A 57,671-nucleotide genomic window follows, 5' to 3' on the forward strand; every position below is an offset into this window, starting at 1 on the left:
TTATCCGCTGAAGTTTGTGCAGATCCGGGCGACCTTCTACGATAATACCGGCCATGTGGTGGGAGTTGAGACCATGTTTGGCGATATAGGGGATAATGAAGTTCTCACGCCGGGCGGTTCGGCCTCATTCGACACAAGCTTTGTCTCGCTGCTAGGCCAGCCATCGACCTATGTGCTGGAGGTCTATGGCTTGAAGCCATAGGCTTTCTGGGGGGTGCGGATGCGATATATGCGATCTTCCGTACGCCCTAGAGATGGCAATTTGCATTTTCTGGGGAGCCGTGCTATAATCCCACACGTCGCCGCAAGCGATGGTTTTAAAAATGAATGGCCCCATCGTCTAGCGGCCTAGGACGTCACCCTCTCAAGGTGAAGACCGCGGGTTCGAATCCCGCTGGGGTCACCACGTGGAGCCGTGGTGTAGCGGTTTGCATGGAACCCTGTCAAGGTTCAGGTGGCGGGTTCGAATCCCGTCGGCTCCGCCAAATAGCAGCCAGTGTTAAACGCACTGGCTGCTTTTTTTGTGCCCCGCGAGCTTGCGGCGCAATCCCCGACGCGCTATACTCAGGGACTATGCGTTCTCGACAGAGCGCTGATTCTGTTACCACCAAGACTCCAAGACACCAAGGGAAAAGGCACGAAGATTCAAAAAAGTGATAAGAGCCTTCGTGTCTTCGTGGTAAAGAATCTTCGGTGAAACAAAAACGCATAGCCCCTGCACTTAGGGCTGCCTGTTTGGATTTTCAGGAGCCACGCCATGCCCGGCCCCGTGATCGACCTGCACGTGTACGACGACGAGATGCAGCTGCTGCACGGCCTGCGCCGCCGCGAGGCCGACGCCTGCACCTGCTTCGTGAAGCGCTACGCCCCCATGGTCTATGGCCGCGCCCTGCGCCTGCTGGGCGACGCCGACGAGGCCGAGGGCGTGCTCCAGCAGACCTTCATCAAGGCCTGCGAGCGCTTCCAGGATTTCGCGGGCGAGAGCAGCATGGGCACCTGGCTCTACCGCATCGTCACCAACGAGGCCCTGATGCGGCTGCGGCGCAGGCGGCCCCAGGTGGAGATCGACAGCCTGGCCGAGACGCTGGACGCCGACCAGTCGCCCCAGCCCACCGTGGCCCGCCCGCCCGACCCGGCCAGCGCCGCGCTCGGCGGCGAGCTGCGCACGGCCATCGACGCGGCGCTAGCCGCGCTGCCCGAGACGCTGCGGGTGGTGTTTGTGCTGCGCGAGATCGATGGCCTGAGCACCGAGGAGACCGCCCGCCAGCTGGGCCTAGGCGAGAGCGCGGTGAAGGTGCGGCTGCACCGCGCCCGCCAGCGCCTGCGCGCCCTGCTGGCCGCCTATGTGGATGATGCCACGGAGCCGACCGATGAGCGATGACCCCTGCCACGTCGCCTGCGCCCAGATCGATGCCCTGCTGGATGGCGAGCTGCCCGCCGCCGAGCGCGAGGCCCTGATGCGCCACATGGCCGCATGCCCGGCCTGCCGCGCGCGCTACGAGGTGCTGCGCCGCACTGTGGCGGCCTGCCGCGCCCAGCCCGAGGCCCCCGCCGCGCTGCCGCCCGAGGTCGAGCGCCGCCTGCTCGACTGGATGCTGGCCAGCAAGCCATGCGACCCCGAGCGGCCATCCTAGAAGCGCCTCGGCAGATTCCTCCCCGCGCGATGTAACCTTTGCGCCCCGCGCTGCATCTACCCTGTGAGTTGCAGTTCTTCGGTGCTGTTACACCAGACGAGAAGGAGTTCCGCCGTGCTGTTACGCTACTTCTACAATGCAAAGCTTGCCCACGCCTCGTATATGGTCGGCTGCCAGTCGCTGGGCGAGGCGCTGGTGGTGGACCCAGGCCGCGACATCGAGCCATACCTGGCCGAGGCCGCCCAGCAGGGCATGCGCATCACCGCCGTGGCCGAGACCCATATCCACGCCGACTACCTCTCCGGCGCGCGCGAGCTTTCGGCCCGCACCGGCGCGCGCCTGTTCCTCTCCGACGAGGGCGACGCGGGCTGGAAGTACCAGGGCCTGGATGCCTACCCCCACACGCTGCTGCACGACGGCGACACCTTCGCGCTGGGGCGGATCGCCTTCACCGTGATGCACTCGCCCGGCCACACTCCCGAGCACATCGCGTTTCTGGTGGCCGACACCGCCCGCACCAGCGAGCCGATCGGCATCTTCACTGGCGACTTTGTGTTTGCGGGCGACATTGGGCGGCCCGACCTGCTGGAGAAGGCGGCGGGCATCGGCGGTACCGCTGAGCCGGGTGCGCGCCGCATGTTCCACTCGCTCAGGCGCTTTGCGGCGCTGCCCGAGCACCTGCAGGTGTGGCCAGCCCATGGCGCGGGCAGCGCCTGCGGCAAGGCCCTGGGCGCTATCCCCTCCTCCACCGTGGGCTACGAGAAGCGCACCAGCTGGGCATTCGGCTATGAGGATGAGGATGCCTTTGTGGCCGCGCTGCTGGATGGCCAGCCCGAGCCGCCGCACTACTTCGCCATGATGAAGCACCTGAACAAGCACGGCGCGCCGCTGGTGGTCCAGGTGCAGGCCCCGCCGCTGCTGGGCTTCGGCAGCATGGTCGCGCTGCTAGAGCAGGGCGCGACGGTGGTGGACACCCGCCCGGCCAGCGCGTTTGCCCAGGCCCATATCGCAGGCAGCATCAACATCCCCTTCGATGGCGCGTTTACCACCTGGGCGGGCTGGCTGCTGGGCTACGAGGAGCCGTTCTACCTGATTCTGGATGAGCGCCAGCGGGCCGAGGTGCTGCGCGACCTGCGCTCGATTGGGCTGGATGGCACGGCGGGCACCTTCGATGTGGCCGTGATCGAGGCGTGGCAGGCCAGCCAGCACGCGCTCCAGCGCTACGATGTGGCAAGCCCTGTCGAGCTTGCCCCCACCATCCAGGCCGGTGAGGTGACGCTGCTGGATGTGCGCGGCGCGGGCGAGCGCGAGGGCGGCTATATCCCCGGCTCGCGCCACATGCTGCTGGGCACGCTGATGCAGCAGCTTGGCCAGATCGACCTGGAGAAGCCGATCGTAGTGCAGTGCCAGTCCGGCGGGCGCTCGGCCATCGCGGCCAGCATCCTGCAGGCCCACGGCGCACGCCATGTGACGAATATGCTGGGCGGCTACCGCGCATGGTCCTCCAGCGGCCTGCCGACGACGCGATAGGGCGGGCGAATACCACGAAGGCGCGAAGTTTTCAGAAAAAGAGGAGACAGAGCAATGTTCAAAGCGATATTTGGCGGCAAGAGCGGTGCGGCCCTGAAGCATATGAGCGTGGCCGCGCTGAAGCAGCAGCACGGCCCCAGCGCCCCGTTCACCCTGATCGACGTGCGCAGCCCTGGCGAGTACGCCCAGGATGGCCATATCGCCGGGGCCAGGCTGATGCCGCTGGACGCGCTCGCGCAGCGCATGGCCGAGCTGCCCAAGGATCAGCCGGTGGCGGTGATCTGCCGCTCGGGCGGGCGCAGCCGCGTGGCCTGCGACCTGCTGCTGCGGGCGGGCTTTGCGGATGTGACGAATGTGGATGGTGGCATGGGCGCGTGGGTGGGGGCGGGCTTCCCGGTGCGGCGCGGCGAGCAGTAGCCGCGCAGGCGCAGGGGGGCGGAAAGGGGAGCGGGCGGCGGCCTGCTCCTTTTTTGTGTTGGCAGCCCTGCCTCGATGCGCTCATAGCAAGTCTGATATGATGGAAATGCGGTCATTTATGGTGGAAACGCAGTCGGGCCAACTGTTGCTGGTTGCAGCGTTGCCCGAGTCGTCCTGCGCGGGCGGCGGCTTCGATCATACTGGTTCTTCTTGATGGGTGGGTGGATGCCCTGGGCGGGCGGCGTCAGGGGCTACGCGCCCCTGAACCCCGCCAGAGCAGTGGCCCCTAGACGCCGATTTGAGGTGTTCCCGTGCTGTTCCCCGGCGGCTGGTGTTGGTGCATATGGCCATCAAAACTATAGCGGCACCGTTGCCGCATGGGCCGGGTGGGAGGGGTACGCTACGATGATGGCTTTCCTGCGATCCAAGCGTATCTACCGTATTCATCGCACAAAAAATGATATTCCCCAAGCCCATACCGGCCCGGATGGGGGTGTTACCGAGTATAGATACGAAAAGCAGAGGACGTGAAAGAAAAAAGGCGTATGATCACATCGTACGCCGTAAAGATATAAAAAGAGGAGCTATGCCAGCAGTTGCGGCAGATTGATCGCCAGCAGCACCGTGCCCAGCGCCAGCACCAGGGCCGCGAAGCCGCGCCGCAGCCGCATGGGCGGCAGCACGCCCGCCCAGCGCGTGCCCGCCAGCAGCCCGGGCAGCCCGCCCGCCAGCAGCAGCCCGATCATGGCCCAGTTCAGGTGCACATCGCCCATGTGGCCCAGCACGCCCGCCACGCTGTTCACCGCGATCACCACCAGCGATGAGCCGACCGCCTGGCGCATGGGCAGGCGCAGCACCAGCACCAGCGCGGGCACGATCAGGAAGCCGCCGCCCACGCCTAAGAACCCGGTGAGGAAGCCGACCGCGCCGCCAGCGGCCAGCAGCTGCCACCAGATCACGGGCGCGGCATCCTGCGCGGTGTCCTCGCGGCGGCTGCGCAGCATCAGGGTGGCCACGGCCAGCATCAGCAGCGCGAACAGCACCAGCAGCACGGCGGAGGGCAGCAGCGCCGAGAGCCTAGCCCCCGCGAAGGCCGTGGCCAGCCCGACCGAGCCGAACAGCAGGGCCGAGCCGAGCCGCACGTCGCCAGCGCGGCGGTGCATCACCGCGCCCGCTAGGGCGTTCAGGCCCACGATTACCAGCGACGAAGTGACGGCGGTGTGGGTGTCCTGCCCCAGCAGGTAGACGAGGGCGGGCACCATCAAGATCGAGCCGCCGCCGCCCAGCAGCCCAAGCGAGAGGCCGATCAGCGCGCCGATGGCCAGCGCCAGCAGAGATGTTGTCATAGGAATGCTCCCATAGGGTGGCCACCGCGTGTGGCCGCTAGCTAGTGGATGCGCGCAAGGTGTGGAAGGTTACAGCCTCGCCCTGCTACAGTGGGGGCGAGCATGTTGAAAGGAGGGATCGTGATGAGCGAGCAGGAGCAGTCGGATGCCCGTTTCGCGTCGTTTCAGCAGCGCTACCGTGCGGGCGACATGCCATGGGATGCCGAGCTGCCGCCGCCCGAGGTGATCGCGATCGCTAGGGAGCTGGCGGCGGGGCGGGCGCTGGATCTGGGCTGTGGCGCGGGGCGGGCCTGCATGCACCTGGCCAGGGCGGGCTGGCAGGTGGATGGGGTGGACTATGTGCCCGAGGCGGTGGCCATGGCCGCCGAGCGTGTGCGCGCCGCTGGCGTGGCCGAACAGGTGCAGCTGCACGTGGGTTCGGTGGCCGACATGGCATTTCTGGCCGGCCCGTACGACCTAGCGGTGGATGTGGGCTGCCTGCACGGGCTGGGCGATTCCGAGCGGCGAGCCTACGCCGCCGAGGTGGCGCGGCTGGTGCGGCCTGGCGGCACGCTGCTGCTGTTCGCGCACCACGGCGCGCCGGGCGAGGGGCCAGCGCGGATGCCGCACGGCGTGGTCGAGCCGCTGTTCGCCGCTGCGTTCGAGTTGGCGGCGGCGGTGTCCGGTGTCACCGAGGTGCGCGGCACCCGGCTTGACTCGGCGTGGTACACCATGCGCCGCCGCTGAGAAGGAATATGCTACAATGCTAGCACCTGGATCAGCACCGCGATCACATGATCATTTTCGCCTCTAGACGGTTCTGGCTTGTTGTTATCGAACTGGGCCTCGCAGCAGTCGCGTGCGCTCACCTCTAGCGCTGTGAAAGGCAGGGCAATGCTATGCGCCATATTCTTGTCGTCGATGACTCCGCTACGATGCGCAGAATGATCATCGCCTCGCTTCGCACGCTCTGCGATGTCACCTTCAGTGAGGCCAACAACGGGCTGGAGGCGCTTGAGCGGCTGATCATCGCGCCTGTCGATCTGATGACCATAGACCTGAACATGCCCGACATGCATGGGAGCGAGGTGGTGCGCTTTGTGCGCACGCAGGAGCGCTACCAGCAGCTGCCGATCATCGTCATCTCCACACGGGGCGATGAATCAAGCCAAGAGGATCTGCTGGAGGCGGGGGCGAGCGCCTATGTGGTCAAGCCATTTACCCCTGGGATGCTCGCCGATCAGGCGCGGCTCCTGCTCCAGGGCGTATAGCCGAGCGGCGAGAAGGGTCGCACGTGCCAACCTCTAGCGGCGAGAGCCAATTCTTTAGCGAGTTTCTCGATGATTTCTTCGCCGAGAGCGAGGAGCATCTGGCGCTGGCGCGGCGTATCTTACTTTCGCTAGAGGAAGCCCCGGATGAGCCAGGGCTGGCGCAGATCGATGAGCTGTTCCGCGCATTTCACTCGCTCAAGGGCCTGGCCGGGATGGTGGGAGTGGGCGAGATCGAGCTACTGTCGCACGAGCTGGAGGCGCTGCTCCGCGCCCTGCGGATGGGCGATGCCGATCTGAGCGATGAGATGCTAGGTGCGCTGATCGGCGGTGTTCGGCTGCTGGAGCAGTGCCTGGTGGCCCGGAAGACCGGGGCTGCTGCCCCGCCGGTTGAGGCAACGATCCGCGCGCTGGCCGACATGACCGAGGGCAGTCGCAGCGCACCGACCACGCCCACCGCGCCAGGCGGGGCGGAGCCCGCCAAGATCGCGGCGGCGCTGGCCCAGGGCATGCGGGTCTGGCGTATCGTGTTCACACCATCGGCGTCGCTGGCCGAGCGCGGCGTGCATGTCAACAGCATCCGCGAGCGTCTGCTGGCCCTGGGCGAGCTGCTGCGGGCCGCCCCGCAGGTCTCCCCCGGCGGTATGCTCACCTTCGATTTTGTGCTGGCCAGCGCCGCGCCCGAGCGCGCCTTCGATGGCTGGGCCGCCGATGGACTAGCCGTCGCCCCCTACACCCAGCCCGCCGCGCCGAGCGCCCCTGCCGCATCCCCCGCGCCGCCTGCCAGCCCAGCTCCCCCGATCCCAGCCGGGACAGTGGTGCGCGTCGACCTAGAGCGTCTAGATGACCTGATGCGCATGGTCGGCGATCTGGTGATCGCCAACGCCCGGCTAGAGGAGCAGATCGCCCAGGCCGCGCCGCTGCTGCCCAGCGCCGACGCCCGCGCCCTGTATGATCTGGTCGGCGCGTTCCAGCGGCAGACCCGCAGCCTGCGCGCTGGGGTGATGCGGACGCGGCTGGTGCCCATCGGCGAATCCTTTGGCCGCATCCAGTTCATGGCGCGTGATCTTGCCCGCGACCTTGGGCGACAGCTGGCGGTGGTCATCCAGGGCGAGCACACCGAGATCGACAAGTTCCTGGTGGACTGGCTGATGGATCCGCTGATGCACCTAGTGCGCAATGCCCTGAGCCACGGCCTTGAGCCGACCCAGGAGCGGGTGTCGCTGGGCAAGCCGAGCGCGGGCAGGCTCACCCTGCGAGCCGCCGCCGATGGCGAGCACGTGGTGGTGACGGTGGCCGACGACGGGCGTGGGATCGACATTGGGCGGGTGGCGGCGCGGGCTAGGGCGCACGGCTTGCTGGCCGAGGGCGAGGAGCTTGCCCCCGACCACATACTCGACATTCTGTGCGCGCCAGGGTTCTCCACGCGGGATCAGGCCGATAGGGTGAGCGGGCGCGGCGTGGGGATGGATGTGGTGGCCAACGCCGTGCACGAGCTGCGCGGCGCGCTCGCGCTGGAGACAGTGGCGGGCCAGGGTACCACGTTCACGCTGCGCCTGCCGCTGACCCTGGCGATCATGGATGCGCTGCTGGTGGCTGTGGCCGACCAGTGCTTCGCCATCCCGCTCTCGGCCATCGGCGAGATCATATCGCTGGAGCCAGGCCAGATCACGCCGCTGGAGCGCAACGAGCTGATCACCCACCGCGGTGCGCCGCTGCCGCTGGTGCGCATCGCGCAGCGCTTTCAGATCGCGGGGGCGTTGCACCACGGCTACGCCTGCGTCGTGGGCGAGGGCGGCGGCGCTGCCGCGCTGGTCTTCGATCGCGCCCTGGGTAAGCGCGAGATCGTGGTGCGCCCGCTGAACGACCCGCTGGTGGCGCAGCCATACCTGGCCGGGGCCACCGAGCTGGGCGATGGTCGTGTGGTGCTTCTTCTGGATGTGGCCGCGCTGCTGCGGCCCGCATCCGCAGCCCGAGAGAGCTGACCATGAGCGAGTATATTCTCTGCGAGCTGGCCGGGGCAACCTACGCCATCCCCAGCATCGCCGTGCGCTATGTCGAGATGATCGAGCAGATCACGCCGGTGCCCAACGCCCCCCCGGCGGTGGAGGGCATCGTGCTCTCGCGCGGGCAGGTCATCCCCGCCCTGAGCCTGCGCGCGCGCTTCGGCTTCGCGCCACAGCCGCACACGTTGCGCACCCGGCTTGTGGTGGTGGCCAGCGGCGAGCGGGTGGTGGGCCTGATCGTGGATACCGCCCGCGAGTTCGCCCGTATCGACGCTGCCGCGATTAGCCCGCCGCCTGCGGCTATCAGCGGGCTGAGCGGCAGCTACCTGGAGGGTGTGGCCACGCTTGGACAGCGGCTGGCGCTGCTGCTCCGGCTCGACGAGGTGCTGAAGATAACCGATTCGCTAGCCCCAGATGCTGGCCCCGATGAAGGAGAGCGCGACCATGGCATTCTTCAACCGACCGAAGAGCGATAGGCGCGGCGCGCTGGCCCGCGAGCGTGCCGCCCAGCTTGAGCGTCAGGCGCGCGCCATCCTGCGCGTGGCTGAGGCCGCCGATGCCGACGTCGCCGCGCTGGGCGGGGCGCTGGGGCAGGCCGAGCAGGGCAGCACCGCAATCACGGCGGCGCTGCGCGAGACGGCAGGCCAGGCCTCATCTGTGGCCACCTCATCCGAGCAGATGGCCTCGGCGGTGAACCAGATCTCGGTGTCGATCGAGGAGCTTACCTCCAGCACCACCAGCCTGGCCGGATCGGTCGAGCAGTCGGCCACCTCGATCGAGGAGACGAGCGCATCCATCCAGCAGGTGGCCGGGATGGCCCAGGAGATGGCCGAGTCGTCGGCGCAGACCACCGACGCGATCCGGCAGGTGAGCATTGCGATCAAGGCGGTGAACGGCGAGTCGGAGGTGCTGGCCTCGTCGGTGAATGAGACGGCGGCCCTGATCGAGGAGGTGTCGTCGTCGATCATCGGCGTGGCTTCTAGCGCGAACGAGCTGAGCGCCACCGCCAGCGAGACGGCGTCCTCGATCAGCGAGATGGCCACCTCGATCGAGGAGGTCAGCACGATCACCGAGAACCTCTCGGGGTCAATCGAGCAGGTCGCGACATCGATCGAGGAGATCTCGCGCTCGGTACAGGGTGTGGCCCAGAACGCCGAGCAGATCACCAGCGCCGCGACCGATGCGGCCACCGCCGCCACGCAGCTGGATCGCTCGATCCACGCTGTGGCCAACCTGGCGCACCAGGCCGATACGCTGAGCCGCCGCAGCGCGCGCGACGCCGAGACTGGCGGCGCAGCGGTGGAGCGCTCCATCCAGGGCTTCGGGCGCATGCGCGACTCGATCACGCTTTCGGCCACCACCATGCGCGAGATGGGCAGGCGCGCCCAGGAGATCAGCGGGATCGTCGATACGATCAACCTGCTGGCCGAGCGCACCAACCTGCTGTCGCTGAATGCATCGATTGAGGCGGCCCGCGCGGGCGATGCCGGGCGGGGCTTCGCCGTGATCGCCGAGGAGATCCGCAACCTGGCCGATCGATCGGCCCGCGCCACCGCTGACATCGCCACGATCATCAAGGCGCTCCAAGATTCGGTCCAGGAGGCGATTACGACATCCTCCGATGGCATGCGGATCGCCGAGGACGCCAGCCACCAGGCCGAGGAGGCATCGCAGGGGCTGCGGCAGATCCTAAGCGGGATTGAGGAGAACACCCAGATCGTGGCGCAGATCGCGCGCGCCACCGAGGAGCAGATGAGCGCGGGGCAGAGTGTGGCGGCGGCGGTCAACACCACGGCGGCGCAGTCGCGCCAGGTGGCGAAGGCGGTGGTGGAGCAGGCCCAGGCCACGCAGTCGCTGGCGCAGAGCGCCGCGCAGATGCGGCTGATCTCGCATCAGGTGGTGCAGGCCATGGTCGAGCAGCGCACGGCGGCGCGCAGCATCACGCTTGCGGCGCAGAATACCACTAATATCGCCACGCAGATCCGCAGCTCTACCGATGAGCAGGTGCGCGGCACCCACCAGATGCTCCAGTCGATTGAGGCGATGCGTGGCAGCGCCAGCTCCACCGCGCATGCGCTGGCCGAGCACGCCAGCGCCAGCGAGCAGATCACGCGCGAGGCCGAGCGGCTCGCACTGCTCACCAAGAATGTTAGCAGCGCGCTGGATGAGCAGTCGCGGGCGGCAGTAGACATAACTTCGGCGGTCGACAACATCCGAACGCGCTCGGTGCAGATCGCCCGCTCGCTCTCCGAGCAGTCGCGGGCCATGGCCGAGATCCGGGCGGTGGCGCGGGACACCGCTGCGCAGCTGAAGGGTATTGTGGATGCCAACCAGGCGCGCGCCTCGGCCACGGCGGCGCTGGCGACCGCGCTAGAGCAGGCCCGGACTCTGGCCCAGCGCCAGAGCCTCGGCTTCAGCCAGACCCGGCAGGCGGCACTGATCCTGCTGAAGCAGAGCGAGATTCTTGAGACGGATGGCAGCACAGGCTAGGCACTATGACGCATCTGAATGAGCCCGCCGTATCGGTGAGCGGCATGTTTACCACCGACCCATCGCTGGCTGTGCTGGCGTGGGATGTCGGGATGGAGCAGATCACTGGCATCCCCGCCGACGCAGCGCAGCGGCAGCCCCTCACCGCGCTGATCCCCGACCTTGCGGCGCGCGGCATCCTGGCGCGGTTTCAGGATGCCGCCACATCTGGTGCGGCCAGCGTGCTGGCTCCAGCCCTGCACCACTACCTGATCGCATGCCCGCCGCGCCTGCCATCCCGCCACTTCGCCCACATGCAGCAGCGCGTATCCATCGGCCCGCTGCGCGACGGTGATGCGATCATCGGGGTGCTGGCAGTGGTGGAGGATGTGACCGAGCGGTGCGACTGCGAGCGCGACCTGGGCAGTCCGGACGAGCCGACCCGGCTGCGCGCGGCCCAGTGGCTGGCAGCGCACGAGGCCGCCACATCGCTGCTGGGCGGCGCGATCGACGACGCCAGCTGGCGGGTGCGCCACGCCGCCGTCGATGCCCTGGCCCAGCGCGCAGGTGGGGACGAGGTGCAGCGGCTGGTGCAGGTGCTGGTGCAGCACCACCGCAGCTTCGGCGCGCTCAACAGCGCCATCCAGATCCTGGCGCGCACCGACGAGGATGCCGTGGCCCCGCTGGCCGCGCTGCTGCGCTCGGAAGATGCCGACCTGCGCGGCTATGTGGCCCTGGCGCTCGGCGAGCGTGGCGATGTGCGGGCCGCGCCTGCGCTGGAGGCGGCCCTGGCCGACCCGGATGTGAATGTGCGCTACCACGCTATCGAGGCGCTCGGCAGGCTGCGCGCGGCCCACGCGGTCCCGGCGCTGCTGGCGGTGGCGATGGAGCGCGACTTCTTCCTCTCGTTTCCTGCGATCGACGCGCTGGCCCAGATCGGCGACCCGGCAGCTGCGGCACAGATCGTGCTCCTACTTGACGACGACCTGCTTTCTGCACCAGCCGCCCAGGCGCTGGCCCAGATCGGCGGGGCCGAGGCGATCGGCCCGCTGGCTGGGGCGCTCGGCACCCCCGCCCCACCTGTCCCTGAGATTGCCCGCGCGCTTGCCGCCATCGGCGAGCGGATCGGCACGGCAGCGCTGGCCGCGCGCCTGCGCTCGGCGCTCCAGCCTGATGGTGAGCAGCGCCTGCTGGATGCATTCGGCAGGGCGAGCGTAGAGGATCTTCGTGCGCTAGCCATGGTGCTGGGATGTGTTGCGAGCGCCGCAGGCGCGGCAGCGCTGGCCGCGCTGCTCGCGCGTGAGGATGTGCGCGAGGCGGCGATCGACGCGCTGGCCCTTGTGGGCGCGCCCGCAGTGGGCGCGGTGGTGGCGCAGCTAGGCGATGCCGACCTCGCCACCTGCGAGGCGGCGATCGTGACGCTCGGGCGGATCGGCAGCGCCGAGGCGGTGCCCGCGCTGCTGGGCGTGCTGCGCGATCGGCCCGAGCTTACTGTGGCGGTGGCGGGCGCGCTCGGGCGGATCGGCGACCAGCGGGCCTTCGAGCCGCTGCTGGGCCTGCTGGGCCACCCGGATGCGCCTGTACGCCAGGCGGCGGTCGGGGCGCTCAGCTCGCTGGGCAGCCCGGGCATGGAAGGCAGCATCGCGCCCCTGCTGGCCGCGCCGGATGCCGCCACACGCGAGTCGGCGGCGAAGATCGCGGGCTACTTCAGCTTTCCCTCGTGCGTGGAGCGCCTGCTGGCGCTGTGCGGCGACCCAGATGAGCACGTGCGCCGGGCGGCGGTGGAGAGCCTGCCCTTCCTCGATGATCGGCGCGTGCTGCCCACCCTGCTATCTATGGCCCGAAGCGACGACCCCAGCATCCGGGTCGCAGCCATCCGCGCCCTCGGCCATTCGGAGTCGGCTGCGGCGGAGGTGGCGCTGGAGGCGGCGCTGGCCGACCAAGAAGCCTGGGTTCGCTACTATGCGGCGCGCGCGCTGGCTAGGCGCGGCGCAGGCGCGCAGGCGGCGCTGGCCCGGCTGGCCGAGAGCGACCCCGCCACCCATGTGCGGATCGCCGCGCTGGATGGCCTGGGCGCGCTTGGCGGCCCGGTAGCCGAGCGCGCGCTGCTGGGCGCGGCTTCCAGCCCGGAGGATGACGTGGCGGTGGCCGCGCTGGCCGGGCTGGGGCGCCTGGCCAGCGCCGAAGCGGCTCAGGCGCTGCGCCTGGCCCTGAGCGCCAGCCAGCCCGCCCGCCGCGCCGCTGCGGTGGCCGCCGCTGCCTCGGGCGCGCCCCTGCTGGCCGCGCTGGATGACCCCGACCCGCGCGTGCGCATCGCCGCCATCGGCGCGGCCCAGCGGCGTGGCGATGCCGATGCCCTGCGTAGGCTGCCCACACTTGCGCAGTCCGATCCCGATCCCGATGTTCGCTCGGCGGCGCGCGCCGCACGACAGCGCTAGATATGGCTCTATGCACTTCTATGCCGAAACCCTAGGTCTCTCCGACAGCGCCTTTAGCATCCTGCGCGATCTGATCCACGAGCGGACAGGAAACTACTATGATGAAGCCAAGCGCGATCTGCTGGCCAGCAAGCTCTCGGGGCTGGTGCTGGAGCGGGGCTTCACATCCTTCCTTGAATACTACTACCTGCTGCGGTATGATCCTGCTGGTGAGCAGGAGTGGCCGCGCCTGCTCGATGCGCTCTCGGTGCCCGAGACCTTCTTCTGGCGCGAGCCGGCGGCGCTGGAGGCGCTGGCCCAGCACCTGGTGCCGGCCTGGGCGGCGCAGCACAGCGGCCCGCTGCGCATCTGGAGCGCGGGGTGCGCCACCGGCGAGGAGCCGATCTCGATCGCCATCGCGCTGCGCGAGGCGGGCTGGCTCGGGCGTATCCCCATCCAGATCCTGGCCACCGACGCGAGCGCTAGGGCGCTGGATGTGGCGCGGCGCGGGATCTACCGCGAGCGCTCGTTCCGCAGCATGCCGCCGCAGTTTCGCGAGCGCTACTTCACGCCAGCCGAGGATGGCTGGCAGCCCATGCCCGAGATAGCGCAGCACATCCAGTGGTCGCTTGTGAACCTCGTCGCGGAGGAGCAGGTGGCGCGGTGCGCACCCGCGCCGATTATCTTCTGTCGCAATGTCTTCCTCTACTTCTCGCCCCAGGCGATCCGCGCTACGGTCGAGCGGTTCAGCGAGCACATGCCGCAGCCAGCATATCTTTTTCTTGGCGTGGCTGAATCGATACTTCGCCTGACGACGCGCTTTCAACTCCAGGAGATCGGCGGCGCGTTCGTCTACGTGAAACAGTAGCGTACAAAAGGATCGCTATGGATCGCCCAATCCGTGTGCTCGTGGTGGATGACTCGGCCTACATGCGCAAGATGCTTCGGCAGATGCTCTCGCGCAGCGTCGGGATCGAGGTGGTGGGGGCCGCGCACGATGGGGCCGAGGCGCTGGAGCTGGTCGTGCGGCTCCAGCCCGATGTGGTGACAACCGACCTGATGATGCCGGTGATGGACGGGGTGGCCTTTGTGCGCGCCCAGATGGCCCGCGCGCCGCTGCCGATCGTGCTGGTGAGCATCGCCGATGAGCAGAGCCAGAGCGCCCTGGCCGCGCTAGATGCGGGCGCGGTTGATATCGTGCAGAAACCGACGGCGCTGGCCAGCGAGCGCCTGCTTGAGATCGGCGAGGCGCTGGTGGGGAGCGTCCAGCGCGCCGCGCAGATTCGCTTTGCCAAGCGCGTGGGCGATGCGCCCGCAGCCTACGATCAGGGCTCGCAGCGTGCCGCCCAGCGCCCATTGAACGCGCTTGATATAATTGTGATCGGCATCTCTACTGGCGGGCCGCAAGGGCTGAAGCAGGTGATCCCAGATCTCCCCCCCTCCTTCCCGCTGCCGATCGTGATCGTGCTCCACATGCCTGTCGGCTACACGAGCCTCTACGCCCGCTCGCTCGGTGTGATCTCGCACCTGGCCGTGCGCGAGGCCGCCGACGAGATGCCCGTGCTCCCCGGCGCGGTGCTTGTGGCACCGGCTGGCCAGCACATCCGCCTGCGGCGCGGCCCCGGCGGGGTGCGCGCCCACCTGAGCGACCAGCCGAGCGACTCGCTGCATCGGCCCTCGGTCGATGTGCTGTTTCAATCGGCCGCCGAGATCTACGGCGAGCACGCGCTGGGCATTGTGATGACCGGGATGGGCAGCGATGGCCTGAGCGGGGCCGCCTGGATCAAGGCGCGCGGCGGGGTGGTGTGGACCGAGGCCGAGGAGACCTGTGTGGTGTATGGCATGCCGCGGGCGGTGGTGGAGGCTGGGCTGAGCGACCGCAGCATTCCGCTGGGCGAGCTGTCCCAGGCGCTGAAGGAGTTGTGCTGATGGCGAAGATCTTGATTGTGGATGACTCGACGATGTCCCGGCGCATGCTCCGCCGCTTTCTTGAGGCGGATGGGCACCAGATCATCGAGGCGGATGATGGCCTGGTGGCGATCGAGCGCTATATGCTGGAGCACCCCGACCTGGTGACGCTGGACATGACCATGCGCGGCATGCACGGGCTGGATGTGCTAGCCCAGCTGCGCGCGCTCGACCCGGCGGCGCGCGTGCTGGTGGCCACCGCCGATATCCAGCGCTCGACCCGCGATATGGTGCATGCCGCAGGCGGCAGCGGCTTCCTCAGCAAGCCCTTCGAGGAGGAGCGGGTCCGCCGCGCAGTGGCGCAGATCCTGACGGGAGGACGGGCATGGAACTAACCGAGCAGCAGCACGATGCCCTCACCGAGGTGCTCAATATCGCTACGGCCCGCACCGCCGCCGCCCTGTCCGACCTTACCGGACAGCGTGTTGTGCTGGATGTCCCACAGATCAGCATCCACCCGCTTGGCGATCTGCCCCAGGTGCTCAGCCGCTTCATCGAGGGCGATATCGCCACCGTCCACCAGATCTTCAACGGCTCGGTCGCGGGCGATGCCCTGCTGCTGCTTGGCCACGATGCGGCGGTGCAGCTGGTGGACATGATGACCGAGGACCACGCCCGCTCCCAGCGCCTCAACGAGTCGGCCCGCGAGGTGCTAACCGAGGTGGGCAATATTCTGCTGAACGCCTGCCTGGGCGTCTTCGGCGATCTGCTGCAGGTTCACGTTTCCTTCTCTGTCCCCCGGCTGCACCTGAACGACCTGAACCGCATGATGCGCTCGGTGGTGATCGGCCGCGAGGAGCTGCAGTATGGCATGGTGGTGCATACCACCTTCCGCCTGCACGCCAGCGCGGTGAGCGGCTACCTGGTGGTGATCCTCAGCGTCTCGTCGCTTGATCGCCTGATCGACGCGATTGAGCAGTTTGGCTAGAAGTCTTCCTCTGTTGGTCTTGAAGGGCTTGAAGGCGATGACGATGTCGATTGATAGGCATGCCGATACGATCCCGCCCTGGTTTCAGGATCTGACCGGCCAGGGCATTGTGGTGGCCGATCTCGCCCTGCGCATCCGCAGCTGGAGCCGCTGGATGGAGATGCACAGCGGCCACCGCGCTGCCGATGTGCTTGGGCAGGATCTGCGCACGCTCTACCCCGATCTGCAGGCCCGCAACCTGGTGCGCTACTTCGAGCTGGCCCTAGGCGGCCAGACCACGGTGCTCTCGCAGCGCCTGCACCGCTACCTCTTCCCCATGCCCTCGTCCGACCCCGCGTTCCCACACATGCAGCAGAGCGCCCGCATCGGCCCGCTGATCCGCGATGGCGCGGTGGCGGGCGTGGTGGTGGTGATCGATGATGTCTCTGAGCGCGTCAGCCACGAGCAGGATCTTCAGCGCCTGCTGGAAAATGAGCAGGCCGCCCGCGCCAGCGCCGAGGCCTCGCAGCGCCAGCTCTCGCTGATCGCCGAGGTGAGCGCGCTGCTGGCCAACACGCTGGATGTCACCGCCGTGCTGCCGCAGGTTGCCCGCATGCTGCTGCCGCTGCTGGGCGACCTGTGCGTGATCGAGCTGCTGGGCGAGGATGGGGCCGTGCGCCGCGCGGTGATGGCCCATATCGACCCTGCGAAGGATGCGGTTCTCCAGGAGCTGGGGCGGCGCTACCCGGCGGGCCAGTCGGCGCGGCGGCCCGCGCTGGCCGCCCTGCGCACCCGCCGCGCCGAGGTGGTGGCCGATGTATCTGCCGCACCAGGCTACGCCGAGGGCCTGGATGCGCCGCGCCGCGAGCTGATCGAGGCGCTCGGCACGCGTTCGGTGCTGGCCACGCCGCTGCTGGCCCGCGAGCGTACCATCGGCGTGCTCACGCTGTGCTCGGCGGCGCTGGACCGCTACCACGAGGCCGATGGGCAGCTGGCCGAGGATGTGGCGCGTCGCATCGCGCTGGCTATCGACAGCTGGCAGCTCTACAACCAGGCCCAGGAGGCCCTGCGCTCGCGCGATACCGCGCTGGCGATCGCCGAGGCCGAGCGCGCCAAGCTCCAGCGGCTGTTTGCGCAGGCTCCGGCGGCCATCGCGGTGCTCCAAGGCCCCCGCCACGAGGTCTCGTTCGCCAACCTCTACTACCGCCGGATCTTCGGCGAGCGCGAGTACATCGGGCGCGCCCTGGCCGATGTGGTGCCCGAGCTGGCGGTGCAGGGCGCGATCGATCTGCTCGATCAGGTCTACCGCTCCGGCGAGCCGCATATGGGCGATGAGGCCCCACTGCTGATCGACCGCTGCGGCGACGGCGTGCTGGAGCAGCATTTCTTCACCTTCGTGTACCAGCCCACGCTCGACCCGGCGGGGGCGATCGAGGGCGTGCTGATCCACATGATCGATGTGACCGAGCAGGTGAGCGCCCAGCGCGAGCGCGAGCGGCTGGCCGCCCTGGTGCGCGAGCAGGGCGAGCACCTGCGCGTGACGCTCTCCAGCATTGCCGACGCGGTGATCGTGACCGACCTTAACGGTATGCTGACCTTCATCAATCAGGTGGCCGAGCAGCTGACCGGCTGGGGCCACGCGGAGGTGCTCGGGCGCCCGGTCGAGGATGTGCTGGCGCTGATCGAGGAGGGCAGCGGCGCGCTGGCCGAGAACCCCATCCGCCGCGTGCTCTCCAGCCACGGGCCGATCGCGCAGGCCGCATCTGCGCTGCTGGTGCCGCGCTCGGGCGCCGCGCTGCCGATCGAGTCTAGCGCCGCGCCTATCCGGGATGATGCCGACCGCACCATCGGCGTGGTGCTGGTGTTCCGCGATACCAGCGCCCGCCGCCGGGCCGAGCTGGAGCGCGCCGACCTGCTGGAGCGCACCGAGGCCGCCGTGCGCATGCGCGACGTGTTCTTCTCGGTCGCCGCGCACGAGCTGAAGACGCCGCTGACCTCGCTGATGGGTAACATCCAGCTGATCCAGCGCCGCGCCGCGCGCGACATGGCCCTGCCCGAGCGCGAGCTGCACAACCTGGGCGTGGCGGTCAGCCAGGCGCGTCGGCTGCGCCAGATGATCGATGCGCTGCTGGATGTCACCCGGATCGAGTCGGGCCAGCTGAGCCTGGCGCAGGCACCGCTGGCGCTCGGCGCGCTGCTGCAGCAGATCGTCGGCGAGATCCAGCCGACCCTGCGCGCCCACACGCTGCTGCTGGAGCTGCCCGACGCGCCGCTGATGGTGCATGGCGATGCGCTCCGGCTGGAGCAGGTGTTTCAGAATCTGGTGCAGAACGCCGTGAAGTACAGCCCCGCTGGCGGGCCGATCCGCATCAGCGCCGCCGCGCGCGCGGGCAGGGCGGTGGTGTCGGTCGCCGATCAGGGCATCGGCATCCCCAGCGCGTCGATGCCCATGCTGTTTCAGCGCTTCCACCGCGCCGCCAACGTCACCGGCAGCTACAATATTAGCGGTATGGGCATCGGGCTGTTTGTGGTGAAGGAGATTGTCTCGCTGCACGGGGGGGATGTGGCGGTGGAGAGCGAGGAGAACCGGGGCAGCACGTTCACCGTTACGCTGCCCCTTCTCCCCTTGGGAAACGCCTAGCGCTGGCCGCTAGACAAAGGCGCTGACGCCCGTGATCGCGCGGCCCACGATCAGCGTGTTCATCTCGTGGGTGCCCTCGTAGGAGTAGATGGCCTCGGCGTCGGCAAAGTACTTGGCCGCCTCGTACTCCAGCAGGATGCCGTTGCCGCCGAACAGGCCGCGCCCTAGCGCCACCACCTCGCGCATGCGCTCGCCGCAGAAGGCCTTGGCCAGCGAGGCCCGCTCGTGGCTGATCTCGCCGTCGCGCTCCTCCAGCCGGGCCAGCTGCAGCATCATGGCCTGCATCGCAGTGACGCTGCCCAGCATCTGCACCAGCATGTTCTGCACCAGCTGGAAGCTGCCGATGCTCTTGCCGAACTGCTCGCGGCTCTGGGCGTAGGCTAGGGCGCGCTCGTAGGCCCCCATGGCCAGGCCGGTGGCCTGCCAGCCCACGATCGAGCGCGCCGAGGCCAGCTGCCGCGCGATGTCGCGGAACGAGGCGATGCCCGGCAGCCTGCTGGACTCATCCACCTGCACGTTGTCCAGCGTGATCAGCACATTTTCCACCATGCGCTGCGAGATCTTGCCCTGCAGCTTCTCCACCGTATAGCCCGGCGTGCCGCGCTCGACCAAGAAGCCCTTCACCTGGCCATCCGCCGTGTCGCGGGCCATGATCACGTTCACGTCGGCGAAGGTGGCGTTGCCGCTCCACTTCTTCGCGCCGTTGATCACCCAGGTGTCGCCCTCGCGGCGGGCCGTGGTCTGCAGCCCCGCCGAGGTGGCCGAGCCGACATCCGGCTCGGTGAGCGCCCACGAGCCGATCTTCTCGAAGCGGCGCATGGCGGGCATCCAGCGCTGCTTCTGCTCGGCGGAGCCGAAGGCGTTGATCGAACCCATGGAGAGGCCAAAGTGGACACCGAAGAAGGTGGCGATCGACGGCTCGGCGCGGGCCAGCTGCATGGTGAACATGCCCGCGAACAGCGGGTTGGTCTCTGGGAAGATGAACGGGCGGTCGCCGATCACCTGCCCCACCATCTGGGCGAAGGCCGGGATGATCTGACGCGGGAACTCGCCGCGATCCCAGTACTCGACGGCGATCGGGCGCACCTCGCGCTCCATGAACGCCGCGACGGCCCGCATGGCCTCGCGGTCCTCGGCGCTCAGCGCCGCGCCGATGTCGTAGAAGTCGGCGTCGATCGGCGGCGGCTCGCGCCGCGCCGCCCCGTTCGAGCGCTTCAGCAGCTGCTTGAGCGTCTTGGGGTCGACATGATCCAGGGCCTCCATCAGCTCGCCCAGATCGACCTGCTGTGCCAGCTTGGCGATCTTGCCCAGATCGATCTTCTGCATGAGCCGGAAGAGATCGGTGCTGCTCATGGTCTCGGTCGTCATCGTGCTGCTCCTTGTGGTAGGTGTACAGCTGCGCATGCCGCGCTGCATACGTCGGACGGTTGAGTGCTGCGGCCCCTGCGCCGCTATCGGCCTAGATGGATGTGGGATGCTGATAGTAGGATGAATCGTACCACAGCTTTTTTAGAAGAGTCTTAGAGCGGTGCGATTGGTGGTGGTTTTCCTGCTATAAAAGCCAGATCGGGCCTTGTATAATACAGGCAACCAACGCTGGCCCATGAGATCAACACCGACGTATGATGCTCTTTGTTGCGCAGAATGGCGGCTGCTCGCTGTGAATACGCTGCACCTTTTTGGCCCTATGGAAATAGCGCACGATGGCGTGACGCTCAGAATCGATTCGCGCAAGGCCCAGGCGCTGCTGGCCTACCTGGTGGTCGAGCAGCGCCCGGTGTCGCGGATGGCGCTGCTGGGTATGTTCTGGCCCGACATGCCCGAGGATCGCGGGCGGGCCAACCTGAGCTGGACGCTGAACCGCCTGAACGCGCTGCTGCCCGGCCTGATCAGCGCCGAGCGTAGCAGCGTGCGCTTTCTGCCCGCCGAGACCACCGTGATCGACTGCATGGTGTTCCGCCAGCACGCCGCGCGCGCCGAGCCGCTGGCCTGGGCGCTGGCGGTCGAGCAGTACCGCGGGCCGCTGCTGGATGGGCTGCAGCTCACGGGCTGCGCCGACTTCGAGCACTGGCTGCTGATCGAGCGCGAGCGCTTTGAGCAGCAGGTGATCGACCTGCTGGCGCGGCTGGCCGAATGGCACGCGGGCAACCGCGCCCCAGAGGCCGCCGCCGAGGCGCTGGGGCGGCTGCTGGCGCTCGACCCACTGCGCGAGGAGGCCCACCGCCAGCGCATGTGGGCGCTGGCGCAGGCGGGCCAGCGCGCCGCCGCCCTGGCCCAGTACGAGCGCTGCCGCGAGATCCTGCGGGCCGAGCTGGGGGCCGAGCCTGCGCTGGCCACCGTGGCCATGGCCGAGCAGATCCGCAGCGGGCGCGATATCGCGCCGCGCCCTATGGTGGCCGGGCGCCCCCGCCCTGCGCTGCCCCACTCGCCCCCCGCCGCCCTCATAGGCCGCCGCGCCGAGCTGCAGTCGCTGGCCCGCCTGCTGGATACGCCGGGCGTGCGCCTGGTGACGATCGCGGGCCTGGGCGGCATCGGCAAGACCAGCCTGGCCCTGGCCTACGCCGAGCACGTCGCGCCGCGCTTCCACGATGGCACGCGCGTGGTGGCCCTGGCCGCGCTCGACGCCGCCGCGCTGCTGCCTGCAGCCATCGCCGAGTCGCTGGGCTACGACCTGCACAACCACCCCAGCCCCCAGCGCGTGCTGCTCGACCTGCTGCGCGACGCCGAGCTGCTGCTGGTGCTCGACAACATGGAGCACCTGCCCGCCGCCGCCGATCTGCTGGCCGACATCCTGGCCGAGGCACCGGGCGTGAAGCTGCTGCTCACCTCGCAGGAGCGGCTGGGCCTGCGCGAGGAGCGCGTGTTCGATCTGGGCGGCCTGGGCCTGCCCGCCGAGCCGTCGGCGGAGGCGGTGCTGGCCTCGGAGAGCGGGCAGCTGTTTGTGCATCACGCCAGCCGCGTGCTGGCCTCGTTCACGATCGATGGCGAGAACGAGGCCTCGGTGGCGCAGATCTGCACCATGCTGGGCGGCCACCCGCTGGCGATCGAGCTGGCCGCCAGCTGGGTTCGCTCGCTCTCGTGCGATGAGATTGCCCAGGAGATCGCCGCTGGCATGGACTTTCTCAGCACCACCATGCGCGATCTGCCCGCGCGCCACCGCAGCGTGCGCTCGGTCTTCGCCTATAGCTGGGACAGGCTAAGCGAGGATGAGCGACGGGCCTTCGCGCTGCTCTCGGTCTTCCCTTCCGACTTCTCGTCGCATGCGGCCCGCGCGCTGCTGGGGGTGCTGACCTTCGGCCTCGATCTGCCCGCATCCGAGCGCAGGCTGCGCAACCTGATCGCCGCCCTGGTCGATCGCTCGCTGGTGGTGCGGCTGCGCGGCGGGCGCTACAGGCTGCACAGCCTGCTGCGCTCCTTCGCCGCCGAGAAGCTGGGCGCGGGCGACATGGCGCTGGCCCGCAGCCGCCACTGGGCCTACTTTGGCGAGCTGCTGTGCGCCCGCGAGGCTGCCCTGCGCGGGGCCGATGTGCAGGGCGGTCTGGCCACGCTCACCGCCGAGTTTGCCAACATCCGCGCGGGCTGGCTGTGGGCCATCCATCACCCCGACTCGCTGATGCTACGCGCCGCCGAGAGCCTGCTGCTGTTCTACGATACGGCGGGCCGCTTTCGCGATGGGGCCGAGCTGTTCGCCGAGACTGCCGCCCAGCTTGAGCGCATGGAGCGCCCAGCCGACCGCGTGCCCCTGCTGGGGCGGGCGCGCACGCGCCAGGGCCTGCTGCTGATCTGGCTGGGCGGCTACGCCGACGCCCAGCGCTGCTTCGAGCAGGGGCTGCGGCTTGCCAACAGCTTCGGCGATCGGCGCGAGCAGGCCCTGGCGCTGGCCGGGCTGGCCTTCACCCAGCGCTGGCTGGGCCACCTAGCCGACGCCGAGCGGCTGGGCCGCGATGCGCTGGTGCTCGCCCGCGACCTAGGCGACCGCTGGCTGATCGCCACTGCGCTGCAGTACCTAGCCCTGATCTGCCGCGACCTGGAGGTGTTTGCCGAGGCGCGCGCGTATGCGCAGGAGTGCCGGGCGCTGTTTCACTCGTTTGGCTACCGGCGCGGGGTGGGATTTGCGCTCACGGTGCTGGGGCTGGTGGAGTACGACACGGGCAGCTATGGCGAGGCCGAGCGCATGTTTCACGAGGGCTACGGCCTGTGCGCCGCTGTGGGCGACCCGATGGGCACAGTGATCGCCGAGCACTACTTGGGCGTGCTGGCCCTGGCCCAGGGGCGGTTTGCCGAGGCCCGCCAGCGGCTCGGCAGGGCACTGGCCGAGTCGCGGCGGCTGGGCTATCAGTGGGGCGGTATCCGCGCCCAGATCCAGCTGGGCGTGCTGGCCCGCGCCGAGTCGCGCCCCGATGAGGCCGCCCAGCGGCTGTCCGCCGCCATGGCCGATGCCCAGAGCATTGGCGCGCTGCCCCTGCTGCGCGAGGCCAGCGCCATCCAGCGCGAGTGGGCGGGCTAGGCGGCCTAGCGCCGCGCGAGCGCGGTGGCGATGCCGCTCTGGAGTGTGCTGCTGGTGATCACGCCGTTCATGGTGATGCCTAGCCCCACCACGGTCTGCGCCACCTCGGGGCGGATGCCGGTGAGGATGACCCGCGCGCCCACCAGGCTGGCGGCCTGCGCGGCGCGCAGCAGCGTCTGGGCCACCTGGGTGTCCACCACGGGCACGCCGGTGATATCGATGATGGCGATCTCGGCGTGGGCCTCGACGATGCCTTCGAGCAGCCGCTCGACGATCTGGTCCGCCCGCACGCTGTCGATGCTGCCGATCAGCGGCATCACTGTGACGCGGTCGCTGATCGGGATCATGGGGGTGGAAAGCTCGGCCAGCGCGGCCTGCTGGGCGGCGATCACCTGCTCCTGCAGCTGCAGCCGCTCCTCCTCGGCGCGTAGCTGCTCAGTCATGTCGCGGGCGATCCCTGCGCCTGCGAAGGGCCTGCCGTTCAGATCGTGCATCACCGCGATGGCGCTCTGGGTCAGCACGGTGCTGCCATCCCTGCGCCGGTAGGTGATCTGGCCGTGCCAGCGCCCGTTTTGGGCGAGCTCGTGGTTGATACCGTCGGAGTCGATTGGCATCTCGGGGGTGTAGAACCGAGTTACGTCCTCGCCGATGAGCGAGTCTTCTGCGTGCAGCAGGCGGTGGAAGGCGGGGTTGGCATAGCGGATGGTTTGGCCGAAATCGACGATGGCAATGCTGTCGGGCGCGTTTTCTACCAGCAGCTGGAAGTTGCGCAGATCTTGCTCGATAGCCAGTTGGTCGCTGATATCGCGGATGATCGCGACGCTGGAGACATCGCCGCTGTCACCCTGGATCATATAGCTGGAGACATCGCCGATAAATTCGCTGCCATCGTTGCGCCGGTAGGTCAGCCGCCCTTTCCACAGCCCGTCTTCGGCAATGGATGTGCGCAGATCCTGCAGCACCTCGGCGTCCTGCTCGCCAAACAGATCGGCCTCGCGCATGCCAAGCAGCGACTCGTAGCCCATCTGCTGCTGGAGCGCGGGGTTGGCGTAGCTGATCACCCCGTTGATCGCCACGCCGATGCCGTCGGGGGCGTACTCGGCCAGCTTTTTGAAGAGCCGCAGCTGGTTCTGGTAGCGTCTGCTGATCAGGTTGACCGCCCCATCGAAGAGCTTCATCAGCTCTTTGATGCCGATGCCCGCCCCTTCGATGCCTTGCTCCATAGCCTCAAGCGCGAGGCTGAGGAAGGCGGCACGGTAGATCGAGTTGTGCTGGAGCACCACGTCGAGCGGGATGTTATCGAGCACCTGTGGGGTGAGCTGCTGGGCAAAGCCCTGCAGGATCGGCTCGTGCTGGTAGTCGCGCATGAAGCGGAAGTAGCTGCCGAGGGTATGGGCGATCTGCTCTCGCACTTGTTCGGGGCTCTGGCGGAAGACATTGCCAGACTCTGACAGCTGTGGCGTGATGATGTCGTAGAACTGGGGCTGGCGGTCGAGAAAATAGCTGAGGAGAGCGGGCGCAGCTGTGCCGTCGTCTGGGTTGGCTGGTACGTGCGTCATACATGCCCTCATGGGTAAAAATGTTCTTGTTGCTTAGGTAGTAGTGTATGAAATTCAATGCGAGTTGTATAGATGCAGATTCTCACCGATTCGATGACGAATATGCTTCAACGACAAAAAAACGGCGGGGCGCTCTTTGAGCTATGCTCTGAGCGCCCCGCCGGTATTCCGATGCTAGCCCAACTTGCCTAGCGGTAGTAGGCCCGTCGGCGGTAGGCCACGCGCTGGCGCGGCCTGCGCACCAGGCTGATGATAAACAGCAGCACGATCGCACCGAGGATCGACCAGACGATGTCGAAGCGGAAGTCGATGGCGATCAGGTTCGCGCCGCCGGTCTCGGGCACGATCGAGTCGGTGCTGAGCACCGGCGGCAGGCCCAGCTGCCCGGCCAGCCAGCTGCCCAGGTACGCGCCCACCAGGCCGATGGCGATCGATGCGACAAAGCCGCCCGGGCTAAAGCCCACCACCATCTCGGCGATCAGACCACACACGCCAGCCACCAGCAGGAAGAGAATAAGCTCGATGAGTGACATAATCATTGCTCCTTTGGTTGATCAAATAATGATCGCTGCCATAGGCTAAAGCAAAGAGTATGCCACTGCCGCCGCTAGCGCGGGATGGCCAGGATGTCGGAGAGCAGCGCGAAGCCGGTGGCGGTGCCGCCCGCGCCCGGCCCGATCAGGGTGACATCGCCCAGCAGGTCGGTGGTGTAGGTGAGCGCGTTGGTCGCGCCGCTCACGTGGGCCAGCGGGTGGCTCATGGGCACGCGCATCGGCTCGACGCTGGCGCTCAGGCTGCCGTCGGCGGCGCGCGCCACCCGCGCGATCAGCTTCCAGCGCTCGCCCGCCTGGGCGGCGGCGGCGATGTCCGCCGGGGTGATGCCGGTGATGCCGGTGCGCCACACTTGGTCGGGCAGCACGCTGCCGCCCATCAGCATGGTGGCCAGGATGGCGGCCTTGCCTGCGGCGTCGTAGCCTTCCACATCGCCGGTGGGGTCGGTCTCGGCGTAGCCCAGGCGCTGGGCCTCGGCCAGCGCCTCGGCGTAGGGCAGCCCGCCCTCCATCTGGGTGAGGATGTAGTTGGTGGTGCCGTTGACGATCCCGCGCACCTCGCGCAGCTCGCAGCCGGCCAGCGCGCTCCAGCCCAGCCGCAGCGAGGGCGTGCCCGCCATCACCGTGCCCTCATAGCCGAAGCTCAGGCCGCGCGCGGCGGCCTCTTGGCGCAGGGCGGGGCCGTGCAGCGCCACCGGGCCTTTGTTGGCTGTTACCACATGCATGCCGCGCCCCAGCGCCGCGCGCATGTAGCCGGTGGCTGGCTCGGCGGTGGCGAAGTCGGTGGGGCTGGCCTCGGCCAGCACATCGGCCTCGGCGTTGGCGATCAGTTCGGCGGGCGACCAGGGCTGGCGGTCGGGCAGGCCGCTGTAGTCGCGCCGCTCGCTGGCCTGGAGCACGGCGGCCACATCCAGCCCGCCGGGGTTGTAGCAGCACCACGAGCGGGTGGCCGCGCCCACCAGCAAGATGCGCACGCCTTGGTGCTGCTCGATCCAGGCCTGCCGCCGGGCCACAATCTCGGCGAAGCCGCGCCCGACGCTGCCCACCCCGGTCAGAATTACACGATAGTGTATGCTCATGGCCTCTTCCTTCTGTGCATGTGGGTTTGGCCGCTATTGTACCCGATATATGGCGTTGCGATGCTGCGGGCCAGCCGCGATGATGGTTCGTATGACGAACGATGGTTGTTTTTTGGCCGCGATAGGGTACAATACAGGCCGAAATACGCCGTTGTGTGTAGAACCCACCCAGGGTATGGTAGCCGCGCGCTGTCGAAGCTGCAGAGCCGCGCGGGTGCGGCTAGCGCACGCCCGCGTGGTGCCGCCTATGATGGAGCTTCAGAAGCACTGGAGGCCTCTATGACAGAGCGACAGGGGATGTTTACCATCCCGACCCGGCTCTTCCTCACCCCCGAGCAGCGTGCGAAGCTAGAGCAGATGGTGCGCGCCGAGAAGAGCGACCTGGCCTCAGCCGTGTCGCAGATCGTGGCCGAGTTCCTCGATACCCTGCCCGAGCCTGAGCCCGAGCCGGTGGTCGCCCCCGTCGAGTCGCGCGGGGCCATCCGCCAGCGCCGCGCCGAGCTGGCCCGCCTGCGCGCCCGGCGCGATGCGGCGGGCGGCGGCGCGCCTGCCTGGCTGCACGCCTACATCGCCGATCTGGAGGCCGAGATTAGCCGGAACGGCTAGGCCGCCGCCCGATGCCAGAACGCCAACGCGCCCGTGCGTCATCGACGCACGGGCGCGTTGGCATACTGCGGGCTGCCGCTAGTGTATGAAGAACATAATCAGCAGGGTGAGGAACATCACCCCGACCATCACATACAGCGTGATCCGCTCCAGGTCGTAGAGCGCCAGATCGCCGCGCACTTCGTCTTTGAAGCCGATCAGGGCTAGGCTGTGCGACTTTTCCTTCAGCTTGTAGTCTACCTCGGTCAGCGGCACGCCACGGATGATCAGCTCGGTGGCGATCAGGCGCGCATCTTGCCCGCCGCCGTTGATCGCGGCCTCCAGCATCTCTTTCAGCGGGGCGATCTGGTACCAGCGCGCCTCGAAGGCGTCGATCTCGCGCCGGAAGACCTCCTGCAGCTGGGTCTGCACCGCCAGCTTTTGGTAGGGGGCCACATCATCCTCGTTGAAGAACACCCGCCCGTGGCGCGACCACGTGAAGACCTTCTCCTGCAGCATCTGGCCGGTGCCCTCGCAGCGCGGGCAGGGGATCTTGCCATAGCCACGGCAGGTCGGGCAGTTCTCCGAGTAGGTCTCGGTCTTATTGGTGCCGTCGGCATCTTTGACCCGGCGGGTCTTCTCGATCACGCCCTTGGTGCCGCAGCTCTTGCAGGGGATGAAGGTCGAGCCGTTGCACTCGGTGCAGCCTACCACCTTCTGCGAGCCGGGGATCACGATCGGCTCGGCGGGGGCCTCGCTGAACGTGTCGGTCTCGGGCACGGCGATGGTCCACAGCTCTGGCTCGGCTGCAGAAGGGTTGAGCGTGCCGCCCTTGTGCACGTGCTCGCGGGTCTGCGGCGTGGTGCGGGTCTCGTAGTAGACCTTCAGCTCGTAGGCGTAGAGGTTGTAGCTGACGATCTGCTCGGGCTGGATGAGCTGGCCGAAGGCGGTCTTGCGCAGCTTCAGCGGCGCCTGCCTGCTCCAGCGGTCGAGCACGCGGCGGATGGCCCCCGAGCGGTGCAGCGCGTCGGCCCTGGCCCGCGACTTGGACTGAAACTCGTGGTCGAGCATCTCGCCGATCACCGACTCCACAGGGTTTTCGAGCCACTCGGCGATCGCCTCCCAGCGCGACTCCTCCATGTCGTCGGTCGAGCTGTCGATCTGGCGGCGCAGCGCCTGGCGCAGCACCGTGGTCACCTGCTCGGCGCTGGTGAAGCGCTGGTTTGGCTCGACGGCCATCAGCTTGCGCAGGATGCGGTCGACCCCGCCCAGTGCGGCGTCGCGCTCGGCCAGCGAGCGCAGGGCCTGCCCAGGGGCAGGTGGCACCTGGCCGCTGAGCGCGTGGTAGAGCACTGCGCCCAGGCTGTACAGGTCGGACTCGCGGCGCACCTTGCCGGTCAAGGTCTGCTCGGGGGCCGAGTAGGGCGTCAGGAAGTCGGCCTCGTCGAGCTTCGAGAGGTCGGGCGTGTCGGGCGAGTGGGCCAGGCTGAAGTTGGTCAGGTAGGCCACGCCCTGCGGCGTCACCAGGATGTTCTCGGGCCGCACATCGCGGTGGTAGATGCCTTGGTCGTGCAGGTAGTCGAGCGCCGCGCCGACCTGCGAGGTGATGCGCAGCGCCAGCAGCGGGTCGATCGGCCCGGCGGCGAGCACCCCGCTCAGCGGCTGGCTCTCGATCTGGGGCGTGACGATATAGTCGCCATAGTGCTCGTCGTGCCCGGCGTCGATCACCTGCAGGATGCTGGGGTGGCTGAGCCGTGCGGCGAGCCGCGCCGCCAGCTGGAATCGGCTGGATGAGATCCAGTCGGTGCGACGCAGCAGGTGGACTTCGACTGGCCGATCAAGGGTGAGATGGACGCCACGGTAGACGGTGGCAAGCTCCTCCTGGCCGATCCGCTCGGAGAGGCGGTAGTTGGTCAGCTCCCGCATCTCGGCGGTGGAGCGTGTAGCACCAGGGCTAGGTGGTTTTGTGGTGGAACGAACATTTGCCGACATGTGCATCTGTCCTCGTGGTTCTTGAACGCATTCAAGTATAGCGGCGGACGCCAGAGAGTGCAAGAAGCCGAGGCGTGAGCTATAGTATAGAACATATGTTCTAATTTTGCAACCCTCAGGCCGCAGCCATCCCCGCCTGCCGCCCGCTTGTTTCTGCCGTCACAATGCGCCAAGGCCCTCGTAGAGGCTGGGCCACCTGCCTCTTACTACCGATCGGGGTTGGGCGACGAGATAACTATCGTGTGTCGTAAGCATACCATATTGTTGGGCCTGCATCTGCAGCGCGCTCGCACCCGCCTTGGTTGCGCCGCCCTCTACTATCGGTGGTGAAACACATCTTGACTGTACCTAGCGCGCGTGCTATGATCACCGCGCTGTATCTACTGTCCTGTGGCAGTGCACCTCGCGGATTCTGGTGCAAGAACCTAATGGCGCTGCGCTGCGCCCGGATCTGACATCCGCCCTGTGACAGCCGACCATATCGCCGACTGCTCGGCGTTTTTTTGTGCCTTTTTTGCTTCGGCAGCACGTGCCTGCGCGCTCCCCGCTGTGGTGGGTCGGGTCGAACGCGGGGCTTTGAGATAAAAGATAGAGGAATTACCCTTCTGCGCTCTTCTACCCGGCGCAGATTGAGCGAGGTGGGGTAGAATCGTATGATCAAGCTGTCGATACGCCTGCTGGATGCCCACGCGCCCATATCAGCAGCACTGCGGCCCACGGGCTGCCCATGTGCGCCTGCTGGCCTGCCCAGCCGGGGTGGGCGCGGCGTATCAATTGGCTTGGATCAACAGTGGCATGGCGCACAAGCGAAGATTGAGCCTGTGCGGAACCGTTGCGGCGATGTGGCGGTTCCCTTTTTGTTGCACGTTGAATTTCCCCCTTATGCTTCTTGGAGAAGTGAAGTGCTATGCTTGGACTAAAGCGGCTTGTCATTGGCCAGCCCCTCTCGAATGAGCAGCTCGCCCACGAGCGTCTCTCGAAGCGGATCGCGCTGGCGGTCTTTTCATCCGACGCCCTCTCGTCGGTGGCCTACGCCACCGAGGCCATCCTGGTGGCGCTCTCGGTGGCCGGCGTGATGGGCTACTCCTACGTCATCCCGATCGCCATCGGCATCGCCATCTTGCTGATCACGGTCTCGTTCTCGTACCGGCAGACCATCCACGCCTACCCCAAGGGTGGCGGCACCTACATCGTCTCGCGCGAGAACCTGGGCCAGATCCCCTCGCTGGTGGCGGCCTCGGCGTTGCTGATCGACTATGTGCTCACCGTGGCGGTGAGCATGTCGGCCTCGGTGGCGGCCATCACATCCGCGATCACCGTGCTGGAGCCGTACCGCGTGGAGCTGGCCCTGGGCCTGATCGGCGTGGTGACACTGATGAACCTGCGCGGCGTGAAGGAGTCGGGCAAGGTCTTTGCGGTGCCCACCTACCTCTTTATTGGCAGCATGTTCCTGCTGATCTTCGTGGGCCTGTTCAAGATGCTGACGGGCACCGTGGATCCTGCGCCCGCGCCCGCCGTCACCCACATCCCCGAGCACCTGCAGAACATCTCGTTCTTCCTGCTGCTGAACGCCTTCTCGCGCGGCTGCACCGCGCTCACCGGCATCGAGGCGATCGCCGATGGCGTGCCCGCCTTCAAGAAGCCCGAGCCGAAGAACGCCGCGATCACCCTGGTGGTGATGGCCACTATCCTCTGCACCATGTTCCTGGGGATCACCGTGCTGGCCCACGCCTACCAGATCATCCCCGACGCCGGCCCCGAGCCCGAGACGGCCAACTCGCAGCTGGCCCGCGCGATCTTCGGCGGCGGCTCGCCGCTGTACTACCTGGTGCAGTTCTCCACCATGCTCATCCTGGTGCTGGCCTCGAACACGGCCTACGCCGACTTCCCGCGCCTCTCGTACTTCTTGGCCAGCGACCGCTTTCTGCCGCGCCAGTTTGCCCAGCGCGGCGACCGGCTAGTGTTCTCGAACGGTGTGATCGTGCTAGGCCTGTTCGCGGCGGCGCTGGTGGTGGGCTTCAGCGCCCGCGAGCAGGATCTGCTGCCGCTGTACGCCCTGGGCGTGTTCCTGTCGTTTACGCTCTCGCAGTTCGGCATGGTGCGGCGCTGGCACAAGCTGAAGCAGCCGGGCTGGAAGCACAATATGGTGATCAACGGTCTGGGCGCGCTGGTGACGGGGGTGGTGCTGCTGATGATCGCGATCACGCGCTTCACCGAGGGCGCGTGGGCGGTGATCATGCTCATCCCGCTGATGGTGCTGGCGCTCAAGGCCATCCGCTCGCACTACGACGAGGTGGCCCGCCAGCTCTCGCTGGCCGATGCGCCGCCGCCCACAGCGGTACGCCGCCACACGGCGGTGGTGCTGATCTCGGGCGTGCATCGCGGTGTCATCCCCGCGCTGCAGTACGCCCTCTCGCTCACGCCCGACAATGTGACGGCGGTGTATGTGGATATGGACCCCGAGGCCACCGCCAAGCTCAAGCAGAAGTGGGAGCAGTGGGGCTGCGGCATCTCGCTGGTGGTGCTGACCTCGCCCTACCGATCGCTGCTGCGCCCGCTGCTGCAGTATATCGACGAGCTGGACCAGATGTATGAGGATGATGTGCTGACGGTGATCATGCCCGAGTTCATCCCGCTGCGCTGGTGGCAGCACCTGCTGCACAACCAGACGGCGCTGCTCATCCGCACGGCGCTGCTGTTCCGGCGTGGCCGCGTGGTCACCAGCGTGCCCTACCGGCTCGACCACTAGCCCCAGCGTAGGCCAAAGCGTGAGGCCGGGCGGTAACCCGCCCGGCCTCGCTGCTCTATGGCTCGACATCCTCCGGGCGCTCGCGGATCGCCCAGCAGAACACCAAGCACCCGATGACCGCGCCCACCACCCCGCTGACCGTGATCGGCCCAGCGACGCTGTGGTGGATGCCGTCGGCGATCATCCCGCCGATGAATGCCCCGAATGCTCCCGCGAGCAGGGCACCATTCGCATTAGGACGGTAGGCGCGTCGTCGCGGCCCTACCCCTACGAACATCGCAATGATCAGGCCGATCACCGGCCAGACGATGTACGCCATAGGGGCCTCCTTTCTTTTCGACTTCGTTGTCAAAAGTTGTATGGCGCGGGAATTGGCAATTGTTATGCCGCGATTAGCATAGCATGATTCGCGGCGAGGCGGAAGCATGCATCCGCTTTGTAGCGGTATGGTTACCACCAACGCTCCAAGGCCTCAAGGAAGCACAGGAACAAATACCGCGAAGATCTGAAGACGCGAAGGGCAGAAAGGCGAGGCGAGCACGGTTGGCTGAATTTTGGGTGCTTTTCGTTTGGTGGGTGGATGCCCTGCGCGGGCGGCGCACCGGGGCCAGCCCCTCGGAACCCTGCCAGGGGGCGTCGCCCCCTTGGAACCCCAATTCTGAGCGTTCCCATGCCGAATGTTGGCCGCTGATGTCCATGCATATGGCCAGCAAAACATCAGCGGCACCTTCGCCGCATGGGCCGGGTGAGTAAGGCTGGCTCATCGCTCTTTCCGAGACCTTTTGTCCGCTTCGTGCCTTCGCGTCTTCGAGGTGAAGCGGTCTTTTTGTCCCCTTGCTGCCGTGGTGTCTTGGTGGTAAACGGTCTTCTTCGTGCCTTCGTGTCTTCGTGGTAAATGCTTCTCTTCAGGGTGAAGCGGCCCCCTTCGCCCCTGGTTTGCGCCGCCCCTGCCGCCATGCTATACTCCATCCTCGGCGGTGCGCCGCCCCTCGACCTGCCTGCCGCGCCCCCTTCTGTTCGAGTCGCGGGCCTGCGCCGCCCGCGCGTGCTGTGAGGTTTGACCATGTCCGCTCGTAAAAAGCGCTGGGTGCTCAAGGAAGCCGCCCCGGCCCCGTTTCTGCGCACGAGCCGCGAGTTCTCGCCGGTGGTGGCCACGCTGCTCTACCAGCGCGGCATGCGCGACCCCCAGCAGATCGCGGCCTTCCTCTCCTCCGACTACCGCAGCGGCATCCACGACCCCTTCGCTATGAAGGGTGTAGATGTGGCGGCCAGCCGGATCGCCAAGGCGATCGCCCAGGCCGAGCCGGTGGTGGTGTACGGCGACTTCGACGCCGACGGCGTGACGGCGGTGGCCCTGCTGGTGCAGGCCCTGGGCGCGATGGGCGCGGCGATCACGCCCTACATCCCCCACCGCCAGCACGAGGGCTATGGCCTGAACCACGTGGCCATGGAGAAGCTGGCCGAGTCGGGGGTGAAGCTGCTGATCACGGTGGACTGCGGCATCAGCAATGTGGCCGAGGTGGCCCACGCCCAGGCGCTGGGCATCGATGTGATCGTGACCGACCACCACACCCCGCCCGATGTGCTGCCCGCCGCCTTCGCGGTGGTCAACCCCAAGCAGCCCGGCGACGGCTACCCCTTCAGCCAGCTGACCGGCGTGGGCATCGCCTACAAGCTGGTGCAGGCCCTGGCCCGCCTGGGCGTGCGCATGCCGCTGCGCGGGCGCGACCTGCTGGATGTGGTGGCGCTGGGCACCGTGGCCGACCTAGGGCCGCTGCTGGATGAGAACCGCGTGCTGGTGAAGGCCGGGCTGGAGTCGCTGAACACCACCCAGCGCCCCGGCCTGCGCGCCCTGATCGAGGTGGCCGGGCTGGCCATGGGCCGCGTCACCGCCACCGACATCAGCTTTATGCTGGGGCCGCGCCTCAACGCCGCGGGCCGGCTGGATGACGCGGTGCTGGCCTACCGCCTGCTGCTGGCCGCCGATCTGGCCGAGGCCCGCACCCTGGCCGAGGAGCTGAACATGGCCAACCGCCGCCGCCAGGAGATGACCCGCGAGGTGCAGGAGGCGGCCAGCGAGCAGATCCGCACCCGTGGGATGGCGCAGGACCGCGTGATCGTGCTGGATGGCGCGTACCCGGCGGGGATCGTGGGGCTGGTGGCCGCGCGCCTAGTGGAGGAGTTCGGCAGGCCGGTGCTGCTGGTCGAGCGCGGCGACGACCACTCGCGCGGCTCGGCCCGCTCGGTGCCGGGCTTCAGCATCATCGATGCGCTGCGCAGCTGCGACGATGTGTTTGTGCGCTACGGCGGCCACAGCGCCGCCGCCGGGTTCACGCTGCCCACCGCGCGCCTGGGCGAGCTGTCGCAGCGCCTCAACGACTACGCCGACGAGCACCTGCCCGACGACATGCTGCAGCCCGCGCTGGAGATCGACGCCGAGGTGCCGCTGGCCGCGCTCAGCTGGGATCTGCTGAGCCAGCTGGGCAAGCTGGAGCCGTTCGGCGTGGGCAACCCCCAGCCGGTGCTGATGAGCAGCCGCGTGCGCGCGGTGAGCACCGCCCGCCCTGGCCGCGCCAGCGCCCACCTGAAGCTGCGCCTGGATGACGGCGCGGGCGGCCCGTCCTTCGACGCGATCGCGTTCCGGCTGGGCCACCTGGCCGAGTATTTCTCCTCGCCGCGCTACATCGATGTGGCCTACACCTTCGAGGCCAACGAGTGGCAGGGCCAGCGCACGCTTCAGCTCAACGTGAAGGATTTCCGGCGGGCGTAGGTTTCTTACCACGAAGGCGCGAAGACGCGAAGGGGATGAGAAGGACCGTTTTACCACCAAGACGCCAAGACACCAAGGGAATAGAAGATCGCGACTCTTATGTGAAAAGCGAGAGGTTGTATCGTAAATGATACGCCTCTCGCTTTTTTTGTAGTACGCCCTGTTTGACTAATGCATGCACTAGCCTACGACTTTGATATGTCGGTCTGTGACTTTGATATGTCGGTCTATGACTTTGATATGTCGGTCTGTGACTTTGATATGTCGGTCTGTGACTTTGAGGTGTCGGTCTGTGACTTTGAGGTGTCGTTCTATGACTTTGAGGTGTCGGTCTGTGATGTAAGGCTGAGAAAAATGGTGCTGGCGCGGCGTTCGTGTATCTTCGCAGGCTCGCCGCGCCAGGGATCGGGCTAGCGCACCAGCAGCCACAGCGCGCCCGCCGTGATGAATGGCACGGTCAGGTTGTCCAGCCCGGCGGGGGTGACGCCCTCGGCCACAGTGGCCAGCAGCGCGCCCACGGTGGCCGCGATCAGCAGCTGGGGCGTGGTGAGAACCGGCGCGAAGGGGGCCATCACCACATTGCCCGAGATCAGGCCCAGCGTCAGGTAGATCGCCGCGAAGCTGACCACCGCCATCACCACCGAGCCTTCGACGCTGCGCGTGCTGCCCCAGATGGTGTAGGGGTGCCGCCCGAACAGCCGCCCCGCGATCGCCGCCAGCGAGTCGCCCCAGGTGAGCACCATGATCGCGGCGGCGGCCACCGGCCCGTAGTCGGCGATGGGCGTGCCGTCGTCGGTCTGGCCGATGGGCCGCCAGAGCAGCGCGAATACCACGGTGACAGCTAGCGCGAAGTAGGCCGCGCCGGGCGTGCTATCCTCTTGGTCGATAGATTTGACTAGGCGGAAGTAGTAGAGCAGATAGTTGGCCACGGTGAAGATCGCGAAGGGGATGATGCCGACCCACCAGCGGTAGAACAGCATCATGATCGCGATTATCCACATGCCCGCCCAGACATGGACAAACTTGCGGGTGTAGAACTGGGGGACATCCAGCTTGCGGTAGAGCAGCTCGCTCATGCCGATCAGGCACAGGGCGTAGATCAGCGAGATCGCGAGGCCGATGATTTCACGTTGATACATAGGGTGATCGTGTCGGTGGCGTTCTGGCGCGGCAAGGCGCGGCAATGGCGGATGATGGAGCAGCGATTGTACCGCAGGTGGGGGTTCTGCGCAATGGCGGCGGCTAGGGCTTCTGGGCCTATGCGTTCTTAATTCACGGCAGATTCTTTACCACGAAGGCGCGAAGGTCGGTATCGCTTTTTTCGCATCTTCGCGTCTTCGTGGGTAGTGCTTTCCATATGTTGATTGGTGTTTTGGTGGTAAAACGTTCTGCCGACCGAGACCGCATAGGCTCTTGCTAGGGCTGCGGCTCGGCCAGCTGGCTGCGGTAGGCCTCTAGCTCGGCCAGGCGCGCCTTGCTCATGCGCTGGAGCGACTTCTTCCAGTCGGCGCGGTAGCCCTTGAGCGTGCGCACCAGGATCTCGGCGATCGCCAGGTTGCGGTACCACTTGTCGTCGGCGGGGATGATGTACCAGGGGGCCTGCTTGGTCGAGCAGTGCTCGAGCGCGTCCTGGTAGGCCTCGGTGTAGTCATCCCAGTACTCGCGCTCTTTCCAGTCGCCCGCCGAGAGCTTCCAGGCCTTCTCCACATCCTGCTCGCGGGCCAGCAGCCGCTGCTCCTGCTCTTCCTTGCTGATGTGCAGGAAGCACTTGATCACGATCGTGTCGTTGGCGGCCAGCATGTGCTCGAAGGCGTTGATCTGCTCGTAGCGCTGCTGCCAGGCCTTTTTGCCCACCAGCTTGTGCACGCGCACCACCAGCACATCCTCGTAGTGCGAGCGGTTGAACACCGCGATCATGCCCTTGCGCGGGGCGACCTTGTGGGCGCGCCAGAGGAAGTCGTGGCTCTGCTCCTCCTCGCTGGGCACCTTGAACGACTCGACGCGGCAGCCCTGCGGGTTGACGGCATCGAAGACCTTGCGGATGGCCCCATCCTTGCCGGATGTGTCCATGCCCTGCAGCACGATCAGCACGCTGTGCTGCGCGGCGGCGTACAGCTCCTCCTGGAGCTTGCCCAGCTCCTCGGAGAGCTGGGCGAACAGGGCCTCGCCCTGCTCGCGGGTGAGATCCTGGGGGGGCTTGGTGGGAATCTTGGCCAGCTTCACGCGCTGGCCCGGCTCGACATCGTGGGCGTATTTCATTGCCGCTTCTCCTTGGCTTGCTGGGCGGGGCCAGCGGCGGGCGGTATAGCTGCCGCCCACCGCTGGAGCGGGGCTACCGGCGCGGGTCTGCGATGGACACCAGCGCATCTACCAGGCTGCGGATCTCGTCCTCGGTGTTGTAGAAGTGCGGGGCGATGCGGATACCCCTGCCGCGCGGGATGCACACGAAGTTGCGGGCGTAGAGCTGGCGCTCGACCTCGGCGGGCTTGTCCACCTCGGCGATCACGATGCCGGAGCGGTGGAAGGCGCGGGCATTGGGCGAGCTGGCAAACCCACGGTCGCGCAGCAGCTCGATCAGCAGGTCGGCCAGGGCCAGCACGCGCTCGCTCACGTGGTCGATGCCGATCTCCTGCAGCAGCGAGAGGCTGGCGTGCAGGCCGTAGATGCCCGCGAAGTTCTGCGAGCCGAGGTTGAAGCGCTCGGCGGTGGGCAGCGGGGTCAGGTTGTAGTCGAGGTAGTTGGGCCAGTCGACCACGCTGCCCGCGCCCACGTAGGCCCCCGGCTGCAGCTGGTCGAGCAGGCCCTGGCGCACATACAGGAAGCCGCTGCCGATCGGGCCCATCAGCCACTTCTGTGAGCCACAGGCCAGCATGTCGATGTTGGCCTCGCGCACATCCAGCGGCAGCGCGCCCAGCGACTGGATGCCATCCACCACAAAGAAGATGCCGCGCTCTTTGCAGAGCTTGCCCACCGCCACCAGATCGTTGCGGAAGCCGCTGGCGAACTGCACGGTGGAGAGCGCGATGGCGCGCGTGCGGCTGTCGATGCGGGCCTTGAGCAGCTCCAGATCTACGCCGCCGTCGCGGGCGGGCACCATCTTGGTGAGCACGCCACGGTAGGCTAGGTTCTGCCAGGGGTAGACGTTGGCGGGGTAGTCGCCATCCAGCACCAGCACGTTGTCGCCGGGGCGCAGCGGCAGGCTGACGGCGGCGGTGTTCAGGCCCATGGCGGTGTTGGGCATCAGCACGATCTCGTCGGCGCTGCTGGCGTTGATCAGGTCGGCCAGGCGCGAGCGCAGATCGCTCATCACATCGATCGCCTCGGCCACCACCTCGTTGAAGGGCTGCTGCGAGAGCTTCTGGTTGAAGCTGCGGGTGGCCTCCTCCACGCGGGTGCTGAGGATGGAGACTCCGGCGTGGTTGAAGAAGGCCCAGCGCTCGGTGTGTGGGAAGAGTGCGCGATAGGGCTGTGGGTCAAGCATAGCGTCCTCGCTTATCGATGGGTTGGGCTGAAACAAGCGAGCGACCCGCGCGCCGGTGGGGGCGCTGCGGGCCGCTCGGGTGGTATCATTTCTTTTTGCGGCGGCGCTGGTGGGGGCGCTGCGGGCCGCCCTGGCCCTTGGGGGGCTGGGGTGCGGCCAAGTCCTTCGGCTCGATCTCGGGCGGCGGCGGCAGCTCGGGCGCGGGCGGCGGCAGCGGTGCGGGCTGGCGCGGCGGGTGGTGGCGCTGGCCGCCCTGGCCACCCTGGCCGCTCTGCTGCATGCGCTGGCGGCGCTGGGCGTCGTGGGGCTGGCCGCTGTCGAGGATGCTCAGGTGCTCGGCATTGCTGCCCTGGCGGGGCCGTTCGCTGCGGCGCTCGCCCTGGTGGCGCTCGCCCTGGTGGGGCCGCTCGCCCTGGTGGCGGCGCTCGCCCTGGTGGCGCTCGCCCTGGTGGCGGCGCTCGCCCTGCTCGCGCGGCTCCTCCCAGTCGCCCTCCTCCAGCAGGGCCAGGGCCTCCAGCACCTCGGGGTTCTCGATCTCGTCGCGCAGCAGGCGGCGCTCGCTGGGCTGGCGCGGCTCGCGCGGCGGGCTGGCCATGCGCGCCGCCGGGGTGATGCCCTCGGCGTTGCGGCTGCGGGCCACCTGAGCCACCTGGGCGGTGGCCTCCTTCAGCACCTCGGGCTTGTACTCCTCCTGCACGGCGCTCTCGGCCAGCAGCACTGTCACTGTCTCGCGCACCACGTTCACCGCGATCACCTCGCCGGGGCCGTCGGGGGTCTGCACCCACGAGCCTTTGCGGGGCAGCTCGGCCTTGATCTGGGTGTACTGCTCGTGCTCGTACGAGAGGCAGCAGAGCAGCCGCCCGCACACCCCGCTGATCTTGCTGGGGTTGAGCGGCAGGTCCTGGTCCTTGGCCATCTTGATCGAGACGCGGGCGTAGTCGGGCAGGAAGGTGGCGCAGCAGAGCAGCCGCCCGCAGGGGCCGATGCCGCCCAGCAGCTTGGCCTCGTCGCGCGGGCCGATCTGGCGCAGCTCGATGCGGGTCTTGAAGGTGCGGGCCAGGTCGCGCACCAGCATGCGGAAGTCGACGCGCTTCTCGGCGGTGAAGTAGAAGGTCAGGCGCGATCCGTCGAAGCTATACTCGGCCTTGATCAGCCGCATGGGCAGGGCGTGCTCGACGATCTTCTCGCTACAGCGCGAGAGCAGATCCTCGTGGCGGGCGTTGAGCTGGGTCAGGCGGTCGAAGTCGGCCTGCTCGGCGCGGCGGATCACCGGCTTCAGCTCGCCGATGATCTCGGCGTCGGCCACCTCTTTGATATCCGACGCCACCTTGGCCAGCTCGGGGCCGCGCACGGTCTCGACGATCACGGCGTCGCCCTGCACCAGGTTTTCGAACTCCTGGGGGTCGAAATAGTATATCTTGCCGGAGTCCTTAAAGCGGATTCCAACAACAGTTGGCATGGGGAAGCTCCATCTATCCATCAGGCGCGAATCAGAAGGCCGCGGCGCGGGCACCAAGCCTGTCGCCAGCGGCCTTGCGGTTCGCGGGTTCAGAGCACCTAGGTGCGGCTAAGGACTTTGTAGGCGAGCACCTTGCGGGCCTTGCCCTTCAGCTGCAGCTCGCCCATCTTCTGCATGGCGAAGGCGCTGCCGACAGCGTGGCAGGTGGCCTCGCCCACGAGGATGCTGTTTGGCTCGGCTGCAGATTCAAGGCGTGATGCGGTGTTGACGGTGTCGCCCAGTACAGTATACTCTAAACGCTGCCGCGTGCCAAAAAATCCGGCGTAGGCTAGGCCGGTGTTGATCCCGATCCGGAACGAGAAGCGCTTGTTCGGCTCGTGGCGCTCGTTGAGCCGCCGGTGGGCCTCCAGCATGTCCAGCGCGGCGTTGACGGCGGCCACGGCGTAGCGCCCGGCCTGGCCGTCGTCGTTCAGGCGCGGCGCGCCGAACACCGCCATGATACCGTCGCCGATGTACTTGTCGAGCGTGCCGTTGTGGGCGAAGATCACCTCGGTCATCTCGTGCAGATACTCGTTCAGCAGCTCCTGCACCTCGCGGGGCGAGAGCGCCTCGGAGAGCGGCGTGAAGCCCTTCACGTCGGCGAACAGCACGCTCACCTCTAGCTCCTGCGGCTCCCACAGCTGGCCGTGGCGGGCGTAGTAGCTGGCCACCAGCCGCGCCACGTTGGGCGACATAAAGCGCTCAAGGTTCTGGCGCAGCTCGGCCTGGTGGCGCAGCTCGTCGCTCAGGCGGGCGCGCTCGATGTGGGTGGATGCCTGGCTGACCAGGGCCGAGAGCATGTCGCGCTGGGCCTCGCTGAACTGGTCGCGCCCCGGCGAATCGAGGTAGATCAGGCCAGTGGCCTTGCCCTCGCTGATCAGCGGCACGCAGATCGCCGAGCGGATGTTGGCGCTGATGATGCTCTCCGACCCGCCGAAATCCAGCCGCGCGTCGCGGGTGAGCACGGCCTCGTTGGCGTCCAGCGCCCGCCGCGCGATGGTGGAGCTGAGCGCCACATCGCCCTGCGAGGGCGGGTAGACCACCATGGGCACCAGCTCGCTGCCCTTGTAGAGCATCAGCACGCCGCGCTGGGCTGGCACCAGCTGCAGCGCCTCCTCCATCACGGTGTCCAGCAGCTCGCCCATGCTGATGATGCTGTTCAGCCGCTTGCTGATGCGGATGAACTCGCGCAGATCCAGCCCCAGCTCGGGCAGCTCGCCGCTCTTGATCTCGCGGCTCTCGGCGGCCAGCGGCAGGTAGCGGCTGTCATCCAGCACCACCTGCTGCACGGCGCGCTCCTCGAAGCGCAGGTCGAACGGCCCAATGCGCACGATGTCGCCGTCGGCCAGCTGGGCCTCGCGCACGCGCAGGCGGTTGAGCAGCACGCCGTTGCGGCTCTCGTGGTCGACGAGCCAGGCCTCGTGGCCGCGCAGCTCGAAGCTGGCGTGGCGGCGCGAGACGAAGACGTGGTTCAGCACGATCGCGTTCTCGGGCGAGCGCCCCACCCGCAGCCCGTGCTCGCTCAGGGGGAAGGTCCGCTCCTCGCCCTCTATCGTGACCGTGATTCGTGCCATGCCCTGCGCCCTTCCGTGATAGTGTTGCTGCCGCTTGTGTCAGAAGTATAACAAAGCCTTGTAGGCCCAACAAGAGAGCATAAGAACATTCACCACGAAGGCGCGAAGAACCATCTACCACCAAGACCCAAGACACCAAGGGAACACAAGGCCATCTATCTGGGTGAGAAGCCAACCCCACCCACCTGGCCCATCCGGCGAAGGTGCTGCTGGCGCACACTGGCCCTATGCACGAACACCAGCCGCCAGCGGCCAGCAGAGGAACGCCCAAACTTGGCGGCCAGGGGCCACACCCCTGGCCGGGGGCAGTGGACGATGGTCTAGGGCTGAGTGGACGAGGGCTGGGGATGGAAAGACACCTAACCTAGAGCGTGTAGATCAAGCATGTATCGCGCCCGCCCCTGCGGCATAGGCGGTGCGCACAAACGCGGGGGCCAACTGGCAACGCCTCAAGCAATGCCCTGGTCGACCCCCGCGCATCCAGCTGCCTGCTGTGGCTAGCCTCGGCCCTTCGGCGGGCGCAGCGCCTGGAAGGGGCGCGCGAGCATATGCCCGATCAGGGCGGGGCGCAGCGCCTGCCATGCCCGCTCCACCGGCGAGCTGGCCGTGCTGCCCTTGTAGCGCTCGCGCACATAGCTGCCTACAATCTGGTTGACCGCCTCGCGCTGCTCGGGCAAGGCCTCGCCGATGCGCTGGCCGTACTCGGCGGGGGTCAGGTGCGGCTCGTGGCGGATGCCAGCCCACCCAGCCAGCCGCGCCAGGCGGGTGTAGATCGCCGCCGTGGGCGAGAGGCCGCGCAGGCCAATATTGAGCAGGATGAAGAACAGCGCCACCAGCGCGCCGAGCGCGGCCAGGATGGCCAGCGCGGTGGCCAGCGCCCGCTGCTGGGCTGCGTCGGCCTGCGGGATGGGGCCGCCAGGGGCGGGGATGCGCTGCTGCAGCTCCAGATCCTCGCGCTCGCGGTCGCCCAGGGTGCTGGTGGATGTGAGCGGTGTGGTGCTGGCCAGCGGCGTGGCGGTGAGGCTCACCGCTGGGCGCACCGGCAGATCGGCGTAGGATGCGGGGGTCGGCTCGAAGCGCTGCCAGCCGAAGCCGGGGAAGTAGACCTCGGGCCAGCTGTGGGCCACGCTCTCGCGCACCACATAGGCCCCCAGATCCTGGTCGAAGCTGCCGCCCGCGTAGCCCTGGGCCAGCCGCGCGGGCACGCCCTCGGCCCGCAGCATCACGATCATGGCCGTGGCGAAGTCGTCGCAGTAGCCGCGCTTGCTCTCGAAGATGAAGTAGTCGGCCCAGTCGGTGTCGGTCGGCGGGGCCTGGCGCTTCTCGTCGTAGACGTAGGTGCGCAGGAAGGCCTGGATGGCCACGGCCTTATCGTAGGGGCTAGTGGCGCTGGCTTGCCGCACGATCTGGTGGGCCTGCTCGGCCACGCGCTGGCTCATCGTCTCGGGCAGCTGCAGGTAGCGCGTGCGCACCCAGTCGGGGTAGGCCTCGCCAGCGGCGCGCAGGCTAGCCTGATCGACGGTGGAGAGGTACGAGGCCACCGTGTAGACCTGGGTGGCCTGCAGCGGCGTCTGCGAGAACACGCCCGAGGTCTCCTCGAAGTTGGGCAGCGGCGGCGTGCTAGTGGCGTCGAAGGTGTGCTCGACCAGCGTGGGGATACCCGCCGAGCGGAACTGCCCGCCCATCACCAGCATGCTGTCGGCGCGGTCGCTGCTCAGCGTCACCGTCTGCGTGATCAGGGTGCGCCCCAGCAGCTCCTGCGGCAGGCTGGCCAGCGCGCCGGGGTCGAGCGGGGTGCGCGCGCCCTCGGCGGTGGTCGCGCCCACCTGGGCGCGGGCGGCCTCGCCCACGGTGTTCTCCCAGGTGCGCCCGGTGTAGCGGTCGCGGGTGATCGCCCGCCAGTAGTCGAACTCGTCGGACTGCACCTGCATCACCACCTCGTCGCCCAGCGATCGCGCGCCGCCCACCCGCATCGAGCGTGTGAAGAAGCCGCTGCCGGTGGTGCCCGGCGGCGCGTTGATAGTGCTGAACGCGGTCTCCCAGCTCTCGCGCAGCGTGGTGAAGGGGGCGCTCATCACCTGCCAGGTGCGCGCCGCCTGGGCGATGCTGACCTCGCCCGGCAGGATACTAGTGATCAGCGCGGTGCCGCCCACCACCAGCGAGGCGGCCATCACAAAGCGCAGCGGCATCCACTCGGGGAAGTCGATCAGGGCCGCGCTCCACAGGCGCTGCTGGGCCACGATCTGCTGGTGCACGATCAGCAGCAGCGCGGCGCTGAGAAAGATGAAGAACAGCGTGGTGGGCTTGGGTGCGGTGTAGGTGTAGTTGACCAAGATGACCACGGCGTTGATCAGCACGGCGGGCCATGTCCAGCGGGCGCGGAACAGCATCCAGCTGGTGGCGTAGCCCAGCGCCCACGACAGCAGCGAGAGCGCCACGATGAACAGCACGATGTCCTCGCCGCGCCCGCCCGCCTGCACGATCCGCACCAGGCTCATAGTGCGCAGCACGATCTCGCTGCCGCGGTCGCTCCAGCTGCCCAGGCGCTCGCCCATGGTCTGGCCGTAGGCGGTGGCGACCTCGGCCTGCAGCAGCGGCCCCACGCACTGCACCGCCCAGGCCACGCCTAGGGTGGCGCTCAGCCAGTGGGCCAGCCAGCCGGGCAGCCAGGCCAGCCGCGCGAATACCAGCCCCACCAGCAGGGCGGGCAGCGCCACCAGCACCAGCACGCCTAGGCCGTCGGCCCAGTTGGCCTGGGCGATGCTCTGGATCACGCTCCACAGCATGAGCGCAGCCATTAGCGCGCTGGGCAGCAGCTCGGGCAGCGCTACCCGCTGGTACCATGGGACATAGGGCTGGGCCGGCGGTCGGGTGGCGATCATGGTGCGTGCTCCGTGTCTGTGGCGGCCCCGCCTGCGCTGCCAGACCGCCGATGTGCGAGAGGGTTAGTCGCGGAAGCGAAAGAGCGCCTCGGCGTTGCGCCACACCGCCTCGGCCAGCGCCTCCAGCGGCAGCTCGCGCAGGGCGGCGATGCGCTCGGCCACCAGCCGCACGTTGGCAGGCTCGTTGCGCTTGCCTCGGCGTGGGTGGGGCGAGAGGTAGGGGCTGTCGGTCTCGGTCAGGATGCGGTCGAGCGGCGCGCGGCGGGCCACCTCGTGTAGCTCAGTGGCCTTGGGGAAAGTCACCGGGCCGCTGAGCGAGAGGTAGAAGCCCACATCCAGGCAGGCGGCGGCGTAGTCCCAGTCGCCCGAGAACGAGTGCATCACGCCGGGCTGGCCGCGCGCGGCGTCGCCCAGGATGCGGATGGTATCTTCCTTGGCGTCGCGGCTGTGGATGACCACCGGCAGCCCCAGCTCGCGGGCCAGCGCCAGCTGCTCGCGGAACAGCCGCTCCTGGTCGGCGTGGGGCGCGCGGTCCCAGTGGTAGTCCAGCCCGATCTCGCCGATGGCCACCACCTTGGGGTGCGCGGCCAGGCGGCGCACCTCGGCCAGCCAGGCGGCGTCGGCCTCAATCGCATAGTGGGGCTGGATGCCAACCACGGCGTACATGTGCGGGTGCTGCTCGGCCAGCGCCACCGCCGCCCGCGACGAGTCGAGGTCGTAGCCGATCTCGATCAGGCGCTGCACCCCGGCCTCGGCGGCGCGGGCGAATACCATGTCGCGGTCGGGGCCGAATTGCTCGGTGTGTAGGTGGGCGTGGGTATCAATAAGCTGAAGTTGTGCCATGGCGCTATTGTAGCATGGGCGAGCGGAAAGTGACGACTGCTAGGATGAGCGTAGCATAAACATAACAGCTATTATTTTCCAGATCGACTGTGGTACAATAGATGCTGTAGCGTGCCAATATGGGGCTGCCTGCTGCTTTGCCCACCTCGCGTTCGATCATACCCTAGCTGCACATCATGCGAGAGATGCGCCGATAGAGCCGCCTACCATTTTCGCAGATCTGGAGCAACTATGACTCCGAATAGCATGGTCCTTGTGGTTGAGGACGATCTGCACATCTCCGAACTTATTGTCTTCTTGCTCCAAGATGGGGGATACCAGACCGCGACCGCTGGCTCTGCCGCCCAGGCGCGCCACGTGCTGGAGTCGCAGGCGGTCGATCTAGTGATCCTCGACTGGATGCTTCCCGATACCCCCGGCGATCAGCTCTGCCACGAGATAAAATCCCGCCGCGAGGAGAGCTTTCTGCCCATCCTGATGCTGACCGCGCGCAACGCCCTGGCCGATCGTGTTGCTGGCCTGGATGCCGGTGCCGACGATTTCCTCACCAAGCCCTTTCACTCCGACGAGCTGATGGCGCGCGTGCGGGCGCTGCTGCGCATCCGCCGCGCCGAGCTGGCCCGCCTGCAGGTAATCACCGAGCTGCGCACCGCCTATGATCGGCTTGCAACCACCCAGGCCCAGCTGGTGCAGGCCTCGCGCCTGGCATCGCTGGGCGAGCTGGTGGCCGGCGTGGCCCACGAGCTGAACAACCCGCTGGGCATCATCCTCGGCAACGCCGAGCTGCTTCCTACCCTCGACCACTCCGACGACCGCCGCGCGGTCACCCAGATCATCGAGGGCGCCCAGCGCGCCCGGCGGATCGTGCAGAGCCTGATCTCGTTTGCGCGCCAGGGCAAGATCGAGGAGGACTGGTACAAGCCGCGCGATCTGGTCGAGCGGGTGCTCGACCTCAAGCGCGCCGATCTGCAGAATCATGGCATCCAGGTTGAGGTGAGCTACGGGCTAAATCTGCCCATGCTGTGGGTGGATGGCTCGCAGATCCAGCACGTGCTGCTCAACCTGATCCAGAACGCCGAGCACGCGGTGCAGGGCCGCCCGATGCCGCGCATCGCGCTGCGGGTCTTCCGCCAAGATCCGCCGGTGCTCGCGCCGCCCCTGCTAGGTGAGAGCCTAGGCGCATGGCAGTCGGACACTGGCAGCCTGGTGATGATCGATGTGATGGATACCGGCGTGGGCATCCCCTCCGAGCTGCAGGTGCGGCTGTTCCAGCCCTTCTTCACCACCAGGCCGGTGGGCCAGGGCGCGGGGCTGAGCCTGGCGATCTCCTACGGCATCGTGTCGCAGCACGGCGGCAGCCTGGTCTACAGCAGCCACCCGGGCGAGGGCAGCACCTTCCGGATCGCGCTGCCGGTGGTGCGCGAGGGCATCCCCGTCCCCGCCAGCAACGATGGCGGTGCCAGCGGCAGCGTGCTGGTGATGGACAGCGAGCCGTTTGTGCTCGATTTTGTGAGCAGGCTGCTGGCCCGCAAAGGCTGGGATGTGGCGGTGGCCCAGCGGGCAGGGCAGGCCTTCGATATGCTGCGCGAGCAGCCCTACCACGCGGTGCTGTGCGATCTGAAGCTGCAGGATATCGACGAGTGGGACTTCTACCAGCAGATCCAGCAGATCTGCCCCAAGCACCCGCCGATCGTGGTGCTGATGACTGGCGAGATCCGCAACGATCGGATCGATGCGCTGGTGCAGAGCTACGATCTGCCTGTGCTGCGCAAGCCCTTCACCGCCCAGGAGCTATTCGACTGCCTCCTGATCGTCGAGCCGCACGATCAGGAGAATAGCTAGCCCCATCGCGATAGTAAAAGCGAGGTGGGATTTCCCACCTCGCTTTTTTATGTCTCAGCCGCCGCTCATTTAACTATGGCGCAGCCATAGATCCGATGCGATATAGCTGGCTGTGGCGATGCCGAGCGGCAGCCCCAGCAGGCTCACCGGCATGGTCGTGATCTCGGCAAGGGCGGCGTAGATCATGCCACCTGCCAGGGCCAGGCTGCTTGCCAGCAGCGCATTTCTTGCTGCCACGAGCATGATCTGCCGCCCCCGCTCGTCGCACCGAAGCGGTGCCGCGCCTTTTGCGGGCTGCACGGTGTACCTGCCGCTGTGCGGTGCCCACAAAAACAGCCCGCCTACAGCGACGGCGATCGCCAGCCCCGCCCACCAGGGCGAGCCTGCCATCCAGGCGATAGCCCCCATCCCAACCGCAATAGACACCCGGCTGATGTAATAGCTAGTCATGATCTTCTCCTGTATGGTTGGCGAGCCAGAAGAGCTCGCCGATTGGCGTGTGCAGTGCTGCCGCCAGCTCAAGCGCCAGCTTCACCGAGGGCACGAATTTACCCTGCTCAACGGCGATGATGGTCTGGCGTGTGACGCGGGTGGCTTCTGCCAGCGCCTGCTGCGTCATCCCCCGATGCGTGCGCATCTCGCGGACGCGATTTTGTACGGCCATAAGATCCTTGTGTAAAGTTTAGATTACATATACTCTACCGTGTCCCGGCTTGAATGTCAAGTATAGATTACATCGCAGAGAGCACAACTCTGGCTATCGATCTCAGCAGCGGATCGTACCCACAGCACAATGGGTGTATAGCGGTTAGGGTGATATTTTGGGAAGATCCTTCGCTTTTTTGGTATCGGGAACATCCACAAGACGAAAGAAAACGTATCAAGGGCACAGGAATGGGAGATCATCTGCACGACAAGGCGTATTTTTCTTGGGAAATATTTGAAGCGATGTGTCTATATCGCTAATCACTGCTATGAAAGGATCAATACTGCCGAGATATTCTGACCATCTCATAGCGCTATGAAATCTAGCAAGAATCGCAGTTTGATAGCAGCTTACGATACTTAGGCTTTATGCCCAGCACACGTTTCTCTATCGGAAATGGCCCCATGAACACACATCCAACCGAGTTTATTCCAGGATATGTGCTCGGCGTGCTTGATGATCGTGAGCGGCAGGTGGTTGCGCGGCATCTGGCCCTATGCCCCCAGTGCCGCCACGAGGCCGAGTCATTTCTGCGCAGCGTGGCAGGCCACGCAGGCGCGCCCCTGGCTGGGCCGCCGCACGCGCTTAAGCGCAGGCTGATGCGCCGTGTGCGCGCCAGCCTGCTGCGCCGCCGTGGGGGCCTAGCCCTGCTGGCGGTGGCGCTGGTGGTGGCGCTGGGCGTACCCGCCGGGCAGCGCTACCTGGCCCACGCCCACGCCCAGCAGCAGGCTGCCACATTTATGGGTGATCTGCGCACGCTGCGCCATACGCTGCCCGCCCAGGGCGGCATGCAGGCCACGCTCTACACCCAGCCGGGCCAGCGCCAGGCGCTGCTGCAGGTGGCGGGCATGCCGCCGCTGGCCGCGGGCCAGGTCTACCAGATCTGGTTTGCCCAGGGCGATACCCCTGTGGCGTCGGCCAGCTTCACCGTGGATGCCAGCGGCGCGGCCATGGTGCTGTGCGCCGCCCCCGCGCCGATCGCCGAGACCTACACCCAGCTGATGGTGACGCTGGAGCCTGCGGGGGCCAGCGCCGCGCCCAGCGGCCAGCCCATCCTCGCGGCCCCGCTGGCCGCTGGGCCGCGCCTGCCTAGCCCGATCGGGCTGCGCGCCGCACCCCACGGGCTGGCAAAACAAACCAGAGGTTGACGCTACTGATACCCGTGCGGTATGATACCTGTCGCAAAGCCGTTTATCGTATGGCTTATAGAGGAGAACATCATGCGTACAGCGCTTAATGCTTTGTTGTTCATCATCGGCGTGGGCCTTGGCGTGGTCGGCGGGGCCGCCCTGCTGGCCTATGCGTACCAGGCCGCCGGTCTCTACCCGCCGGATGACGCGACCATTAAGTTCATCGCGCGCGAGCGCGGCTGGCTGCGCGAAGACGTCTAGGCTTCGGCCCCGTCCTACTGGCGCAGGGCAGCGCCTCGGCGCTGCCCGCTATCTCAATGAAGAGGAGCAGCACAGTGGAGAAGATCTGGCTTTCACACTACGAGCCGTCGATTACGGACACCTTCAGCTACCCCGAGTCCACCCTCAGCGACCTGCTTGCCGAGAGCGCCCGCAAGTACCCCTACCACGTGGCCACCGACTTTGTGCTCAGCTATATCCTTGGGCAGCGCGTCGCCGTGGGCGGGTCGCTCACCTATGGCCGCCTGCACCAGCTGGTCGAGCGCTTCGCCGCCGCGCTCTACGCCCTGGGCGTGCGCAAGGGCGACCGCGTGGCGCTGATGCTGCCCAACTCGCCGCAGTTCGTGATCGCCTTCTTCGCCACCATGCGGCTGGGCGCGATAGTGGTGAACCACAACCCCACCTACACCCCGCGCGAGCTTCAGCACCAGCTGTGTGACTCCGGCGCGGAGACGATCATCCTGCTGAATATCTTCTACCCGCGCCTGCAGGAGATCCAGCAGCACACGCCGCTGAAGCGCGTGGTGGTCTCCAACATCTACGATACGCTCGCGCCGCCCACGCGGCTGCTGGTGTGGGCCAAGCTGCACCGTGGCGACGACTGGGTAGATGTGCGGCCCGGCCCCGATCTGCACCTCTTCCAGGCGCTGCTGGATGCGCCCCACCCCGCCGCGCCCGCGCCCGAGATCACGCCCGACGATACCGCGCTGTTCCAGTACACCGGCGGCACCACCGGCATCCCCAAGGCAGCCATGCTCAGCCACCGCAACCTGGTGGCCAACACCTACCAGATCCACGCATGGCTGCCATCCGCCCGCCCCGGCGAGGAGAAGATGATGTCGGCCATCCCGTTCTTCCACGTGTACGGTATGACGGTGGCCATGCTGTTCGGCCTCTCGATCGGCGCGGCGCTGGTGATCGTGCCCAACCCACGGCCGATCGATAATGTGATGACGGTCATCCAGAAGACCCGCGCCACGATCTTCCCCGGCGTACCCGCCATGTATATCAATATTGTCAACCACAGCGAGATCGGCAGCTACGATCTCAGCTCGGTGCGGGCCTGTATCAGCGGCTCGGCCCCGCTGCCCATGGAGGTGCAGGAGCGCTTCGGGGCGCTCACTGGCGGGCGGCTGGTCGAGGGCTATGGCCTCACCGAGGCCTCGCCGGTGACGCACTGCAATCCGGTGTTTGGCCAGCGCAAGCGCGGCTCGATCGGCGTGCCGCTGCCCGGCGTAGAGGCCAAGCTGGTGAGCCTGGAGGACGGCAGCGAGCTTGCGCCCGGCCAGGGCCAGGGCGAGCTGGCGGTGCGCGGCCCCCAGGTGATGCAGGGCTACTGGGGCCAGCCCGACGAGACCAAGGTGATGATTGATGAGGATGGCTGGCTGCACACCGGCGATGTCTGCACGGTGGATGAAGACGGCTACTTCTTCATCGTCGACCGCAAGAAAGATATGATTATTGCCTCGGGCTTCAAGATTCTGCCGCGCGAGGTCGAGGAGGTGCTGTACATGCACCCCAAGGTCGAAGAGGCGGTGGTGCTGGGCGTGCCCAACCCCGTGCGCGGCGACGACACCGTGAAGGCCTACATCGTGCCCCGCCAGGGCGAGCAGCCCACCGAAGACGAGATCCGCAGCTTCTGCCGCCAGCACCTCGCCCCTTACAAGGTGCCGCGCGCCGTCGAGTTCCGCGCCACGCTGCCCAAGACCATGGTGGGCAAGGTGCTCAAGCGCGTGCTGCTAGATGAGGAGCGCGCCAAGCAGGCCAGCCCCGACCCAGCCGGGCTGGTGGCCGTGAGTTGACAGCCTCCGCACTTCGCGGTACAGTGTCAGGAATAGCAAAACCACGGCTGTTGTTGGCCTGCTGCGCGGGCGACAGCAGCCGTATTCGTATGGAGATGCTGAGAAACACCAGGCACAACACAGCGATCTCCCACCTGGCGGTCATCATGGCCTGCCCTCTGCGCCTGCGCGTGGGGGGCCTTTTCATACATTTGGCCCGTATCATGCGAGGAGGTAGTGGTAATGTCTATTGATTGGGATGACAAGTACGCGCGTGAGGGTCTGACATTCGATGATGTGCTTCTGATCCCGGCCCATTCGCAGGTGCTGCCGCATGAGGCAGATCTCGGAACGCAGTTTACCCGCAGGCTCCGGCTGAATATCCCGATTGTCAGCTCGGCCATGGACACTGTCACCGAGCACCGCCTGGCCATCGCGCTAGCCCGCGAGGGTGGCCTGGGCTTCATCCACAAGAACATGTCGATCGAAGAGCAGGCCGAGATGGTGCGCAAGGTCAAGCGCTCGGAGAGCGGCATGATCGTCGACCCGATCACCATCAGCCCCGATAAGACGGTGGGCGACGCCCACGCGATGATGTCCGAGTACCGCATCTCGGGCATCCCTGTCACTACCGACGAGGGCGAGCTGGTCGGCATCATCACCAACCGCGATCTGCGCTTCGAGACCGATATGTCGCGCAGGGTCAGCGAGCTGATGACTGCAGACGAGCTTGTGACGGTGCCCGAGGGCACCACGCTGGATCAGGCCAAGGAGTCGCTGCACAAGCACCGCATCGAGAAGGTGCTGGTGGTCGACAAGCGCGGCAAGCTCTCGGGCATGATCACCGTCAAGGATATCATGAAGCAGATCGAGCATCCCAACGCGGCCAAGGACGCCAAGGGTCGGCTGCTGGTGGGCGCTGCTATCGGCGCAGGCGGCGACTTCTTGGCGCGGGCCGAGGCGCTGATCCGCGTGGGCGTGGATGCGCTGGTGATCGACACCGCCCACGGCCACAACCAGGGCACTCTGGATTCGGTGGCCCGCGTGCGCGAGCGCTTCCCCGACGTGCAGCTGGTGGCGGGCAATGTCTCCACCGGCGCGGGCGCGCTGGCCCTGGCCGAGCGCGGCGTGGACGCGATCAAGATCGGCCAGGGGCCGGGCAGCATCTGCACCACCCGCGTGGTGAGTGGCGCTGGCATGCCCCAGATCACCGCGATCACCGAGTGCGCCCGCGCGGTCGAGCACCTAGGCATCCCAGTGATCGCCGACGGCGGCATCAAGTACTCGGGCGACATTGTCAAGGCCCTGGCGGCTGGCGCGCACACCGTGATGATCGGCTCGCTCTTCGCGGGCACCGACGAGAGCCCCGGCGAGAAGATCCTCTACGAGGGCCGCGCCTACAAGACCTACCGCGGCATGGGCTCGATCGGGGCTATGCAGCGCGGCAGCCGCGACCGCTACTTCCAGGCCACCAGCGACAACCGCAAGCTGGTGGCCGAGGGCATCGAGGGCATGGTGGCCTACAAAGGCCCGATCTCCGACACCGTGTTCCAGCTCACGGGCGGCCTGCGCTCGGGCATGGGCTATGTGGGCGCGCCCAGCATCGAGCGGCTGCGCAGCGACGCGCGCTTCGTGCGCATCACCGGCGCAGGCCTGATCGAGAGCCACCCGCACGATGTGACCATCACGAAGGAGGCCCCCAACTACGAGCGCCGCTAGGCGCTTTTCTACCACGAAGACACGAAGACACGAAGGCGGGAAAACTTCGCGCCTTCGTGTCTTCGTGGTTATTTGTTCCCTTTGTTCCTTGGTGTCTTGGAGCCTTGGTGGTAAAACGTTCTGCCGAATGAGAACGCAGAGACCCGATTTGACAGATCGATGAGACCCTGCTATAATCCTCCACGTCGTTAAGCGACACACGAAATAACAAACAGATGAGATTTCGTGGCCCCATCGTCTAGCGGCCTAGGACGTCACCCTCTCAAGGTGAAGACCGCGGGTTCGAATCCCGCTGGGGTCACCACAGTGGAGCCGTGGTGTAGTGGTTTGCATGGAACCCTGTCAAGGTTCAGGTGGCGGGTTCAAGTCCCGTCGGCTCCGCCAGCTACAGCCAGCGCGAAAGCGCTGGCTGTTTGTTTTTGCCGCGCTTTCTGCAAGCAGGCATATAAAAAGTCCCAGCGCCTTGGAAAAAGGCGCTGGGACTTTTTGTATCGCTAGGCAATCGGCTCCGCCGGGCTCTTCTGATTCAGCTCCAGCGTCTCGCGCTTGGTGAAGATCAGCCGCCCGTTCTCCACATCGACCACCACGGTATCGCCGGCTTGGAACTCGCCCTTCAGCAGCGAGCGCGAGAGCGGTGTCTCGACCAGTCGCTGCACGGTGCGGCGCAGCGGGCGCGCACCGTAGGCCGGGTGGTAGCCCTCGCGCACCAGCAGCGCCTTGGCGCTGGTGGTCAGTTCCAGCCCCATGCCCTGCTCGTGCATGCGCTGGGCCACATCCTTCACCTGCAGGTCGATGATCTGCGTCAGCTCCGGCTCGGTGAGCGGGTTGAACACGATCACATCGTCGATGCGGTTCAGGAACTCGGGGCGGAAGGCCTCGCGCAGCGCCTCGTTCACGTGCTCGCGGGCCTGCGACTCGGCGCTCTGATCGTGGGTGCGCACCAGGCCGATGCGCTGCTGGCGCACGTGCTCGGTACCCACGTTCGAGGTCATGATCACGATGGTGTTGCGGAAGTCGACCGTGTGGCCCTGGCCGTCGGTCAGCCGCCCGTCGTCCAGCAGCTGCAGCAGCGTGTTGAACACATCCGGGTGGGCCTTCTCGATCTCGTCGAACAGTACCACCTGGTAGGGCCGCCGCCGGATGCTCTCGGTCAGGTGCCCGGCGTCGTCGTAGCCGACATAGCCGGGGGGGGCGCCGATCAGCCGCGAGACTGTGTGGCGCTCCTGGAACTCGGACATGTCGACGCGGGTCATGGCCTCCTCGCTGTCGAACATGAACTCGGCCAGGGCCTTGGCCAGCTCGGTCTTGCCCACGCCGGTGGGGCCGACGAAGATGAACGAGCCGATCGGGCGGCGCGGGTCGCGCAGGCCACTGCGGGCGCGGCGCACCGCGTCGGCCAGGGCCACGATCGCGTCGTGCTGGCCGATCACCCGCTCGTGCAGGCGATCCTCCATCTCGATCAGCTTTTCGCGCTCGGTCTCCAGCATGCGGCTCACGGGGATGCCGGTCCAGTTGGCCACGATGCTGGCCACGTCGTCCTCATCCACCACGTCATCCAAGTTGGATGTCTTCAGCCACTCCTCGCGGGCCTGGTTGAAATCCGTCTCCAGCGAGAGGTAGTGGGTGCGCAGGATGGCGGCCTTCTCGTACTCGCGGCGCAGGCCAGATTCCTCCTCTTCCTTGCGCAGGCGGTCGAGCTCCAGCTGCTTCTGGCGCAGCTCGGGCGGCATGGAGTAGATGTCGATGCGCAGCTTGGCGGCGGCCTCGTCCACCAGATCGATGGCCTTGTCGGGCAGGAAGCGATCGGTGATGTAGCGGCTGGAGAGCCGCGCCGCCGCCTCGATGGCCTGGTCGCTGATCGTGAGCTGGTGGTGCTCCTCGTAGCGCTTGCGCAGGCCGCGCAGCATCTCGACGGTGGTCTCGACATCTGGCTCATCCACAAACACCGGGCTGAAGCGGCGCTCAAGCGCGGCGTCCTTCTCGATGTGCTTGCGGTATTCCTCGAGCGTGGTCGCGCCTACCACCTGCACCTCGCCGCGCGCCAGGGCGGGCTTGAGCATGTTGGATGCATCGATCGCGCCGGATGCCGCGCCAGCGCCCACCACGGTGTGCAGCTCGTCGATGAACAGGATGATCTGCTTTTTGGCGGCGCGCACCTCGTCCATTACGGCCTTGAGCCGCTCCTCGAACTCGCCGCGGAACTTGGATCCGGCGACCATGCCCGCCAGATCGAGCGACAGCACCTTTTTGCCACGCAGCATCTCGGGCACGTCGCCCGCCACGATCTTCTGGGCCAGGCCCTCGGCGATCGCCGTCTTGCCCACGCCAGTCTCGCCCACCAGCACCGGGTTGTTTTTGCTGCGCCGCGAGAGGATGCGCATCACGCGCATGATCTCGACGTCGCGCCCGATCACTGGGTCGAGCTCGCCGCTCTTGGCCAGATCGGTGAGGTCGGTGGAGTATTTTTCCAGCACCTCGTAGCGGTTTTCGGCGGTGGGGTCGTCGGATCGCTGGCTACCGCGGATGTCCATCAGGGCTTGGTAGATGCGCTCCTGGTCGATGCCGAAGTTGTTCAGGATGCGCGACGAGCCGCCCTCGCGCTCGCCCACGATCGCGATCAGCAGGTGCTCGGTGCCCACGTACTGGTCCGAGAGGCGGGTGGCCTCTTCCTCGGCGCGCTTGACGAGGCGCTGGGTGCGCGGGGTGATATATACTTGGTTGCCATAGCCATACTGGCCATAGACTTTCGGAGATTTCTCAAGCTCGCGCTCGACGCGCTGCGTGACCATGTCGGGGTCGACGTTCAGCTTTTCCAGCGCGCGGCGGGCCAGTCCATCGGTCTGGCGAAGCATCGCGAGGAAGATGTGCTCCACATCCAGCTGGGTGTGGTGCTGCTCGTGCATGATCGCCTGAGCTTCCTGAAATGCCTCTTGCGCTTTCTCTGTGAATCGATCGAGTCTCATGCGTTCAACACCCTCCCTCAGGGTAGCTCTGCCGCCAGTAGCGCGACGCAGGGATAGTATACCATGTGGCTTCTTTACTGTGACGCGCCATTTGGGTAGGTTCAGATGAGCCAACAGATTCCCTTGGCGGCTTGGGTATATGCTATCACGTCTGCGGGGGAAATGTACTAGAGCAACATTAACATTCGTGCTGGGCAGGCTGCCTGACGGTTGTCTGGCTGCAGGACGCGCATATGCCAGCCTTGCGTGTGGCAGGGCTGGCATATGCGTGTGGGGCGTGGGCTGGGTCTAGAGGTCGCTGATCGGGCCGACATCCTCGCCAAGCACGGCAGCTAGGTCGGCCTTGGCCTTGGTGATCACCTCGCGCAGCTTGCGGATCTTCTCCTGATCGTGCTTGGCGTCGCGTAGGGCCGCGCCGAACAGGTGGCGCAGGCTGCGCAGCTCGTGCCAGAGCGCGCGGTGCTCGGCGTGGGCGGCGGCGTAGGCCTCGCGCAGGTGCTCCACCGGGGGCCGCCCGCCGAAGGGGCCGAAGCCGCCGGGGAACTCGGGCTTGTTCTCCTCTAAAAAGCTGAGGCCCTGCTCGGTGATCTGGTAGACCTTTTTGGCGTCGCTCTCGGTGATGGTGACGAAGCCGCGGTCCTCCAGCATCTGCAGCGTGGGGTAGACCGACCCGGCGCTGGGCGAGTAGAGGCCGCCGGTGCGCTCCTCCAGCGCCTTCATCATCTCGTAGCCGTGCATGGGCCGCTCTTTCAGCAGCTCCAGCAGGGCGAACTTGAGATCGCCGCGCCCGAAGAAGCGCCGCCCTGGGCCTTCGCCCTCGCCGCCGAACGGGCCGCCGCCAAAGGGGCCGCCGCCGCCGAACGGGCCGCGCGGCGGGCGGTTGCCGCGCATGTGGTGGTGCATATGGTGCATGTGGTGGTGGGCCTCGCGCAGGTGCTCGCGCAGGCGCGGCCAGTCCTCTTCATGGCCAGCGAAGCCATAGGCGAATCGTCGAAACATAGTGTGCTGCCTTTCGTCTATTTCGATATATCGGTAAGTGATGTCGCTAGTATAACGATATATCGAAAACATGTCAAGAGGCAATTTCGATAGAGCTGTTTGTGATTCTGCGGACGCAAAAAAGCCTGCGGGGCAACCCCGCAGGCTGTGGATATGCCGCCTAGCCCAGGGCGGCCAGGTACTGCTCGGTGGTGGGGTAGCGGTCGATCGGGTGGGCCAGGTGGTGCATGCGGATCAGGCCCGCGCGGTCGATCACCACGCTGCCGCCCAGCTGGCGGATGTTGGCCCGCAGGCCGATGGATGGGATGAAGCCCTTGGGGATGAGCTGCAGCTGCTTGGCCAGCACGTTCAGATTGAGGACATCGCCAAACGTGCCCTCGTACATACCAAACGCCTGGTAGACCGCGCGCGGCATGTCGTAGTACATCGGGAAGGGCACCAGCTGGGTCTGGCGCACAAAGCTGGTGCTCACCGGGTCGGCGAAGGTGATGGCGGCCACCTGCAGGCCGCGCTGCTGGAACTGCGGGTAGGCATCCACCAGCTCGCGCAGGTGGGCGCGGCAGAGCGCGCATCCCAGGTGGCGCATGAAGTAGAGCAGCAGCGGCCCCTCGCGCCAGAGGCTGCCCAGCGCCACCTGGCTGTCATCCAGGCGGGTGAGCAGCACATCCGGCGCGGGGGTGGGGTCGGCGGGTGTTGTTTCCATGATGTTAGGCGTTCTCGACGAAATAGAGGAAGTTGGCCGCGCTCTCGCGCTCGACCCAGCCGTGCTTGGCGTAGAAGCCGCGCTGGTACGACTCGCGATCGCGCATGTTCAGCAGCCCCATGCGGGTGCAGCCGCGCGCCGCCGCCTCGGCCTTGGCCGCATCCAGCAGCTGCGCGCCTAGCCCCTGGCCGCGCTCGCTGGCGTGGATAAACAGCTCGGACACAAAGCCCTCGCCGCCCTTGAGGAACAGGCAGGGCATCCATGTAATAGCGACATACCCGACGATCTGGCTGCCGTGCTGGGCCACCAGCATGGTGTGGCGGTCGCTGCCCACCGCGTGCTGCAGCTGCTCGGCCACCTGGGTCAGTACGCTTTCCTCGGGGGCCTCGGCCAGGCGGGTGAAGCCCTCGATGCTACGCAGCAGCGCGGCCAGCCCGCCTGCGTCGTCGATCTGGGCGGGGCGGATGGTGAGTGACATACATCTACAATCTTGCTAGAGCTGTGGGTGGTCGTGGGTGCCTATGCCTGCGGCGCAGAAAAACAGGCCGAGGATGAGGGAGAAGATCGCCAGCGGCAACCAACCGCGCACGCTTAAGAGTACTCCTAGGAAGAGTAGCACAATTCCAAAGAGCAGCAAGCCAATAGTCCCGCTGTGGATCTTGATCCGCATGATCGTACCTCCCCGCTGTACAATCTCTAGCTGCGCTATGGGCAACATCTATGCCGCAAATCCAGAGGTGGATATGGGCAGCCCAACCAGGATGCCGGATTGCCGCGTGCTATAATGGCTAGCGCCTACAACGGGCAAAACGATGCAAGGAGCGGGCGTGATGACAACTCCATTTACCAACGAGCCGTTTACCAATTTTAGCGAGCCAGCCAACGCCGAGGCCATGC

Annotated in this window: 46 protein-coding genes and 4 tRNA genes (2 of these 50 cut by a window edge); 30 read left to right on the forward strand and 20 right to left on the reverse strand. The window is 67.0% G+C overall.

What is annotated here, in order from left to right; genetic code table 11:
• From F8S13_13460 to F8S13_13490, 7 genes are all read left to right on the forward strand, one after another.
• Positions 1-202, forward strand: the end of a protein-coding gene (locus F8S13_13460; protein ID KAB8142563.1) for a protein kinase. 1,511 nt of this gene lie to the left of the window's left edge; 202 of the gene's 1,713 nt are visible here — the last part of the coding sequence; its start codon lies beyond the left edge, outside the window; it ends in the stop codon at positions 200-202.
• Positions 203-329: 127 nt separating this feature from the next.
• Positions 330-406, forward strand: a tRNA-Glu gene (locus F8S13_13465).
• Positions 407-409: 3 nt separating this feature from the next.
• Positions 410-485, forward strand: a tRNA-Asp gene (locus F8S13_13470).
• Positions 486-757: 272 nt separating this feature from the next.
• Positions 758-1,381 (forward strand): sigma-70 family RNA polymerase sigma factor, encoded by a 624-nt coding sequence (locus F8S13_13475; protein ID KAB8142564.1) that lies wholly within the window; start codon positions 758-760, stop codon positions 1,379-1,381.
• Positions 1,371-1,634 carry a hypothetical protein gene (locus F8S13_13480; protein ID KAB8142565.1) on the forward strand — a complete coding sequence of 88 codons (264 nt, stop codon included), beginning with the start codon at positions 1,371-1,373 and terminating at the stop codon, positions 1,632-1,634. The genes F8S13_13475 and F8S13_13480 overlap by 11 nt, the downstream gene beginning before the upstream one ends.
• A 114-nt stretch (positions 1,635-1,748) precedes the next feature.
• Positions 1,749-3,164 (forward strand): MBL fold metallo-hydrolase, encoded by a 1,416-nt coding sequence (locus tag F8S13_13485; protein KAB8142566.1) that lies wholly within the window; start codon positions 1,749-1,751, stop codon positions 3,162-3,164.
• Between the two features lie 54 nt (positions 3,165-3,218).
• On the forward strand, positions 3,219-3,581 hold the full coding sequence (locus F8S13_13490) for a rhodanese-like domain-containing protein (protein ID KAB8142567.1): 363 nt from the start codon (positions 3,219-3,221) through the stop codon (positions 3,579-3,581).
• Between the two features lie 584 nt (positions 3,582-4,165).
• Here F8S13_13490 and F8S13_13495 read toward each other — a convergent pair.
• Positions 4,166-4,927, reverse strand: a complete 762-nt coding sequence (locus tag F8S13_13495; GenBank protein KAB8142568.1) for a sulfite exporter TauE/SafE family protein — start codon at positions 4,925-4,927, stop codon at positions 4,166-4,168.
• Positions 4,928-5,050: 123 nt separating this feature from the next.
• On the opposite strand from F8S13_13495, the gene F8S13_13500 reads away from it, so the two are divergent.
• The 11 genes from F8S13_13500 to F8S13_13550 all read left to right on the forward strand — a co-directional run bounded on the left by F8S13_13500 (position 5,051) and on the right by F8S13_13550 (position 18,582).
• Positions 5,051-5,653 (forward strand): class I SAM-dependent methyltransferase, encoded by a 603-nt coding sequence (locus F8S13_13500; protein ID KAB8142569.1) that lies wholly within the window; start codon positions 5,051-5,053, stop codon positions 5,651-5,653.
• A 152-nt stretch (positions 5,654-5,805) separates the two neighbouring features.
• Positions 5,806-6,177 (forward strand): response regulator, encoded by a 372-nt coding sequence (locus F8S13_13505; GenBank protein ID KAB8142570.1) that lies wholly within the window; start codon positions 5,806-5,808, stop codon positions 6,175-6,177.
• Positions 6,178-6,200: 23 nt separating this feature from the next.
• Positions 6,201-8,159: a chemotaxis protein CheA gene (locus F8S13_13510; GenBank protein KAB8142571.1), complete on the forward strand. Its 1,959-nt coding sequence runs from the start codon at positions 6,201-6,203 to the stop codon at positions 8,157-8,159.
• Between the two features lie 2 nt (positions 8,160-8,161).
• A complete protein-coding gene (locus tag F8S13_13515) occupies positions 8,162-8,656 on the forward strand; it encodes a purine-binding chemotaxis protein CheW (GenBank protein ID KAB8142572.1) in 495 nt (164 codons plus the stop codon).
• Positions 8,595-10,670 (forward strand): methyl-accepting chemotaxis protein, encoded by a 2,076-nt coding sequence (locus tag F8S13_13520; protein KAB8142573.1) that lies wholly within the window; start codon positions 8,595-8,597, stop codon positions 10,668-10,670. Before F8S13_13515 ends, F8S13_13520 begins: the two co-directional genes overlap by 62 nt.
• 5 nt (positions 10,671-10,675) lie before the next feature.
• Entirely contained in the window at positions 10,676-13,087 is a 2,412-nt protein-coding gene (locus tag F8S13_13525) for a HEAT repeat domain-containing protein (GenBank protein ID KAB8142574.1), read from the forward strand.
• Positions 13,088-13,097: 10 nt separating this feature from the next.
• Positions 13,098-13,934, forward strand: a complete 837-nt coding sequence (locus tag F8S13_13530; GenBank protein ID KAB8142575.1) for a protein-glutamate O-methyltransferase CheR — start codon at positions 13,098-13,100, stop codon at positions 13,932-13,934.
• A 17-nt stretch (positions 13,935-13,951) separates the two neighbouring features.
• Positions 13,952-14,995 (forward strand): chemotaxis-specific protein-glutamate methyltransferase CheB, encoded by a 1,044-nt coding sequence (gene cheB, locus F8S13_13535; GenBank protein KAB8142576.1) that lies wholly within the window; start codon positions 13,952-13,954, stop codon positions 14,993-14,995.
• Positions 14,995-15,369 (forward strand): response regulator, encoded by a 375-nt coding sequence (locus F8S13_13540; protein ID KAB8142577.1) that lies wholly within the window; start codon positions 14,995-14,997, stop codon positions 15,367-15,369. The genes cheB and F8S13_13540 overlap by 1 nt, the downstream gene beginning before the upstream one ends.
• Positions 15,360-15,962, forward strand: coding sequence for a chemotaxis protein CheC (locus F8S13_13545; GenBank protein KAB8142578.1), 603 nt, complete (start codon positions 15,360-15,362; stop codon positions 15,960-15,962). The genes F8S13_13540 and F8S13_13545 overlap by 10 nt, the downstream gene beginning before the upstream one ends.
• Positions 15,963-15,999: 37 nt before the next feature.
• Positions 16,000-18,582, forward strand: coding sequence for a PAS domain-containing protein (locus F8S13_13550; GenBank protein KAB8142579.1), 2,583 nt, complete (start codon positions 16,000-16,002; stop codon positions 18,580-18,582).
• A 9-nt stretch (positions 18,583-18,591) separates the two neighbouring features.
• Here F8S13_13550 and F8S13_13555 read toward each other — a convergent pair whose 3' ends face one another.
• Complete coding sequence (locus tag F8S13_13555; protein KAB8142766.1) at positions 18,592-19,935, reverse strand: acyl-CoA dehydrogenase; 1,344 nt, start codon at positions 19,933-19,935, stop codon at positions 18,592-18,594.
• Positions 19,936-20,185: 250 nt separating this feature from the next.
• On the opposite strand from F8S13_13555, the gene F8S13_13560 reads away from it, so the two are divergent.
• Entirely contained in the window at positions 20,186-23,089 is a 2,904-nt protein-coding gene (locus tag F8S13_13560; protein KAB8142580.1) for a hypothetical protein, read from the forward strand.
• A 5-nt stretch (positions 23,090-23,094) separates the two neighbouring features.
• On the opposite strand, the gene F8S13_13565 is transcribed toward F8S13_13560, so the two are convergent.
• The 3 genes from F8S13_13565 to F8S13_13575 all read right to left on the reverse strand — a co-directional run bounded on the left by F8S13_13565 (position 23,095) and on the right by F8S13_13575 (position 26,278).
• Entirely contained in the window at positions 23,095-24,660 is a 1,566-nt protein-coding gene (locus tag F8S13_13565) for a PAS domain S-box protein (GenBank protein KAB8142581.1), read from the reverse strand.
• Positions 24,661-24,836: 176 nt separating this feature from the next.
• Entirely contained in the window at positions 24,837-25,187 is a 351-nt protein-coding gene (locus tag F8S13_13570) for a GlsB/YeaQ/YmgE family stress response membrane protein (protein ID KAB8142582.1), read from the reverse strand.
• 68 nt (positions 25,188-25,255) lie between these two features.
• Positions 25,256-26,278 carry a homoserine dehydrogenase gene (locus tag F8S13_13575; protein KAB8142583.1) on the reverse strand — a complete coding sequence of 341 codons (1,023 nt, stop codon included), beginning with the start codon at positions 26,276-26,278 and terminating at the stop codon, positions 25,256-25,258.
• A 279-nt stretch (positions 26,279-26,557) separates the two neighbouring features.
• Here F8S13_13575 and F8S13_13580 point away from each other — a divergent pair, with 279 nt between their 5' ends.
• Positions 26,558-26,884, forward strand: a complete 327-nt coding sequence (locus tag F8S13_13580; protein ID KAB8142584.1) for a hypothetical protein — start codon at positions 26,558-26,560, stop codon at positions 26,882-26,884.
• A gap of 78 nt (positions 26,885-26,962) precedes the next feature.
• On the opposite strand, the gene F8S13_13585 is transcribed toward F8S13_13580, so the two are convergent.
• Complete coding sequence (locus F8S13_13585; protein ID KAB8142585.1) at positions 26,963-28,855, reverse strand: protein kinase; 1,893 nt, start codon at positions 28,853-28,855, stop codon at positions 26,963-26,965.
• A 907-nt stretch (positions 28,856-29,762) separates the two neighbouring features.
• Here F8S13_13585 and F8S13_13590 point away from each other — a divergent pair.
• The gene (locus F8S13_13590; protein KAB8142586.1) at positions 29,763-31,604 is read left to right on the forward strand and encodes an APC family permease; all 1,842 of its coding nucleotides are present in this window, start codon (positions 29,763-29,765) and stop codon (positions 31,602-31,604) included.
• Between the two features lie 55 nt (positions 31,605-31,659).
• On the opposite strand, the gene F8S13_13595 is transcribed toward F8S13_13590, so the two are convergent.
• Positions 31,660-31,923, reverse strand: coding sequence for a hypothetical protein (locus F8S13_13595; GenBank protein ID KAB8142587.1), 264 nt, complete (start codon positions 31,921-31,923; stop codon positions 31,660-31,662).
• 744 nt (positions 31,924-32,667) lie between these two features.
• Here F8S13_13595 and recJ point away from each other — a divergent pair.
• Positions 32,668-34,374, forward strand: a complete 1,707-nt coding sequence (gene recJ, locus F8S13_13600; GenBank protein ID KAB8142588.1) for a single-stranded-DNA-specific exonuclease RecJ — start codon at positions 32,668-32,670, stop codon at positions 34,372-34,374.
• A 410-nt stretch (positions 34,375-34,784) separates the two neighbouring features.
• Here recJ and F8S13_13605 read toward each other — a convergent pair whose 3' ends face one another.
• From F8S13_13605 to F8S13_13635, 7 genes are all read right to left on the reverse strand, one after another.
• A complete protein-coding gene (locus F8S13_13605) occupies positions 34,785-35,513 on the reverse strand; it encodes a phosphatidate cytidylyltransferase (GenBank protein ID KAB8142589.1) in 729 nt (242 codons plus the stop codon).
• A gap of 277 nt (positions 35,514-35,790) precedes the next feature.
• The gene (locus tag F8S13_13610) at positions 35,791-36,633 is read right to left on the reverse strand and encodes a polyphosphate kinase 2 family protein (GenBank protein ID KAB8142590.1); all 843 of its coding nucleotides are present in this window, start codon (positions 36,631-36,633) and stop codon (positions 35,791-35,793) included.
• Positions 36,634-36,706: 73 nt separating this feature from the next.
• Positions 36,707-37,855, reverse strand: a complete 1,149-nt coding sequence (locus F8S13_13615; protein KAB8142591.1) for an aminotransferase class V-fold PLP-dependent enzyme — start codon at positions 37,853-37,855, stop codon at positions 36,707-36,709.
• A gap of 85 nt (positions 37,856-37,940) precedes the next feature.
• Positions 37,941-39,314, reverse strand: a complete 1,374-nt coding sequence (locus F8S13_13620) for a hypothetical protein (GenBank protein KAB8142592.1) — start codon at positions 39,312-39,314, stop codon at positions 37,941-37,943.
• A gap of 98 nt (positions 39,315-39,412) precedes the next feature.
• Positions 39,413-40,927, reverse strand: coding sequence for an FHA domain-containing protein (locus tag F8S13_13625; protein KAB8142593.1), 1,515 nt, complete (start codon positions 40,925-40,927; stop codon positions 39,413-39,415).
• A gap of 497 nt (positions 40,928-41,424) precedes the next feature.
• Positions 41,425-43,809 (reverse strand): transglutaminase domain-containing protein, encoded by a 2,385-nt coding sequence (locus F8S13_13630; GenBank protein ID KAB8142594.1) that lies wholly within the window; start codon positions 43,807-43,809, stop codon positions 41,425-41,427.
• A 63-nt stretch (positions 43,810-43,872) separates the two neighbouring features.
• Entirely contained in the window at positions 43,873-44,652 is a 780-nt protein-coding gene (locus F8S13_13635) for a TatD family deoxyribonuclease (protein ID KAB8142595.1), read from the reverse strand.
• Positions 44,653-44,883: 231 nt separating this feature from the next.
• Between F8S13_13635 and F8S13_13640 the strand changes: the two genes are divergently transcribed.
• Entirely contained in the window at positions 44,884-46,494 is a 1,611-nt protein-coding gene (locus tag F8S13_13640; GenBank protein KAB8142596.1) for a response regulator, read from the forward strand.
• 69 nt (positions 46,495-46,563) lie between these two features.
• Here the strand turns inward: F8S13_13640 and F8S13_13645 are convergent, their stop codons facing one another.
• Positions 46,564-46,944: a hypothetical protein gene (locus F8S13_13645; GenBank protein ID KAB8142597.1), complete on the reverse strand. Its 381-nt coding sequence runs from the start codon at positions 46,942-46,944 to the stop codon at positions 46,564-46,566.
• Positions 46,937-47,158 carry a helix-turn-helix transcriptional regulator gene (locus F8S13_13650; protein ID KAB8142598.1) on the reverse strand — a complete coding sequence of 74 codons (222 nt, stop codon included), beginning with the start codon at positions 47,156-47,158 and terminating at the stop codon, positions 46,937-46,939. The genes F8S13_13645 and F8S13_13650 overlap by 8 nt, the downstream gene beginning before the upstream one ends.
• A 410-nt stretch (positions 47,159-47,568) precedes the next feature.
• On the opposite strand from F8S13_13650, the gene F8S13_13655 reads away from it, so the two are divergent.
• From F8S13_13655 to F8S13_13680, 6 genes are all read left to right on the forward strand, one after another.
• Positions 47,569-48,348: an anti-sigma factor gene (locus F8S13_13655; GenBank protein KAB8142599.1), complete on the forward strand. Its 780-nt coding sequence runs from the start codon at positions 47,569-47,571 to the stop codon at positions 48,346-48,348.
• 72 nt (positions 48,349-48,420) lie between these two features.
• Complete coding sequence (locus tag F8S13_13660; protein KAB8142600.1) at positions 48,421-48,591, forward strand: hypothetical protein; 171 nt, start codon at positions 48,421-48,423, stop codon at positions 48,589-48,591.
• A gap of 56 nt (positions 48,592-48,647) precedes the next feature.
• Positions 48,648-50,411, forward strand: coding sequence for a long-chain fatty acid--CoA ligase (locus F8S13_13665; protein ID KAB8142601.1), 1,764 nt, complete (start codon positions 48,648-48,650; stop codon positions 50,409-50,411).
• A 222-nt stretch (positions 50,412-50,633) separates the two neighbouring features.
• A complete protein-coding gene (gene guaB, locus F8S13_13670; protein KAB8142602.1) occupies positions 50,634-52,109 on the forward strand; it encodes an IMP dehydrogenase in 1,476 nt (491 codons plus the stop codon).
• 227 nt (positions 52,110-52,336) lie between these two features.
• Positions 52,337-52,413, forward strand: a tRNA-Glu gene (locus F8S13_13675).
• Positions 52,414-52,417: 4 nt separating this feature from the next.
• Positions 52,418-52,493 (forward strand) — tRNA-Asp (locus F8S13_13680).
• Positions 52,494-52,603: 110 nt separating this feature from the next.
• Here F8S13_13680 and F8S13_13685 read toward each other — a convergent pair.
• From F8S13_13685 to F8S13_13700, 4 genes are all read right to left on the reverse strand, one after another.
• Positions 52,604-55,072, reverse strand: a complete 2,469-nt coding sequence (locus F8S13_13685; protein ID KAB8142603.1) for an AAA domain-containing protein — start codon at positions 55,070-55,072, stop codon at positions 52,604-52,606.
• A 288-nt stretch (positions 55,073-55,360) separates the two neighbouring features.
• Positions 55,361-55,984, reverse strand: a complete 624-nt coding sequence (locus tag F8S13_13690) for a PadR family transcriptional regulator (GenBank protein KAB8142767.1) — start codon at positions 55,982-55,984, stop codon at positions 55,361-55,363.
• A gap of 247 nt (positions 55,985-56,231) precedes the next feature.
• Positions 56,232-56,774, reverse strand: coding sequence for an AhpC/TSA family protein (locus F8S13_13695; GenBank protein ID KAB8142604.1), 543 nt, complete (start codon positions 56,772-56,774; stop codon positions 56,232-56,234).
• A gap of 4 nt (positions 56,775-56,778) precedes the next feature.
• Positions 56,779-57,252, reverse strand: a complete 474-nt coding sequence (locus F8S13_13700) for a GNAT family N-acetyltransferase (protein ID KAB8142605.1) — start codon at positions 57,250-57,252, stop codon at positions 56,779-56,781.
• Between the two features lie 352 nt (positions 57,253-57,604).
• Between F8S13_13700 and pruA the strand changes: the two genes are divergently transcribed.
• Positions 57,605-57,671 carry the 5' portion of an L-glutamate gamma-semialdehyde dehydrogenase gene (gene pruA, locus F8S13_13705; protein KAB8142606.1) on the forward strand. 1,481 nt of this gene lie beyond the right edge of the window, so 67 of the gene's 1,548 nt are visible here — the first part of the coding sequence; it begins with the start codon at positions 57,605-57,607; the stop codon falls past the right edge of the window.

The sequence above is a fragment of the Chloroflexia bacterium SDU3-3 genome (genome assembly GCA_009268125.1).
GTDB lineage: Bacteria > Chloroflexota > Chloroflexia > Chloroflexales > Roseiflexaceae > SDU3-3.

Excerpts from the sequence above, each read along its gene's own strand:
- F8S13_13695 (KAB8142604.1), bottom strand. The coding sequence starts at position 56,774 with ATGGAAACAACACCCGCCGACCCCACCCCCGCGCCGGATGTGCTGCTC.
- F8S13_13505 (KAB8142570.1), top strand. The coding sequence starts at position 5,806 with ATGCGCCATATTCTTGTCGTCGATGACTCCGCTACGATGCGCAGAATG.
- F8S13_13500 (KAB8142569.1), top strand. The coding sequence starts at position 5,051 with ATGAGCGAGCAGGAGCAGTCGGATGCCCGTTTCGCGTCGTTTCAGCAG.
- F8S13_13620 (KAB8142592.1), bottom strand. The coding sequence starts at position 39,314 with ATGCCAACTGTTGTTGGAATCCGCTTTAAGGACTCCGGCAAGATATAC.
- F8S13_13590 (KAB8142586.1), top strand. The coding sequence starts at position 29,763 with ATGCTTGGACTAAAGCGGCTTGTCATTGGCCAGCCCCTCTCGAATGAG.
- cheB (KAB8142576.1), top strand. The coding sequence starts at position 13,952 with ATGGATCGCCCAATCCGTGTGCTCGTGGTGGATGACTCGGCCTACATG.
- F8S13_13530 (KAB8142575.1), top strand. The coding sequence starts at position 13,098 with ATGCACTTCTATGCCGAAACCCTAGGTCTCTCCGACAGCGCCTTTAGC.
- F8S13_13595 (KAB8142587.1), bottom strand. The coding sequence starts at position 31,923 with ATGGCGTACATCGTCTGGCCGGTGATCGGCCTGATCATTGCGATGTTC.
- F8S13_13565 (KAB8142581.1), bottom strand. The coding sequence starts at position 24,660 with ATGAGGGCATGTATGACGCACGTACCAGCCAACCCAGACGACGGCACA.
- F8S13_13650 (KAB8142598.1), bottom strand. The coding sequence starts at position 47,158 with ATGGCCGTACAAAATCGCGTCCGCGAGATGCGCACGCATCGGGGGATG.
- F8S13_13690 (KAB8142767.1), bottom strand. The coding sequence starts at position 55,984 with ATGCACCATATGCACCACCACATGCGCGGCAACCGCCCGCCGCGCGGC.
- F8S13_13550 (KAB8142579.1), top strand. The coding sequence starts at position 16,000 with ATGACGATGTCGATTGATAGGCATGCCGATACGATCCCGCCCTGGTTT.
- F8S13_13665 (KAB8142601.1), top strand. The coding sequence starts at position 48,648 with ATGAAGAGGAGCAGCACAGTGGAGAAGATCTGGCTTTCACACTACGAG.
- F8S13_13640 (KAB8142596.1), top strand. The coding sequence starts at position 44,884 with ATGACTCCGAATAGCATGGTCCTTGTGGTTGAGGACGATCTGCACATC.
- F8S13_13585 (KAB8142585.1), bottom strand. The coding sequence starts at position 28,855 with ATGTCGGCAAATGTTCGTTCCACCACAAAACCACCTAGCCCTGGTGCT.
- F8S13_13570 (KAB8142582.1), bottom strand. The coding sequence starts at position 25,187 with ATGATTATGTCACTCATCGAGCTTATTCTCTTCCTGCTGGTGGCTGGC.
- F8S13_13575 (KAB8142583.1), bottom strand. The coding sequence starts at position 26,278 with ATGAGCATACACTATCGTGTAATTCTGACCGGGGTGGGCAGCGTCGGG.
- F8S13_13560 (KAB8142580.1), top strand. The coding sequence starts at position 20,186 with ATGAGATCAACACCGACGTATGATGCTCTTTGTTGCGCAGAATGGCGG.
- F8S13_13475 (KAB8142564.1), top strand. The coding sequence starts at position 758 with ATGCCCGGCCCCGTGATCGACCTGCACGTGTACGACGACGAGATGCAG.
- F8S13_13685 (KAB8142603.1), bottom strand. The coding sequence starts at position 55,072 with ATGAGACTCGATCGATTCACAGAGAAAGCGCAAGAGGCATTTCAGGAA.
- F8S13_13515 (KAB8142572.1), top strand. The coding sequence starts at position 8,162 with ATGAGCGAGTATATTCTCTGCGAGCTGGCCGGGGCAACCTACGCCATC.
- F8S13_13655 (KAB8142599.1), top strand. The coding sequence starts at position 47,569 with ATGCCCAGCACACGTTTCTCTATCGGAAATGGCCCCATGAACACACAT.
- recJ (KAB8142588.1), top strand. The coding sequence starts at position 32,668 with ATGTCCGCTCGTAAAAAGCGCTGGGTGCTCAAGGAAGCCGCCCCGGCC.
- F8S13_13625 (KAB8142593.1), bottom strand. The coding sequence starts at position 40,927 with ATGGCACGAATCACGGTCACGATAGAGGGCGAGGAGCGGACCTTCCCC.
- F8S13_13495 (KAB8142568.1), bottom strand. The coding sequence starts at position 4,927 with ATGACAACATCTCTGCTGGCGCTGGCCATCGGCGCGCTGATCGGCCTC.
- F8S13_13615 (KAB8142591.1), bottom strand. The coding sequence starts at position 37,855 with ATGCTTGACCCACAGCCCTATCGCGCACTCTTCCCACACACCGAGCGC.
- F8S13_13605 (KAB8142589.1), bottom strand. The coding sequence starts at position 35,513 with ATGTATCAACGTGAAATCATCGGCCTCGCGATCTCGCTGATCTACGCC.
- F8S13_13555 (KAB8142766.1), bottom strand. The coding sequence starts at position 19,935 with ATGAGCAGCACCGATCTCTTCCGGCTCATGCAGAAGATCGATCTGGGC.
- F8S13_13520 (KAB8142573.1), top strand. The coding sequence starts at position 8,595 with ATGCTGGCCCCGATGAAGGAGAGCGCGACCATGGCATTCTTCAACCGA.
- F8S13_13645 (KAB8142597.1), bottom strand. The coding sequence starts at position 46,944 with ATGACTAGCTATTACATCAGCCGGGTGTCTATTGCGGTTGGGATGGGG.
- guaB (KAB8142602.1), top strand. The coding sequence starts at position 50,634 with ATGTCTATTGATTGGGATGACAAGTACGCGCGTGAGGGTCTGACATTC.
- F8S13_13480 (KAB8142565.1), top strand. The coding sequence starts at position 1,371 with ATGAGCGATGACCCCTGCCACGTCGCCTGCGCCCAGATCGATGCCCTG.
- F8S13_13700 (KAB8142605.1), bottom strand. The coding sequence starts at position 57,252 with ATGTCACTCACCATCCGCCCCGCCCAGATCGACGACGCAGGCGGGCTG.
- F8S13_13630 (KAB8142594.1), bottom strand. The coding sequence starts at position 43,809 with ATGATCGCCACCCGACCGCCGGCCCAGCCCTATGTCCCATGGTACCAG.
- F8S13_13525 (KAB8142574.1), top strand. The coding sequence starts at position 10,676 with ATGACGCATCTGAATGAGCCCGCCGTATCGGTGAGCGGCATGTTTACC.
- F8S13_13490 (KAB8142567.1), top strand. The coding sequence starts at position 3,219 with ATGTTCAAAGCGATATTTGGCGGCAAGAGCGGTGCGGCCCTGAAGCAT.
- F8S13_13545 (KAB8142578.1), top strand. The coding sequence starts at position 15,360 with ATGGAACTAACCGAGCAGCAGCACGATGCCCTCACCGAGGTGCTCAAT.
- F8S13_13635 (KAB8142595.1), bottom strand. The coding sequence starts at position 44,652 with ATGGCACAACTTCAGCTTATTGATACCCACGCCCACCTACACACCGAG.
- F8S13_13580 (KAB8142584.1), top strand. The coding sequence starts at position 26,558 with ATGACAGAGCGACAGGGGATGTTTACCATCCCGACCCGGCTCTTCCTC.
- F8S13_13660 (KAB8142600.1), top strand. The coding sequence starts at position 48,421 with ATGCGTACAGCGCTTAATGCTTTGTTGTTCATCATCGGCGTGGGCCTT.
- F8S13_13540 (KAB8142577.1), top strand. The coding sequence starts at position 14,995 with ATGGCGAAGATCTTGATTGTGGATGACTCGACGATGTCCCGGCGCATG.
- F8S13_13610 (KAB8142590.1), bottom strand. The coding sequence starts at position 36,633 with ATGAAATACGCCCACGATGTCGAGCCGGGCCAGCGCGTGAAGCTGGCC.